Origin of the sequence: Enterococcus sp. AZ171 (genome assembly GCF_051714005.1) — a bacterium.
Taxonomy (GTDB): domain Bacteria; phylum Bacillota; class Bacilli; order Lactobacillales; family Enterococcaceae; genus Enterococcus_B; species Enterococcus_B pernyi.
The window spans coordinates 787672-844835 of sequence record NZ_JBIORA010000001.1; the positions used below are offsets into that span (position 1 = coordinate 787672).

60 protein-coding genes, 1 tRNA gene, 1 pseudogene and 1 other annotated feature (1 of these 63 running past the window's edge) are annotated in these 57164 nt (G+C 38.4%); of the genes and pseudogenes, 54 read left to right on the top strand and 8 right to left on the bottom strand.

The window, feature by feature from the left end; all coding sequences use genetic code 11:
- Positions 1–205 precede the first annotated feature (205 nt).
- Positions 206–2395, bottom strand: a complete 2190-nt coding sequence (gene nrdD, locus IGJ49_RS03710) for an anaerobic ribonucleoside-triphosphate reductase (protein ID WP_019723769.1) — start codon at positions 2393–2395, stop codon at positions 206–208.
- Between the two features lie 323 nt (positions 2396–2718).
- Here nrdD and IGJ49_RS03715 point away from each other — a divergent pair, with 323 nt between their 5' ends.
- The 11 genes from IGJ49_RS03715 to IGJ49_RS03765 all read left to right on the top strand — a co-directional run bounded on the left by IGJ49_RS03715 (position 2719) and on the right by IGJ49_RS03765 (position 14070).
- Positions 2719–3486, top strand: a complete 768-nt coding sequence (locus IGJ49_RS03715) for an ABC transporter ATP-binding protein (protein WP_019723768.1) — start codon at positions 2719–2721, stop codon at positions 3484–3486.
- Positions 3476–5536, top strand: a complete 2061-nt coding sequence (locus tag IGJ49_RS03720) for an ABC transporter permease (protein ID WP_224434584.1) — start codon at positions 3476–3478, stop codon at positions 5534–5536. Before IGJ49_RS03715 ends, IGJ49_RS03720 begins: the two co-directional genes overlap by 11 nt.
- A gap of 210 nt (positions 5537–5746) precedes the next feature.
- Complete coding sequence (locus IGJ49_RS03725) at positions 5747–5896, top strand: teichoic acid D-Ala incorporation-associated protein DltX (RefSeq protein WP_010736035.1); 150 nt, start codon at positions 5747–5749, stop codon at positions 5894–5896.
- Positions 5897–5906: 10 nt separating this feature from the next.
- Positions 5907–7406: a D-alanine--poly(phosphoribitol) ligase subunit DltA gene (gene dltA / locus IGJ49_RS03730; protein ID WP_194179771.1), complete on the top strand. Its 1500-nt coding sequence runs from the start codon at positions 5907–5909 to the stop codon at positions 7404–7406.
- Entirely contained in the window at positions 7406–8623 is a 1218-nt protein-coding gene (gene dltB, locus IGJ49_RS03735; RefSeq protein ID WP_438722446.1) for a D-alanyl-lipoteichoic acid biosynthesis protein DltB, read from the top strand. The genes dltA and dltB overlap by 1 nt, the downstream gene beginning before the upstream one ends.
- Before the next feature lie 27 nt (positions 8624–8650).
- A complete protein-coding gene (dltC, locus tag IGJ49_RS03740; protein ID WP_010736032.1) occupies positions 8651–8884 on the top strand; it encodes a D-alanine--poly(phosphoribitol) ligase subunit DltC in 234 nt (77 codons plus the stop codon).
- Positions 8885–8886: 2 nt separating this feature from the next.
- A complete protein-coding gene (gene dltD / locus IGJ49_RS03745) occupies positions 8887–10152 on the top strand; it encodes a D-alanyl-lipoteichoic acid biosynthesis protein DltD (protein ID WP_023519278.1) in 1266 nt (421 codons plus the stop codon).
- A 221-nt stretch (positions 10153–10373) separates the two neighbouring features.
- Complete coding sequence (locus IGJ49_RS03750; RefSeq protein WP_010736030.1) at positions 10374–11456, top strand: M42 family metallopeptidase; 1083 nt, start codon at positions 10374–10376, stop codon at positions 11454–11456.
- Positions 11456–12250: a DUF975 family protein gene (locus IGJ49_RS03755; protein ID WP_010736029.1), complete on the top strand. Its 795-nt coding sequence runs from the start codon at positions 11456–11458 to the stop codon at positions 12248–12250. Before IGJ49_RS03750 ends, IGJ49_RS03755 begins: the two co-directional genes overlap by 1 nt.
- Positions 12251–12311: 61 nt before the next feature.
- Positions 12312–13052: an MBL fold metallo-hydrolase gene (locus tag IGJ49_RS03760; RefSeq protein ID WP_224434585.1), complete on the top strand. Its 741-nt coding sequence runs from the start codon at positions 12312–12314 to the stop codon at positions 13050–13052.
- 13 nt (positions 13053–13065) lie between these two features.
- On the top strand, positions 13066–14070 hold the full coding sequence (locus IGJ49_RS03765) for a lipoate--protein ligase (protein WP_438722449.1): 1005 nt from the start codon (positions 13066–13068) through the stop codon (positions 14068–14070).
- Between the two features lie 230 nt (positions 14071–14300).
- Here IGJ49_RS03765 and IGJ49_RS03770 read toward each other — a convergent pair.
- Positions 14301–16132: pseudogene (locus IGJ49_RS03770) on the bottom strand (hypothetical protein).
- Positions 16133–16332: 200 nt separating this feature from the next.
- On the opposite strand from IGJ49_RS03770, the gene IGJ49_RS03775 reads away from it, so the two are divergent.
- The 3 genes from IGJ49_RS03775 (at position 16333) to IGJ49_RS03785 (ending at position 18038) form a co-directional block, all read left to right on the top strand.
- Positions 16333–16860: a signal peptidase I gene (locus tag IGJ49_RS03775; protein WP_023519280.1), complete on the top strand. Its 528-nt coding sequence runs from the start codon at positions 16333–16335 to the stop codon at positions 16858–16860.
- An 82-nt stretch (positions 16861–16942) separates the two neighbouring features.
- Complete coding sequence (locus tag IGJ49_RS03780; protein WP_010736023.1) at positions 16943–17626, top strand: O-methyltransferase; 684 nt, start codon at positions 16943–16945, stop codon at positions 17624–17626.
- 338 nt (positions 17627–17964) lie between these two features.
- Positions 17965–18038, top strand: a tRNA-Arg gene (locus IGJ49_RS03785).
- Positions 18039–18154: 116 nt separating this feature from the next.
- Here the strand turns inward: IGJ49_RS03785 and IGJ49_RS03790 are convergent.
- Both IGJ49_RS03790 and IGJ49_RS03795 read right to left on the bottom strand, forming a co-directional pair.
- Complete coding sequence (locus IGJ49_RS03790) at positions 18155–18487, bottom strand: CPBP family glutamic-type intramembrane protease (RefSeq protein WP_438723963.1); 333 nt, start codon at positions 18485–18487, stop codon at positions 18155–18157.
- A 24-nt stretch (positions 18488–18511) separates the two neighbouring features.
- Positions 18512–18844, bottom strand: coding sequence for a hypothetical protein (locus tag IGJ49_RS03795; protein ID WP_010736021.1), 333 nt, complete (start codon positions 18842–18844; stop codon positions 18512–18514).
- A gap of 374 nt (positions 18845–19218) precedes the next feature.
- On the opposite strand from IGJ49_RS03795, the gene IGJ49_RS03800 reads away from it, so the two are divergent.
- Entirely contained in the window at positions 19219–19569 is a 351-nt protein-coding gene (locus IGJ49_RS03800) for a hypothetical protein (RefSeq protein WP_010736020.1), read from the top strand.
- An 85-nt stretch (positions 19570–19654) separates the two neighbouring features.
- Here the strand turns inward: IGJ49_RS03800 and IGJ49_RS03805 are convergent, their stop codons facing one another.
- Positions 19655–20191, bottom strand: coding sequence for a TetR/AcrR family transcriptional regulator (locus tag IGJ49_RS03805; protein WP_062805521.1), 537 nt, complete (start codon positions 20189–20191; stop codon positions 19655–19657).
- 146 nt (positions 20192–20337) lie between these two features.
- On the opposite strand from IGJ49_RS03805, the gene IGJ49_RS03810 reads away from it, so the two are divergent.
- From IGJ49_RS03810 to IGJ49_RS03825, 4 genes are all read left to right on the top strand, one after another.
- Positions 20338–20943: a GNAT family N-acetyltransferase gene (locus tag IGJ49_RS03810; protein WP_224434589.1), complete on the top strand. Its 606-nt coding sequence runs from the start codon at positions 20338–20340 to the stop codon at positions 20941–20943.
- A 283-nt stretch (positions 20944–21226) separates the two neighbouring features.
- The gene (locus IGJ49_RS03815; protein WP_010736017.1) at positions 21227–21586 is read left to right on the top strand and encodes a DUF1304 domain-containing protein; all 360 of its coding nucleotides are present in this window, start codon (positions 21227–21229) and stop codon (positions 21584–21586) included.
- A gap of 124 nt (positions 21587–21710) precedes the next feature.
- Entirely contained in the window at positions 21711–23345 is a 1635-nt protein-coding gene (locus tag IGJ49_RS03820) for a SulP family inorganic anion transporter (protein ID WP_224434590.1), read from the top strand.
- 82 nt (positions 23346–23427) lie between these two features.
- On the top strand, positions 23428–23802 hold the full coding sequence (locus tag IGJ49_RS03825; RefSeq protein WP_010736015.1) for a MerR family transcriptional regulator: 375 nt from the start codon (positions 23428–23430) through the stop codon (positions 23800–23802).
- A gap of 70 nt (positions 23803–23872) precedes the next feature.
- Here the strand turns inward: IGJ49_RS03825 and IGJ49_RS03830 are convergent, their stop codons facing one another.
- Positions 23873–24517: a uracil-DNA glycosylase gene (locus tag IGJ49_RS03830; RefSeq protein WP_010736014.1), complete on the bottom strand. Its 645-nt coding sequence runs from the start codon at positions 24515–24517 to the stop codon at positions 23873–23875.
- Positions 24518–24644: 127 nt separating this feature from the next.
- Positions 24645–24724 (top strand) — a sequence feature (ribosomal protein L21 leader region).
- A gap of 20 nt (positions 24725–24744) precedes the next feature.
- On the opposite strand from IGJ49_RS03830, the gene rplU reads away from it, so the two are divergent.
- From rplU to IGJ49_RS03960, 26 genes are all read left to right on the top strand, one after another.
- Complete coding sequence (gene rplU, locus IGJ49_RS03835; RefSeq protein WP_019723824.1) at positions 24745–25053, top strand: 50S ribosomal protein L21; 309 nt, start codon at positions 24745–24747, stop codon at positions 25051–25053.
- Between the two features lie 28 nt (positions 25054–25081).
- Positions 25082–25426, top strand: a complete 345-nt coding sequence (locus IGJ49_RS03840) for a ribosomal-processing cysteine protease Prp (RefSeq protein WP_010736012.1) — start codon at positions 25082–25084, stop codon at positions 25424–25426.
- A gap of 12 nt (positions 25427–25438) precedes the next feature.
- Positions 25439–25732 carry a 50S ribosomal protein L27 gene (rpmA, locus tag IGJ49_RS03845; protein ID WP_010736011.1) on the top strand — a complete coding sequence of 98 codons (294 nt, stop codon included), beginning with the start codon at positions 25439–25441 and terminating at the stop codon, positions 25730–25732.
- Between the two features lie 380 nt (positions 25733–26112).
- Positions 26113–28968 carry a sigma 54-interacting transcriptional regulator gene (locus tag IGJ49_RS03850; RefSeq protein WP_438722457.1) on the top strand — a complete coding sequence of 952 codons (2856 nt, stop codon included), beginning with the start codon at positions 26113–26115 and terminating at the stop codon, positions 28966–28968.
- Between the two features lie 163 nt (positions 28969–29131).
- Positions 29132–29623 carry a mannose/fructose/sorbose PTS transporter subunit IIB gene (locus IGJ49_RS03855; protein WP_010736009.1) on the top strand — a complete coding sequence of 164 codons (492 nt, stop codon included), beginning with the start codon at positions 29132–29134 and terminating at the stop codon, positions 29621–29623.
- A gap of 100 nt (positions 29624–29723) precedes the next feature.
- Positions 29724–30695 carry a mannose/fructose/sorbose PTS transporter subunit IIA gene (locus IGJ49_RS03860; protein ID WP_010736008.1) on the top strand — a complete coding sequence of 324 codons (972 nt, stop codon included), beginning with the start codon at positions 29724–29726 and terminating at the stop codon, positions 30693–30695.
- Between the two features lie 32 nt (positions 30696–30727).
- Entirely contained in the window at positions 30728–31534 is an 807-nt protein-coding gene (locus IGJ49_RS03865; protein WP_010736007.1) for a PTS mannose/fructose/sorbose transporter subunit IIC, read from the top strand.
- A 16-nt stretch (positions 31535–31550) separates the two neighbouring features.
- The gene (locus IGJ49_RS03870; RefSeq protein ID WP_019724014.1) at positions 31551–32465 is read left to right on the top strand and encodes a PTS system mannose/fructose/sorbose family transporter subunit IID; all 915 of its coding nucleotides are present in this window, start codon (positions 31551–31553) and stop codon (positions 32463–32465) included.
- A gap of 315 nt (positions 32466–32780) precedes the next feature.
- Entirely contained in the window at positions 32781–33155 is a 375-nt protein-coding gene (locus IGJ49_RS03875; protein WP_010736005.1) for a DUF956 family protein, read from the top strand.
- A gap of 77 nt (positions 33156–33232) precedes the next feature.
- Positions 33233–33478, top strand: coding sequence for a GlsB/YeaQ/YmgE family stress response membrane protein (locus IGJ49_RS03880; protein ID WP_010736004.1), 246 nt, complete (start codon positions 33233–33235; stop codon positions 33476–33478).
- A gap of 152 nt (positions 33479–33630) precedes the next feature.
- Positions 33631–34695 (top strand): M24 family metallopeptidase, encoded by a 1065-nt coding sequence (locus IGJ49_RS03885; RefSeq protein WP_010736003.1) that lies wholly within the window; start codon positions 33631–33633, stop codon positions 34693–34695.
- A 213-nt stretch (positions 34696–34908) separates the two neighbouring features.
- Positions 34909–35334: an Asp23/Gls24 family envelope stress response protein gene (locus IGJ49_RS03890; RefSeq protein ID WP_010736002.1), complete on the top strand. Its 426-nt coding sequence runs from the start codon at positions 34909–34911 to the stop codon at positions 35332–35334.
- Positions 35327–35776 (top strand): transcription antitermination factor NusB, encoded by a 450-nt coding sequence (gene nusB, locus IGJ49_RS03895; protein WP_438722462.1) that lies wholly within the window; start codon positions 35327–35329, stop codon positions 35774–35776. The genes IGJ49_RS03890 and nusB overlap by 8 nt, the downstream gene beginning before the upstream one ends.
- 94 nt (positions 35777–35870) lie before the next feature.
- Positions 35871–36725, top strand: a complete 855-nt coding sequence (locus IGJ49_RS03900; RefSeq protein ID WP_010736000.1) for a bifunctional methylenetetrahydrofolate dehydrogenase/methenyltetrahydrofolate cyclohydrolase — start codon at positions 35871–35873, stop codon at positions 36723–36725.
- Positions 36722–38062 (top strand): exodeoxyribonuclease VII large subunit, encoded by a 1341-nt coding sequence (xseA, locus tag IGJ49_RS03905; RefSeq protein WP_438722464.1) that lies wholly within the window; start codon positions 36722–36724, stop codon positions 38060–38062. Before IGJ49_RS03900 ends, xseA begins: the two co-directional genes overlap by 4 nt.
- 1 nt (position 38063) lies before the next feature.
- The gene (locus IGJ49_RS03910) at positions 38064–38291 is read left to right on the top strand and encodes an exodeoxyribonuclease VII small subunit (protein WP_194179766.1); all 228 of its coding nucleotides are present in this window, start codon (positions 38064–38066) and stop codon (positions 38289–38291) included.
- Positions 38288–39175 (top strand): polyprenyl synthetase family protein, encoded by an 888-nt coding sequence (locus tag IGJ49_RS03915; RefSeq protein WP_062805515.1) that lies wholly within the window; start codon positions 38288–38290, stop codon positions 39173–39175. Before IGJ49_RS03910 ends, IGJ49_RS03915 begins: the two co-directional genes overlap by 4 nt.
- 8 nt (positions 39176–39183) lie before the next feature.
- Positions 39184–40005: a TlyA family RNA methyltransferase gene (locus tag IGJ49_RS03920; RefSeq protein ID WP_010735996.1), complete on the top strand. Its 822-nt coding sequence runs from the start codon at positions 39184–39186 to the stop codon at positions 40003–40005.
- A gap of 99 nt (positions 40006–40104) precedes the next feature.
- On the top strand, positions 40105–40554 hold the full coding sequence (locus tag IGJ49_RS03925; RefSeq protein ID WP_010735995.1) for an arginine repressor: 450 nt from the start codon (positions 40105–40107) through the stop codon (positions 40552–40554).
- 17 nt (positions 40555–40571) lie between these two features.
- Positions 40572–42251 (top strand): DNA repair protein RecN, encoded by a 1680-nt coding sequence (gene recN, locus IGJ49_RS03930; protein ID WP_224434594.1) that lies wholly within the window; start codon positions 40572–40574, stop codon positions 42249–42251.
- 853 nt (positions 42252–43104) lie between these two features.
- Complete coding sequence (locus tag IGJ49_RS03935; RefSeq protein ID WP_438722469.1) at positions 43105–43791, top strand: hypothetical protein; 687 nt, start codon at positions 43105–43107, stop codon at positions 43789–43791.
- 72 nt (positions 43792–43863) lie between these two features.
- Positions 43864–44640, top strand: coding sequence for a hypothetical protein (locus IGJ49_RS03940; RefSeq protein WP_438722471.1), 777 nt, complete (start codon positions 43864–43866; stop codon positions 44638–44640).
- Between the two features lie 54 nt (positions 44641–44694).
- Positions 44695–45309, top strand: coding sequence for a hypothetical protein (locus IGJ49_RS03945; protein ID WP_438722473.1), 615 nt, complete (start codon positions 44695–44697; stop codon positions 45307–45309).
- A gap of 187 nt (positions 45310–45496) precedes the next feature.
- Positions 45497–46204, top strand: a complete 708-nt coding sequence (locus IGJ49_RS03950; protein WP_438722475.1) for a hypothetical protein — start codon at positions 45497–45499, stop codon at positions 46202–46204.
- A complete protein-coding gene (locus tag IGJ49_RS03955) occupies positions 46161–46700 on the top strand; it encodes a hypothetical protein (RefSeq protein WP_438722477.1) in 540 nt (179 codons plus the stop codon). Before IGJ49_RS03950 ends, IGJ49_RS03955 begins: the two co-directional genes overlap by 44 nt.
- Before the next feature lie 123 nt (positions 46701–46823).
- Positions 46824–47285 (top strand): hypothetical protein, encoded by a 462-nt coding sequence (locus IGJ49_RS03960; protein ID WP_438722479.1) that lies wholly within the window; start codon positions 46824–46826, stop codon positions 47283–47285.
- Positions 47286–47416: 131 nt separating this feature from the next.
- Here the strand turns inward: IGJ49_RS03960 and IGJ49_RS03965 are convergent, their stop codons facing one another.
- Positions 47417–47533 (bottom strand): DUF4044 domain-containing protein, encoded by a 117-nt coding sequence (locus tag IGJ49_RS03965; RefSeq protein WP_010735989.1) that lies wholly within the window; start codon positions 47531–47533, stop codon positions 47417–47419.
- Positions 47534–47604: 71 nt separating this feature from the next.
- Positions 47605–48561 carry a magnesium transporter CorA family protein gene (locus IGJ49_RS03970; RefSeq protein WP_010735988.1) on the bottom strand — a complete coding sequence of 319 codons (957 nt, stop codon included), beginning with the start codon at positions 48559–48561 and terminating at the stop codon, positions 47605–47607.
- A 209-nt stretch (positions 48562–48770) separates the two neighbouring features.
- On the opposite strand from IGJ49_RS03970, the gene IGJ49_RS03975 reads away from it, so the two are divergent.
- From IGJ49_RS03975 to IGJ49_RS04015, 9 genes are all read left to right on the top strand, one after another.
- Entirely contained in the window at positions 48771–49139 is a 369-nt protein-coding gene (locus tag IGJ49_RS03975; RefSeq protein ID WP_010735987.1) for a DUF3397 domain-containing protein, read from the top strand.
- 170 nt (positions 49140–49309) lie between these two features.
- The gene (mraZ, locus tag IGJ49_RS03980) at positions 49310–49741 is read left to right on the top strand and encodes a division/cell wall cluster transcriptional repressor MraZ (RefSeq protein ID WP_034691698.1); all 432 of its coding nucleotides are present in this window, start codon (positions 49310–49312) and stop codon (positions 49739–49741) included.
- Between the two features lie 21 nt (positions 49742–49762).
- Positions 49763–50722: a 16S rRNA (cytosine(1402)-N(4))-methyltransferase RsmH gene (rsmH, locus tag IGJ49_RS03985; RefSeq protein ID WP_010735985.1), complete on the top strand. Its 960-nt coding sequence runs from the start codon at positions 49763–49765 to the stop codon at positions 50720–50722.
- A gap of 4 nt (positions 50723–50726) precedes the next feature.
- On the top strand, positions 50727–51125 hold the full coding sequence (gene ftsL, locus IGJ49_RS03990; RefSeq protein ID WP_010735984.1) for a cell division protein FtsL: 399 nt from the start codon (positions 50727–50729) through the stop codon (positions 51123–51125).
- A complete protein-coding gene (locus tag IGJ49_RS03995; RefSeq protein ID WP_062805506.1) occupies positions 51126–53318 on the top strand; it encodes a penicillin-binding transpeptidase domain-containing protein in 2193 nt (730 codons plus the stop codon).
- 16 nt (positions 53319–53334) lie between these two features.
- Entirely contained in the window at positions 53335–54297 is a 963-nt protein-coding gene (gene mraY / locus IGJ49_RS04000) for a phospho-N-acetylmuramoyl-pentapeptide-transferase (protein ID WP_010735982.1), read from the top strand.
- 12 nt (positions 54298–54309) lie between these two features.
- A complete protein-coding gene (gene murD / locus IGJ49_RS04005; protein WP_023519352.1) occupies positions 54310–55680 on the top strand; it encodes a UDP-N-acetylmuramoyl-L-alanine--D-glutamate ligase in 1371 nt (456 codons plus the stop codon).
- Between the two features lie 18 nt (positions 55681–55698).
- The gene (murG, locus tag IGJ49_RS04010) at positions 55699–56787 is read left to right on the top strand and encodes an undecaprenyldiphospho-muramoylpentapeptide beta-N-acetylglucosaminyltransferase (RefSeq protein WP_438722484.1); all 1089 of its coding nucleotides are present in this window, start codon (positions 55699–55701) and stop codon (positions 56785–56787) included.
- A 14-nt stretch (positions 56788–56801) separates the two neighbouring features.
- A protein-coding gene (locus IGJ49_RS04015; protein ID WP_169058283.1) for a cell division protein FtsQ/DivIB crosses the window boundary here: on the top strand, positions 56802–57164 show its 5' portion. 813 nt of this gene lie beyond the right edge of the window; 363 of the gene's 1176 nt are visible here — the first part of the coding sequence; it begins with the start codon at positions 56802–56804; its stop codon lies beyond the right edge, outside the window.

Below are 57164 nucleotides of genomic sequence, written 5' to 3' on the forward strand. Positions count from 1 at the left end.
AACACTAAGCTGAAAAATCAAAAAATATGAGAAGCTATTTTCTGATTTCCCATCTTACTGCTCAGGTCAGGACGCTTTTCTCACAACCTTATCTACGGTGTTCAAGAAGCAACACTTCGGTAATAAGTCAAAAAAATCTAAAATGAAAGAACCATTTTTGATTTTTCTGTCTTATTACTCAGTGCTAAACGCTTCTTTCACAACCTTACTTCATATGTTTCACGCGTGATGAGATTTCTTTGTGTCTGCCGTGGACCATTGGGCGGGCTTGTGGGTTTCCTAGATAGCCGCATGTTCGTTTGACTACGTCACATGATTTTGGATCGTGATTGCCGCATTCTGGGCATTCAAAGCCACGTTCAGTTGGTTGGAAATCTCCTTCAAAACCACATTGGTAGCAATGATCGATCGGTGTATTGGTTCCTAAATAGCCTACTTTGTCATAGGCAAAGTCCCAAACAGCTTCTAATGCTTTAGGGTTTTGTTGCAACACTGGGTATTCACAGTAATGGATAAAGCCACCAGAACAGTATTTTGGATAGTCTTTTTCAAATTCAAGCTTTTCAAATGGCGTTGGATTTTTACGCACATCATAGTGGAAACTGTTAGTGTAATATTCCTTATCTGTGATATTTTCAACGATACCGAATTTCTCTGTATCTAAACGGCAAAAACGATCCGTCAAGCTTTCACTTGGTGTGGAATATACGCTGAAGTGATAGCCATATTCATTTCCCCAAGCGTCTGCATTGGCTTTTAGTTTTTTCACGATATCTAGAGTGAAGTCTTTGGCTTCAGCATTATTTTCCCATTCACCGCCAAAGAAAGAAGCAGCGACTTCATAAAGTCCGATGTAGCCTAATGAAACAGTTGCTCGACGATTTTTAAATAATTCATCTACGGCATCTGTACGAGATAGTCGTTTACCGAATGCACCATACATGTAAAGGATCGGTGCATTTGCTGGAATCGCTTCTTTACAACGTTCGACACGATAAACTAAGGCATCTTTCATGATCGACAAGCGATCTGAAAGTAATTGCCAGAATTTTTCTTGGTCACCGTCTGCTTCTAAGGCGATCCGCGGCAAGTTCAACGTAACCACACCTAGATTCATTCTTCCGACATTCACTTCTTCACCGTTCTCGTCTTTCCAACCTTGTAAGAAGGAGCGACAGCCCATTGGTACTTTGAAGCTTCCTGTCAATTCAACGATCTTGTCATAATTTAGAATATCTGGGTACATTCTTTTTGTGGCACATTCTAAGGCTAATTGTTTGATGTCATAGTTTGGATCAGTTGGTTTAAGATTGATTCCGTCTTTTAGTGTAAATATCAATTTTGGGAAGATCGCTGTCCGTTTCTCACTGCCTAATCCATTGATTCGGATTTGTAAAATCGCTTTTTGGATTTCTCGTTCAAACCAATTTTTACCTAGACCGAAGCCGAGTGAAGTAAAAGGCGTTTGTCCGTTGGAAGTGAAAAGTGTATTGATCTCATATTCCAAACTTTGCATGGCATCAAAAATATCTTTTTTGGTTTTTGCTTTTGCATAGGCTTCTTGCCGTTCGGGTGTGTCGATCCATTCTTTGGCATCAATTAAATGTTTTTTGTAATTTAATTGTGCAAAAGGAGCAAGCAATTCATCTGTGCGATCGGCAGAACATCCGCCATATTGGCTAGATGCAACATTGGCAATGATCTGTGAAATCTGTGCCGTTGCTGTTTGGATCGATTTTGGTGATTCGACTTCTGCATTTCCAATTTTAAACCCGTTGTTCAACATACCTTTGAAGTCGATCAAACAGCAATTTGTCATTGGTGTATACGGATGGTAATCGAGATCATGATAATGGATATCGCCTTTTTGATGGGCGTTGGCAATATGCGGTGGAAGTAATTTCAATCCGATCGATTTCCCAACGATGCCAGCAGTCAAGTCACGCTGCGTATTGAATACATTACTATCTTTGTTCGCATTTTCATTGACAACACTTTGGTCTTTATTGATCAGTTTCTCGATCGAAAAGTTGATGTCAGTTGCTTTACTACGAGCAAAATCACGTTTTGTTCGATAATGGATATATTCTTCTGCTAAGGCATATTCGTTTTTTTCTAACAAGATATGTTCAACGATGTTTTGGATCTCATAGATTTTTACGTTATTTGCGAAGCGATCTTTGATTTCTTTGATCACAAGTTCTGCGATTGATTGGATCTTTTCGTACGTAATAGGAGATAATGAACCGTGAATTTTCTTTTCTGCTTTGATCAGTGCGGCATTTATTTTCTGTTCATCAAATGGTACCTCGCGTCCATCGCGTTTGATGACAGTCATTTTTTTGGTTTCAGGCTGTTTTTCTAGCACAGCCATTTCTTGATCTGTTCGTTTCATTTTCTTCAGCTCCTACAAAAAATAGTTCTTGTCTATCATAAAACAAATTGAAGAAAGGAGCAACTAATTATCTGCTACATATAGTGTTTTATCGCTGTATAATTGAATGAGTATACTATATATGGTGTATATTATCTTGTGAAAAAAAGTGAAAACGTGCAGTATCAGCTTTTGAAAAATACGAATTATTTTTTTTTGAATAAAAAAATTGAATAAAAAAATTTCCAGGATAATTTTCGTGAGTGATCAGGTGACAAAATCAAAAGGGAAAAAAAGGAAAGGATGTGCTACTATTCAATTAAGGATAAAGGTGGAGGACTAGCATGAGTAAAATAATCGAAGTAAAACATTTAAGTAAAAGTTATGGAAGTAGTAAATCACCGGTCAAAGTATTAGACAATGTTTCTTTTTCAGTTGAAGAAGGAGAGTTTATTGGGATCATGGGGCCGAGTGGAGCGGGAAAGACTACTCTGATGAATATCTTATCAACGATCAATCTACCGACGATGGGTAGTGTGATGATCCAAGGAAATGAAATCACAAAAATGAAAAAACATGAATTGAGTGATTTCAGACGAAAAAAAATTGGCTTTATCTTTCAAACGTTCAATCTTATTGATACATTGAATGGTAAAGATAATATTTTACTTCCTTTGGCTGTTGAAAATATGGCGAAAGATGAAATGGACCGAAGAGTTTTACATGTTGCCCAGCTTTTGGGGATCGAAGAATTACTAAAACGTTATCCTGATGAAATGTCAGTTGGACAAAGACAACGCATTGCGGCAGCTAGAGCTTTAGTAGTAGAACCAGAGGTGATTTTCGCAGACGAACCAACCGGATCATTGGATTCAAAATCAGCAACAGAATTGTTGAATTATTTAAAAACAGTGAACGAAGTTGAAAAATCAACGATCTTATTAGTGACACATGATCCTTATACAGCTAGTTATTGCAACCGTATTTTATTTATCAAAGATGGAGTGATTTTTTCAGAAGTGATCCGCCGTGGGACGAGAAAAGAATTCTTTGAAAAAGTCATCGATATGCAGGCGACGATTGGAGGAGGCGGTAAAATCAATGCTTTATAAATTAGCCGCAAAAAGTTTTTTAAAACAATCAAGGGGCTACCTTGTCTATTTCTTCAGTTTGACCTTATCGACGATGATCTATTACTCATTTAGCGCGATGACCTATGACCAATCACTGATTCGAAGGGCAAGTCAAGATGTTTCGATAGATAATATTTTAAAGCTTGGTAGTTGGATCATTACTGTTGTCTTACTCTTTTTCGTACTCAGTGCTAATCGCTTTTTTCTCAATCGGAGACAAAAAGAGATTGGGATCTATCAATTATTCGGAATCAGCAAATTCCAGATTTCATCAATCTATGTGTTGGAAACGATGACCATTGGTTTTTTTGCTTGTTTGTTAGGGATTTTATTGGGAAGTATTTTCTCAAAATTGTTTCAAATGATTTTAGTACGAATGATGAAGATGGACATTACTAGTCGTTTTTTTATTTCTATCCCGTCCATTTTTGAAACCGTTGTGGTATTTTTTGTTATTCTTTCGGCAGTTTCTCTTTATTCACTATGGAAGATTTGGAGTTATCCCATGAATCGTAGTTTTGGGGAAAGAGAACAAGTGGAAAGTTCAATGTTGCGTATTCGCACAAGGCATCGTTTATTGGGCGTGATCGGAGTATTGATGATTTCTAGCAGCTATTTCGCTGCATTGAACTTCAGAGAAACAATTAGCCAGCTATTTGAAAAAAAAGTCAATCTAGGATTGATGATTGCTTTTCCCTTTTCAATATTGTTTGTCTGCATATTAGGGACCTACCTGTTCTTTCGTTATTCTTTTCGATTACTGCTCCATTTGTTGAGTGAATCGAGATTTAAGTACCGGGGAACCAATTTTTTGTTGATTGGGAATACACAAATCCATCTGTTAAAAGGCTGGCGAATGAATTCGTTGATCACATTAGTTATTGGCCTATCTTTGGCAATGATCGGCGGAATGATTGGAATCTCGACGCTCATTGCTCATCGTGAGGAAATTGATGCGCCTGTTTCTTATCAATTAGATACTCAAACGGCAGATAAACTGCGACCGATCTTAACAGAAGAGAATCAGAAAATCAGCGACGAATTAGTCTTTCATTACAAAGTAGTAGGGAGCTATTATAACCTGAGTATCGGTTCGGTATCTGGTGGCAATGAAATCAAGCCAGTCAATTTGATTTCAGAAAAAGAATACCGCGCCTTTCGCAAAATCAAACCTAGTCTGCCAAACATCAAACTTACAGAGAAAGACCATGCAATTATGTTAGATTCAGTAGAAACGATGTTTCGTAATTTTTCCAGTTATGGGAAAAAGATCTATCTGCCGGATAAACAAGAACTTTTGATCCAACAGGTTCTTCCTGGATTTTTAGGAGATGAGGGCATGACCTATTATGGACCGACATTGGTCGTTGCTCAAGAAGTCTTTGACCGTGTCACTGGATTAGAATATCAGATCATCAATTGGAATGTGACTGGCGGTAATCAAGAAAAAATGACCGAACGATTAAATAAAGAAGTAGCTACTAATTGGACACACACGATTTATTATAGTTATGAGATTACTGACCAAGGAATAGTTGGGACGATCCATACAGATGCTTCTAAAGAAGAGGAAAACGAATATTCAGAAAATAAATTGACAGGACAAACATCACGTTTGAATTATAATGCGCGCTATCCTAGGTTGCGTGCCATCGACCGCCAAATTGGGATCAATATCTTTGTTGCCCTTTTTGTTGGAATGATCGTGATCATCGCAACCGGTAGTATCTTGATGGTGCGACAATTATCCGAAGCTGAAATTGAACGAACCAATTATCAATTGCTAACAAAATTAGGGATTGCTCAACGCAAAACAAATCGGATGATCTATAAACAAAATGCGTTGATGTTTTTTCCACCAATGATTTTGGGCATCACTCATGCAGTATTTGCCATCAATGTGTTTTCTCAATATGTAGAAGGGGCAGACTATTGGTTGGCATACTTTGTCTGTGGCTTATTGATCGTCATTTACCTACTCTTTTACTTTATGACTAGTCGTTTATATTGTCGGATCATTGAGGAATAAGAAAAATAGAGCAAAAAGGGGATCTTATTCTAGCTGAACGAAGGACAGAATCGAGTTGTACGAATTTATTTTCGTACGGCTCTTTTTTTGTTCTCTTTAGTTAGTGACAAAACTGTTAGCTGTAAAGCGCATTCTGTTAGTAAAACAAATGTTTTTTTGTGGATAGAATGAGTAGAATTTGACTAAGGATCTAAATAGGAGGAAAAAGAGATGAAACAATGGTGGCAGCAACCACAGGTTCGATATTGGCGAACTTTTATGCTTCGAACCCTTGTTTATTCGACGATACTATTATTACTCATTTATTTGTATCATTACAAAAATATTCAAGGTGGAACATTTATATATAACGAATTCTAGGAGGGAAACGATGAAGAAAAAAGGAATCGTGGCTGCGATCGATTTTTGGGGAATAGCAAACCCAGATAGAATCGCATATCAGACAGCAGAGGAGCAACACACATATCAAGAACTGAAGCACTCCTCAGATGCATTAGGCTATTACTTAGAGAAGCGTTTGACTACGAAGGGGCCAATCGTCGTGTTCGGCAATCTAGAGTTTGAGATGGTGGTATCATTCTTGGGCGCAGTGAAAGCAGGACATGCGTATCTACCGATTGATGCCCAAACACCGAAGGAGCGGATCGAAGCGATTTTACGTGTCGCACAACCTAGTATGATCATTAGTTTAAGTGACTGGGAGATTGGGACAGATATACCAATCATCCAAAAAGATTGTTTACGCTCGATCATCGCCTCGATAGTTGGTTATCCATTTGAGCATGTAGTGAAAGGTGATGAAAATTTTTATCTTATTTTTACTTCGGGCACCACAGGAGAACCCAAAGGCGTGCAAATCAGTCATGATAACTTGGTGAGCTTTGTCGATTGGGTCTTGCGCGACTTTCCAATCAAAGAGGGACAAGCTTTTTTAGCACAAGCACCTTTTTCTTTTGATTTATCTGTGTTTACTTTGTATCCAGCATTAGTTTCTGGTGGGATCATCAAGCCTTTATTCAAGGAAAACGTCCAAGATTTTCAAAAATTATTTGCTATTTTACCACAATTAAAACTGGACATCTGGGTATCGACTCCTTCGTTTGTCGATATTTGCTTGATGGACGCATCTTTTGACGAGGGGCATTTACCAGAGCTGGCTACGTTCATTTTCTGTGGCGAGGAATTGACGAAGAAAACGGCGCAAGCGTTACTCGAACGGTTTCCTTCAGCCAAAATTTTCAACACGTATGGGCCGACAGAAGCGACAGTAGCCATCTCTAGTATATTGATCACAAGAGAAGTATTAGCTACGTATGAACGATTACCAATTGGCTATGTCAAGTCCGATACGACCGTATCTATTTTGAAAAATGGCGCAAGTGATCGTGGCGAGATTTTGATTACTGGTCCTAGCGTGTCAAAAGGCTATTTGAACAATCCTGAAAAAACGAAGGAAGTGTTCTTTCAAGTAACTGGGCATCAAAACTATCGAACAGGAGATGCAGGATATTTAGCAGAGGACGGATTGCTTTTTATTGAGGGAAGAATCGATCAACAGGTGAAATTACATGGCTACCGCATTGAATTAGGTGATATTGAACATGCGTTGCTTAAAGATGAACGAATCAATCAAGCAATCGTTGTTCCCAAATATCAAGGGTCGAAAGTCCAACAATTAGTGGCGTTTGTTGTACTGAACCAAGCGATTCCGGATACTAATTATCAGTTGATACGTTCGATCAAACAAAGGTTGACCGATTTTCTAATGGACTATATGATCCCACAAAAAGTGGCGTTTATTGACCAATTGCCACAAACGAACAATGGGAAAATTGATCGAAAAGCATTGACAGCTGAGGTGAATAGGTGATGAGTCTCCCACATATGATTCCTTATGCGGAGCCGTATTATTTTCTATTACTGAGTTTTGCGTTAGCGCCAATCATTTTTTCTCTACTATTTTTCCAGAAACGTTTAGGAACTTATCAAGTTCTTGTAACTTTCTTTTTCTTGTTCATCAGCTTTGGAGGAACGTATTGGCAACAAGGACTTGCTTTGATTGGCTATGTGGTCTGGCAAAGTATACTTGTTTGGTGTTATTTCACTTATCGAAAAAAAAGAAATCAGAGTGTATGGTTTTATCTAGCGGTAGTTCTAGCAATTTTACCTTTAGCAATTACGAAAGTCACACCATTTCTAACATCTGGTAAGGGATCACTGCTTAGTTTTCTGGGTATTTCCTATTTAACATTCAAATCGGTACAAATGATCATGGAAATGAGAGACGGTATGATCAAAACCTATCATCCTTACCGTTATATTCAGTTCTTGTTGTTTTTTCCAACCATTTCTTCAGGACCAATCGATCGTTATCGAAGATTTGAAAAAGATCAGCTCCAACCACCAACAAAGGAACAATATCTGGAAATGTTGGAAAAAGGGGTCCATCATTTGTTTATGGGTTTTTTATACAAATTCATCATCGGTCATTATCTCGGACAGGTACTGTTACCCATCGTATCAAAAGGTGCCTTGGCTCATGGCGGAATCTCATGGTGGCTATTGGGTTACATGTATGTCTATAGTTTGTATCTCTTTTTCGATTTTGCTGGCTATAGTTTGTTTGCAGTTGGTACGAGTTATTTGATGGGCTATGATACCCCGATCAATTTCAACAAACCATTTTTAGCTTGGAACATCAAAGAGTTCTGGAATCGTTGGCATATGTCTTTGTCCTTCTGGTTCAGAGATTACGTGTATATGCGGTTGATGTTCTTCTTGATGAAGAAAAAATGGTTCAAGAGTAAGATCGTGACTTCAAATATCGGATACTTTGCATTGTTTCTATTGATGGGTGTCTGGCACGGTTTGACATGGTACTACATTTTGTATGGTATCTATCATGCAACGCTGATTTGTGTGACAGATTCATGGATTCGCTATAAGAAAAAACGGAAGAAAAAACGGAAGAAAAAACTTCCTTCCAATCGCTTGACCCACGCATTTTCTGTTTTCATGACGTTTCAAGCAGTATGTGCTAGCTTATTGATTTTTTCAGGATTTTTAGATCAACTATTTTTTAAATAAATGACGAGTTTAAAGGAGAGAATAGATATGGAAGAACAAGTTTTAACGATTTTAGCAGAGATTACAGGTACAGATGAAGTGAAAGAAAATAAAGAAATCGATTTGTTTGGTGAAGGTTTATTGGATTCACTAGGATCTGTTCAATTATTAGTTGAGCTGGATGGACAGCTTGATGTACAAGTTCCTGTATCAGAATTTGATCGGGAAGAATGGGCAACACCAAACAAAATCATTGATCAAGTCAACGAATTGAAGGGATAATGATGAAGAAAAAGCTGTTTGCGATTTTTGGTCCAGTGATACTTGCGTTTATACTGATTGCGATTTTTTTCACTTCATCCTATCGCGTGAATGTAGCTGACCCAGAAATCATTCATAGAGCAGCCAGTTCGATGTCAGACAACGTCTTACGAGGGGATGTAATCAAAAATACAGCTTTTGCTGAAAAAAAGTATGTGCCTTTTCTTGGTTCGAGTGAATTGAGTAGGATCAGTCCCTTTCATCCTTCTGTTTTAGCCCAGAAATATCAACGGAGCTACGAACCATTTTTATTAGGTGCCCCTGGGACTCAATCGCTGAGCCAGTTCATGATGATGCGCTCAGCTAGTAAGGATCTCAGAAATAAAAAAGTAGTGGTCATCGTGTCTCCTCAGTGGTTCGTAAAAGACGGGGTGAAGGAAGACTATTTCAGTACCCACTATTCAGAGTTACAGACATTGGATTGGCTGTTTTCAATAAAAAAAGTGACTGCTTCAGATCGCTATTTCGCGCGACGTTTATTAAGTTTTTCAATCGTTTCGAAAGATGAAGACATCACGCGGATTTTAAGTACAGTACAAAAAGGAATCAAACCCAATGATAAAGAATTAGCAGGCTTGGAAGATAAATGGAACATCTTGAAGCGTGAGGATGAATTATTTAGTGGGATTGGTTTGACGGATAAACAAAAACAGATCGATCAAGCGACTAAACCATTACCGACTAGCTATGAAAAAGAACAACTAAATAAGCTCGCTACGCAGATTGGTGCTAGTAAAACTAAGAATAATCCTTTTGCTCTAAAAGATGATTTCTACAATACCCGAATCAAACACCATTTAGCTGAGTTGAAAGACTCACAGAAAGACTGGGATTATCGTTTTTCAAAGGAATATTCTGATTTTCAATTATTATTGCAGCAACTAGCAAATGAACATACTGAAGCATTATTCATTCTTCCGCCAGTGAATGAAAAGTGGAGTGATTATACCGGTTTGTCTCAAGAAATGTTGCAAGGATTTGCTAAAAAAATCAGGTATCAATTAAAGAAACAAGGATTTCAACACATCGCAGATTTAACCAAAATGGCTAATGTTCCCTACTTTATGGAAGATACGATCCATCTTGGGTGGCAAGGCTGGTTGACTGCAGATCAGTATATCCAACCTTTCCTAGAAGAGAAGCAACCGATGTCTCATTATCAAATGGATGATGCTTTCTATAGTAAAGATTGGCAATTACAAACCCCAGATACACTACCAGAAAAATAAACGATACATTGGAACCAAAATAAAAGACGAATGAAGAAATTCGAGGAATGACTTGTAACGTCCCAATAGAGGGGATGTTATGGGTTGTTTTTTAGATGTTAGCAGATTCAAAAGAAGACTGGTGTTATAATATGACTGCATAAATCAAACAAATATGCTGCCCAAAAATCAGTGAACAATGATATAATTCTACTATTAAGTATGGAAAAGAGGGAAAGCGTTTGAATAAAAATGAAGAACAATTATTGATTGATTTAACAACTGCGCGTGGCGTACCAGGAAATGAAGAAGAGGTACGAAAAGTCTATAAAAAATATGCAGAGCAGTTCACAGATGATATTTTTTACGATGGTCTAGGTAGTATCATCGCAAAACATGATTCTGGCAAGGGCCCTAAAGTATTTATCTCCGGACATATGGATGAAGTTGGTTTTATGGTTACAAAGATCACAGATAAAGGATTTATTGAATTTCAAACACTTGGTGGTTGGTGGGGCCAAGTCATGTTGGCACAACAAGTAGAAATCAAGACCCAAGAGGGAAAAATCATCCATGGCGTGATTGGTTCAAAACCACCACATGTCTTGACTGCTGAAGTTCGTAACAAACCTTATGATATCAAAGATATGTTTATTGACATCGGGGCGACAAGCAAAGAAGAAGCGACGGAATGGGGCATTCGTCCTGGTGATATGGTCACTCCTTATATTGAATATCGTCGAATGAATGATGGAAAATTCTTGTTAGCAAAAGCATGGGACAATCGTATTGGGACAGCTGTTTCTTTACGTGTACTTGAAAATCTAGCAAAAGAAGGACATCCGAATGTCTTATTTGCTGGAAGTGATGTACAAGAAGAAGTTGGTTTAAGAGGTGCGCGCACAAGTACTCATTTGGTCGACCCTGACATTGCGATTGCTTTAGATACAGGTACTGCTGGAGATACACCAGGGATGACACCGAAAGAGGCAGATTCAGTTTTAGGTAAAGGACCACAAATCTTGATTTTCGATGCTTCGATGATCCCACATAAAAAATTATTGAATTTTGTGATCCAAGTGGCAGAAGAAATGGCTATTCCATTCCAATATACTGTCATCACCGGTGGGGGAACAGATGCGGGCCAAATGCATGTGTCACGTAATGGTGTGCCATCTATTGCAATCACGGTACCCGTTCGTTATCTGCATTCACATACATCGATCATCCATGAAGAAGATTACTTCAATACAGTGAAGTTAGTTACTGAAGTAGTCAAACGTTTGGATAGTGAAAAAGTAGCAGAAATCAGGAGTTATGAGTAATGAAGAATGTTTCTGAATATCGAAAAAAAGCCCGAGCATCTTTAGAAGGACAGTGGGGGATCAATGCTTGGATCATTTTCCTTTCAGTCTTTATTGGGTTGATCATCCAGCAGCTTTTTGTAGGTATCTTCCCAACAGATAGCACACAGGCAAACATACTCAATTTTTTGCTCCAACACGTATTGATTTTTGCGTTTACTTATGGGGTCTATTATATCTCATTAGTTGTGGTCAGAGGTGGGCGAGCAAAATCCAATCTGTTATTTGCTGTTTTTCAAAAAGAATATTTTGTACCGATTCTGCTTATCAATCTTTTAAATACCGTATTTAATTGGTTAATCAACGGGATTATACTTTTGCCTAGTTTTTTGATTGGCGGATTCAATACGTATATCAATCTACTTTTTAATGGAAATGCATCACCGCAAGGGATGATAAATGATTTTACGATTGATCTGAGTTTTGCAGTCTTTACAACTTTACTATTCTTCGTGTCGCTATTTGTGATGACGATCGTTGCAGGATTATTCCAATTTGCTGCTTGGACAAAGTTTGACTATCCGAAACTGACAGTTATCCAAAGTTTGAAATATGCCTGGTTTTTATTGAAAGATCGTATTGGGACCTATCTTCTTCTACAACTTTCATTTATTGGTTGGTATATTCTCGGATTTATTGCGCTGTTCTTTGGTTTACTTTGGGTAATTGCTTATGTCAATGTGTCGATTGCACAATTTTACGAACAAGCTCGTATTGAAAAAGGCAGCCCAATGGAATACTTTCACTTCGAATAAGCAGTTTTTCTTATGAAAATAAGAAATTGTGGTAGCATAAGTTTTTGAGGGGGAATCAGTCATGAAATTAACCGTTTTAGGTTGCTTAGGTGCATATCCTTATAAAAAACAAGGAACGACGAGTTATCTGTTGCAAGCTGATCAATTTAATTTGTTGATTGATGCAGGGAGCGCAACGCTTGTGAAATTGGAAGACCATCTTGATCCGCTTGCTTTAGATGCTGTGATCATCAGCCATTATCATCATGACCATATCGCAGATCTAGGTGTTTTGCAATATGAATGGCAATTGCATCCAAACAGAGATCAGGAAAAGCTATTACCAATCTATGGACATACGAAAGATGCCAGTCATTTTGAACAATTGACGATGCCAGGAGTGTCCCAAGGAGTGTCATATGATCCAACCCAAGAACTTGAAGTCGGACCATTTTCGATCACGTTCTTGGAAACGATTCATCCAGTGGTTTGTTATGCCATGCGTATTGTCGAAAGAGCCACCGGAAAAGTACTTGTTTTTACAGGAGATTCTGGCTATTTAGAGAGTTTTATTCCCTTCGCTAAAGAGGCGGATCTCTTTTTGTCAGACACGTATCTTTTTGCAGGAAATGAGCGACACAAAGCGCATTTCACTTCAAAAGAATCCGGAGAGATCGCAAAAGCGGCAAAAGTCAAAAAACTGGTTTTGACACACTTGCCACAATTCGGTGACCTAACACAATTAGAGAATGAAGCAAAAGAAGCGGCTGGAGAAGAAATCGAAGTTGCTTTAGCTGAAGTCGATAAAGTGTTTGATATATAGGAGGACGAGCAGAATGATTTTTGTACCAAATGAAAACCATGATCCAAGAGTAAATTTAGCAATCGAGACCTTTTTACTGCAAGAGATGCCATTAGAAGAACCAATCTTGCTTTTTTACATCAATGAACCGTCAATCATTATTGGTCGAAATCAAAACACGATCGAAGAAATCAATCGTGAATATGTTGAAGAACATGGCATCCATGTGGTACGTCGTTTAAGCGGTGGTGGAGCAGTATATCATGATTTTGGTAACTTGAATTTCAGTTTCATCATGCCAGATGATGGGGATTCGTTCCGTGACTTTGCGAAGGTGACTAAACCAATCATCCAAGCGTTACACGAATTAGGTATTTCAGGTGCCGAATTAAAAGGACGTAATGACCTGGTAATCGATGGCTTGAAGTTTTCAGGGAATGCTATGTATGCTACAAATGGTCGAATGTTTGCACATGGAACGATCATGTTCGATTCAGACATTGATGAGGTAATCAATGCGCTGAAAGTGAAAAAAGAAAAAATCGAATCCAAAGGAATCAAATCGATTCGTTCACGAGTTACAAATATCAAACCATTCTTACCTGAGGAAAAACAAGGGATGACAACCGTAGAATTTCGTGAAGACATTCTTTTGAAAATTTTCGGCGTATCTTCAGTAGAAGACGTAAAGACCTATGAATTGACAGAAAAAGATTGGGAAAAAATCAATCAAATTTCTGAGCAGTATTATCGAAATTGGGATTGGAATTATGGAAAATCACCAGATTTCAACTTTTCACGCCAAAAACGCTTTTCGATTGGGTCGATCGAGGTACATCTGAATGTCTCAGAAGGGATAATCGAGGATGTAAAAATCTTCGGCGATTTCTTTGGTCTAGGAGATATCAAAGATGTTGAACAAGTGTTGACAGGTATAAAGTATGACAAAGCTACTTTACAAGAAGCAGTGGAAACGATCGATATCAAGAAGTATTTTGGTGCAATCGAAGTACAAGATTTATTGGAGTTATTGTACTAAATAAGGTTGTGACAGAAGCGTCTTGACCTAGGAAGTAAGATAGAAAATTGAAAAATAGTTTTTCGTATTTTACAATTTTTTAGTTTAATGTTGAATGTCCGCTTCTGGAACATCATTTATTCGGTTGTAGGGTGATAAGCTGACGAATAGCCAATATCCCAGACCCGACAATCTGAAATAGATTATAAGACCTTCAAAAACAGCCTGTTGACTGCTTTTGAAGGTCTTTTTTAATTAGAGGGTATATTGATTTTTAGGCGATCGACCCACTTATCTTTTTCTTGGACCAAGGTGCTGCTGTATTTGTCGAGCGTGGTCTGAATCATCATCAAGTCATACTGTTCTTGTCGTATCAATTCTTCTGTCACATGTTTGGAAAAAATATTTTTCTCATAGTGTGTACTGTGCTCACAGTGGATCTGGATGTGAGAATTGATTTCTTGGATCGATAAATAGATTTCTCGATGCAAAGGATTTTCAATGGCTTGTGTTTCGCGAAACGAATGCTCTAAAATATGGATGAGTAATTGTGTGAAATCTTCATCATGGATCGGTAAAGAAGCTGGGATGTGGGTGTGAAAATCAACCTTGATATTCTTTTTAGCAGCGACTTCTTGATATCTAGCCAAAATCAAATTTGTTAGTTGGTGACCTGTCGGAAAAAGAGACAAATCCAATCGTCTTGTTTCGTCTACGATCCGTTTTAAGTAAGTTTTCACTTCGGCTTGTTCATTTGTATCAATCAATTGACTCAATTCTTCCATTTGTACAACAAAGTCATTTTTTGCTTGATTGATTTGTTGGATCTGTGCTTGGATTTTTGCATAATGTGTTTCGATCAGATCTGTTTTAGTTTGTAAGAAAAGACGTTCTTTATGGTAACTATCGATTTTCATGATATTCTCCATGATATTGTATCCGACAATAACAATCAGGAGAATCGCAAATAAGAGCGTGGACCAGTTGATGATCGAATGCCCAATCCCTAAGGCAGTTTGAATATAAAACATACAATGAAAGATAGCGATCAAAACGATCCAAGGACTACATACAGTGAAAAAACGATTTTGTTTATATGCTTCACCGATACTTGCTATAGAAGTAACTAGAGTGCTTACAACACTAACAACACTAGCGAAGGGCATCAATTCAGGTAATTCAAAATCTGAAAATAATGCATAAAGCAAGATGTTGGCAAAAACAAATGTTTGGAAATAGCAGAAATAACCATACCATTTCTGATAGTTTGTCATTTTGGACTGATAGTAAAAAATAATCAGTATAGAAGTCAAGATTGCAAATAAGTGTGAAAAAATCGAATGTACGATTGGTTCAAAAAGAACACCACTCAAGATATCTTCCGAAATCGATTCAAATCCAAGCACGAAAGAAAATAGGCTCAAAATCAATAATGAACGATCTAATTTATTATGCCTGTAGAGAATATAGCTAGTCCAGATCAACAATCCGATGGCGATAACGAAAGCCAAGATCATCGCGATGACTTGTGGGATCGATTGTGAAAAAATGAAGCTGATCATTGGACTGGTGGTCCCCAAATAAACTTTGGGTGTTAGACCAGCATAATTTTGATAAGGCGAGGAAACAACGATTTTCAACGTCTTGCCTACATAGGGTTCTGGTAGATCGATGATCGATAAAGACAATCCAGGATTGTTTCGTGCGCTTTCTTTGGAGCGACTGTAGAGTAGCGCGTCATCTAATGAGACACTTAACCATTGATGATTGCCTTTGATCAAGAGATTGGCATCCGCCAATTCTTTATGTAGAGTAGTTTCCATTATAAATGGTTCATTCTTGTCGATGGACGGCATGTAGTCGATATGGTTACTGTCGAACTGAAAATAAGGATCGTGCTCGGAATAATAGACCCATGAATCATCAATCTGAGACATTTGTTTATTGTCGATTGGCGTGAAGAGGTAATGAAAAAATAAGCGATACTTATTATAAATAACGATGCAAATATAATAAGTACGCTCCATTTGATTTTCATAGAGAATGGTATAATTTTATTACGTCCGTTATTAAAAATAACCATAGACAAATCTTCTTTAATAAATTATCTAATTCCAGAGTAAACTTTTTTCATTTAACAGTCAATTTTTAGCTATTTTTATCGTTTTTTTTTGTTTGCTTATTTATTTTTTTATAGAGAATCTTCAAACTGAGTATTAATATTGTCAAAAAATTTCGTTATTATATTATAGATTTAATAAAATTTTCTTAAGGAGGTTCAATGTGCCTATCTATAAAAAAATAACTTTTTTCAGTTCGATTTCGTTAGTGGTTCTTCTAGCGATCATTTTGTGTGTCGTGCTGCTCCCTCGAGTATTTGGGCTGACACCGCATATCATTGATGACCAAGCGATGGCATCGTCTTATGCAGAAGGAAGTCTGATCTATGTACAGAAAAGAAAGACAGATACGATTTTAGTTGGAGATGTGATCACCTACTATGAAAATTCAGGTAAACATATCGTGACAAGAAGGGTCGTTGCTATTGAAGATCAACACCAGTATTTTTATACGAAAGCTGATGGAAAAACGCAAATCGAAGTTGAAGCAGTACGAGATCGTAATATTATTGGCACGCCTATATTCAAGATCCCGTACATAGGGTTATTGTTCTCACGGCATGCGTTCAATTGGATGAAATGGGTATTCCTAGGAATCGCTGTGTGCTTGTCCTCCATTACAGCTTGGCATACCTACCTTGAACTGAAACAACGTCGAGAGAAAGAAACTGATTTTTTTTCTGACATGTAATAATCATATTTTTATTTACCAGCTTCTCCCTCTTGTCGAAAGATAGGTTTCTTCGTATAATGTTTGGAAGAGGAGGGGAAGTATGCGTAATGAAATGATGCATCGTCCCGTTGTAAAAGAAGAGTTATTGGATTTTATGCGGACAAAACAAAAACAGTTAACTGGAGAATTGGGGAAAGTTGAAGAGGAAGCACATGCGGCGGAAGTGCCGATCATTCCTCATGAGACGGTCGTCTTTTTGCAGTTTTTATTAGGACAGATCAAACCAAAAGAAGTACTTGAAATTGGAGCTGCGATTGGTTTTTCCTCTAGTCTGATGGCACAAGTCATTGGAAAAGAAGGTCATGTGACGACGATCGATCGCTTTGACGTGATGATCAGAAAAGCGAAAGCAACGTATGAGCGTTTAGAGATGACGGATCGAGTGACATTATTAGAAGGCCAAGCGGCTGATATTTTGCCAACATTGACAGGTCCGTATGACTTTATATTTATGGATAGTGCAAAATCAAAATATATCGAATTCTTGCCTGAATGCCTTCGTGTATTGAAAAAAGGCGGCGTCTTGATGGTTGATGATATTTTTCAAGGAGGGACGATTCTTCTGTCAGATGAAGAGATCCCAAGAGGAAAACGAGCGATCCATCGTAAATTGAATGAATTTCTACGCGTGGTTATGGAACATCCGGATTTGACCTCTACGTTGTTACCTTTGGGTGATGGTGTGATTTTGATCACGAAAGAGGCAGAAACAATCGACTTATAATTGCCAGATTTTTTAGTAAAGATTCAAAAGAATGCTAGCTAAGCTAAGCTAAGCGAGTAGCTAAGTCAATTTCATTGATAGCAAGGCAGAAGTTGAAAGTAGGGAATCTATCCAATCAAGTTCTGCCTTACTATGTTGGACGAAACAGACTTTCATGTTCCATGATAAAATGACAAGTCGATCGTAGCAAAAAATTATAATATGAAAATCGTGGCTGTATTTTTACAGTAAAAACTGTAAGAAAAAAGTACGATAAAAATTTTTGTTTCATAAAATAACTATTTTGTATTGACATAAGCTTTCAATTTATCTATAATTATTTTTGTTCCGCTAAAGCTGTCATAGTAGCTCAGCTGGATAGAGCATCCGCCTTCTAAGCGGACGGTCGGGGGTTCGAATCCCTCCTGTGACGTAAAAAACCGTTAGAAACTTTTGTTTCTAGCGGTTTTTTTGTCTCTTGTGCTAAATAAGATTGATTCATCGCTGAACGTTGAAGGTGCTAGCTTGATCGGATAAAAAATCGATGGTTCAAATTCCAAAAAGTAAAATGATAAAAAGTAAAATCAAATCATATAAGATATGTGCAAGCATAGGGATCAATAAGTTTTGTGTTTTTAACCAGGCATAGAGAGAAGGGGCATGAGCCAAACCAATAACAAAAATACATTGATAGAGATTCCCATCGTATACGGCATAATGGCTGAGACCAAAAAACAATAGAGAAATCGTACTAGCGCCCCAAATAGAAAATTTAGTACGCATAAATGTAGAAAGTAAAAGAAAGATCAAAACAAAAATCGCAGCAATATAAAGTTCTTCTCCAATCAGGCTCACGCTAAGCTGTGATAAATATAGGATTATTTCACCAACGTTTAACCCTTCGTACTAATTATCTCCACCAGCATTTGCGGCCATGGTTTGATTCAGCAGCTTTCCAGTCAAGATAAAAATATCTGAAAGTAGTGAACCAAGAATAAGGATAAAAGCAATCCAACGCCAATCTTTCTTATTGATTTTTTTGAATAAAGTGTTTGTGTTGTTCCAACCAATCAGTATGATTAAAGCAAGCGCTCCCCCTATAGGTAAAAAGGTCCAATCTAACCTACCTGAGAAGATCGGATAAGATGTCATCATTCCCCAATCAGCAAAAATTAAAATAATGAGTGCTAAGAGTGACCGCCACAGATTGAGTTTGACAGTTTTAAACATTGCGAACATTAAATAACTCCTCCTATAAATAAAATCAACAAAGGGCGATTGTAACATTGAGATGGAATATCGAGAAATAATTTGCTGTCATTTTTAGCGTTTGATTAGAGACATCAATAAGTAGATAAAAATAGAATGAATACGAGTACTCAGTAAATTAGCCTTTTTTGACAATAGAATAATTTGCTTATCAAAAGGAAAAAAAGGATCTTTTTAATCATTACCTATTTTTTTGAAGTTTTTTCATTTGGATCAATATAGGGAAAGTAGATATCTATGATAAAATAAAGTAACAACATCAACTGGACGATTAATAAGGACCGATGTTCCTTAGATCGAAAATCGAATGGGTTTATTTCAAGAGAGGATAAAGGGAAGCGCTTATGTTAATCACCAAAAAATGGATGGATCGTTTAACAGGTCCGTATCGATCATCAGGAATGTTTCGCTGTTTAGCGGAATCTCAGAGTTTGGACAGTATCAGTAGTAAAGTGATTTTATTGATCGATGAGACCAAAGTGACGATTTTATTTTTGAATTTTTTTAAAACGAAGGTTATTGATCATCTCACGTATGAGCGAACAGTGATCGAAGAGGAACAAGTAGCATTAGGTGGCGGATTATCCGTGGTCTGGCGTTTTTCCGCTGGCAGAAAGCACTGGCGGTTTCGTATTATGAAAAAAATCATCCCTTTAGGTGATGAACAAAGAGAATTTTTGATGCAACTTGAGTAATGATATCACTTACGAAAAAAAAGAAGAACAAAAAAGAAGAACACTAGCAACGATATTGTCGTTGCATAGTCGTTCTTCTTTTTTATTAAAACCGTGTGATGATGTCATCTAAAATAGCAATCAATTCTTCTTTCTCCACGTTTAGATTTCCATTGATCCACTCAGTCAGGACACTAGTAGTGCCGGAAATAGAAAAAAGAATCTCTACTTTATTTTTGACATCTTTCATATCTAATTGTTCTTCGTCCATGACTCTTTTTATCAGGATCTGTGTAAGTTGGACAGAGAGTTCATCATCCATGAAATCATTAAAGAAAAAGTGAAAAACAGCTTTGTTCTCATCTACATGATTGACTAAAGTATGGACGAATCGGCGAAAGTCATATTGCTCTTTGTTGGGGTAAGTTTGATCGAAGATATCTGTCAGTGTACAAATCGATTCTTCAATGATTTTTGAACGCAAATCATAGATATCCTCATAGTGAGTATAAAACGTCCCTCTCCCGATATCTGCTTGTTGTGAAAGCTCCGCAATCGTGATTTTATTGATGGTTTTTTCTTTCGTTAAATCTAAAAAGGCTTGTTTGATTGCGTGCTTCGTTCTTTTGCTTCGACGATCCATTTGTATCTCCTTTTTTAGACAGTATCTTTCTAAGTGTTCATTATTGGACAGATGTTGAATCATTGCCTATAGGAAGTCACTTTTTAAGTAATTATAATAAAGTTACGTAAAGAAAGAAAGTTTTGTTTCAAAAGGAGTAGATGGATATGGAAAAATTAACGATTCGTTCAATTGATAGAAAAGACTTAAACAAAGCAAGTGAATTTGCAGCACAAGGGATGAATTTTTCGAGCTATACAGAAAATCCTATTGCACTTTATCTCTATAGTCAGTATGCACTTACAGGCGCATTGATGAAATCAACCGTCACATTAGGTGCGTATCTAGACGGTCAATTTGTCGGCTTTCTTTTTGCTCGCTTCGATGGGGAAACAAAAGTGCCTGTTGGATGGGGGAGACGCTTGTTTGTCAACGTAGCAGAAAAATTGATGGGATTGACCGGATATCGAGAGGCGATAGGAACTTATGACCAAGCCAATCAAACAATGTATCATGAATTTGCATCCACTCATCCAGAAGGCGAAGTCACTTATTTTGCTGTTGATCCCACATTGAAGGGTAAGCGGATTGGTTCACGCTTGTTAGAAGAAATAGAGAGACGTTATAAAAATAAGCGAATATTTCTCTATACAGACTCTAATTGCAACTACCAATTTTACTTAAAAAAAGGATTTACCATTTTTGGCCGCCAACCAGTCGATCTAGGTGGAGGAGAATCAATAACCTGTTACTTATTAAGCACGACCTTATGACTAAATAAAGACTACTGCTAGAGGTCGGGACAGAAATGTTTAGCCTTATTTCCGAAGAGGTTACTTCTGTTCCCGCCGTTTATTCAGTTTTATAATATGCAAAAGGAGTAATGTCCCCGTCACTTGTTTGTATTGTTACACTCTTGATTTTTGAGAGTAAGTTGCAGAAAAAAAACAGCAGTTCCTTTATAATCAAGGAGAGATCGTTTTCGGTTGGTACTCATAGCAATGATCCAGCTAAAAAAAGACGGTCGATCGCCGATTTTAGAAAGGAAGAAAACAGATGACATTATTATCTCAAATTTTAGTTACACTTGTTGCCTTGGAATTTCTTTATATCATGTATATTGAAACTTTTGCGACGGAATCTGCAACAACTAGTCGAGTCTTCAACATGCCAAAGGAAGAATTAGGACGTCAGTCCGTACAGACTTTATTTAAGAATCAGGGGATCTATAATGGGTTACTTGGTGTGGCATTGGTGTACGGCGCTTATTTTTCAAATGCACCAAAAGAAATCACGGGGCTATTATTGATCTATATTTTGCTGGTGGCGGCTTATGGTAGCTTTACTAGTGATCGCTTGATCATCGTCAAACAAGGTGGGTTAGCAGCGATCGCACTCATTACGTTATTCTTTTAGGATATAAAAGAATAACTGCTGAAAAAAATTATGAAAGTTTGTGAAAAAACTTACTTTAATCAACAAAATATGCTATCCTGTAACGTGCATTTTATCAATTTTTTATGAAAATGGGGTAGTAGTGTTGTTAAAGAATTATATTGGTTTATTGAAAAAAGAATTTTCTGGTTATAATCTTTCAGTATTTCAAAAAGATTTATTGGCAGGTATTACAGTCGCGGCGGTTGCTTTGCCACTCGCTTTAGCTTTCGGTGTTTCAAGTGGAGCAGACGCAGCTGCTGGTCTGATCACTGCTGTAATTGCTGGTCTAGTCATTGGTGGTTTATCTGGTGGGTTCTATCAGATTTCTGGTCCTACTGGCGCGATGGCAGCAATCTTGATGTCGATTGCCGCAAAACAAGGAATGCAAGGCGTCTTACTGGCTACTTTTTTGGCTGGAGTTCTTTTACTCGCTGCGGGTGTCTTACGATTAGGAACGCTGACTTCATTTATCCCTGCACCTGTCATCACAGGGTTTACCTCTGGTATTGCAATCATTATTGCTTTAGGTCAGATCGATAATTTATTCGGTGTTCATTCAGAAGGGGCCAATGTGATGGAAAAATTGGCTAGTTATCAAAACTTAGGCTTTGAAATTTCCTTGCCAACGATTTTAATGGGAAGTTTGGTCATTATTGGGATGTTGGTCTATCCTAAAAAATGGGGGCAAAAGATCCCAAGCTCATTGTTGGCAATCATCCTCACAACTGCGTTGATGATGATCGTTGATTGGCCAATTGCGACCGTAGGGGAAATTCCCCAAACGTTGATCAGTAGTAACCGTTTGGTACTTGGTGATTTTAGTTTGTCAGCGATCCAAACAGTGATTGTACCAGCAATCAGCATTGCACTGTTAGGTATGATCGAAAGTTTGTTGTGTGGTGCTTCGGCAGGCCGAATGGCGAATCGTCAGTTAGATAGTAATCAGGAGTTGGTCGCACAAGGAATTGGTAATCTACTGTTACCATTTTTTGGTGGGATTCCAGCTACAGCAGCCATTGCTCGAACGAGTGTCGCAATTAAATCCGGTGCTCAAACAAGAGTAGCTGGAATGATCCATGCAATCGTATTGTTTCTATCCATGCTTATTTTTGCACCAATCATGTCGAACATTCCGATGCCAGCATTAGCAGGTGTATTGATCGTCACAGCTTGGCATATGAATGAATGGGAAACGATCACAGAACTATTCGCTAAAAGATACTGGTCAGCGCTTCTTCTATTTTTCTTGACGATGGGGTGTACAGTGATTTTTGATCTAAGTATTGCAATCGTTATAGGAATTATTAGTGGGTGTGTATTTTTTATTGTTAAGAGTGCAGCCATCACGATCTCAGTGGAGGAAATCGACTGGCAGCGAATGAGCTTACCGGAAACGAAAAAGTTGGATAATTGGGCAGTTGTTTATATCAGTGGTCCTTTATTCTTCATGTCCGCCGAACGATTGAAAGCGACGTTAACAGAATTAGCAGATAAAGAAGGAATCATTTTTTCAATGCGCGGGGTGCCAAGTATTGATTTGACGGCGCAAAGTTTATTTGAAGAATTTCAAGAAAAAGCTGCTATGAAAGAACAAACGATTATTTACACCTCGTTACAACCAGAAGTGGAAAAGCAATTGCAACATCTTTGGGAAAAACAAAAGACAGAACAACATCTTACGGTGGCTCATGCGCTGACCTCTTTACACAAACAATATATGTTAGACAGTGAAATATAGTCAGTGGATTCGCTAAAAAAATTGTGGCTGCCGCCTGTTCTAAGGTAAAATAAGTTTATAGACGTTCGGGAGGTAGGAATGGATGAATATCAAACAAGTGAGTGAAGAAAAAGGAATCTCTGCGGATACGTTACGCTACTATGAACGAATCGGTTTGATCCCACCGGTGAACCGAACAAACGGAGGTATCCGAGATTATACGGAAGAAGATTTACGTTGGGTCGATTTCACCTTATGTATGCGTAGTGCAGGTTTATCGATTGAATCTTTGACTGAATATATTCGTTTATATAGCGCGGGTGATGAAACAATTCTTGCTCGTAGGGATCTTCTTATGGAAGAAAGTGAACAATTGGCAAAAAAAATTGCAGAGATGCAAGCTTGTCAGGAACGTCTCCAAAAGAAAATCGCGCGTTATAACCAAGATTTGGTCAAAGGAGATCCAATCTTAGCTTGATTTAGTCGCTAAAACCAAGAACCAACCAATCGATCATGATTTGAGAGACTGGTTGGTTCTTTTGTAGCCTTTACTTTTTTTCAACAAGTATTTTTCCAAGTTCTTGCCAATCTTCTAAAATCGTTTCTGTCAGTGTTCGATTATAAAAAATGGCCGCCGGGTGGAAGAGGGGAAGAACACGATACTGTTTAGTGGAAAATTGATAAGCATCATGCTGTGGATTCAACTCTAAGACTGGTCCGGTATACAGTTTCCCATGATTTTTTGAAATCGTATAGCCGTTACCTAATAAACGTTGTAGCCCAATATTGCCTAGCGTGGCAATCAAAGAGGGCTGTATATGTTGCAGTTCGTAATCTAAGATTGGTGCATGAGCAAAAACTTCCGTTTTACTGGGCGTTCGATTCGGATAAACGATCTCTGATTTTTTTGTCCGTCCATTAATGCGTTGGACGATTCGATAAGGACGGCTTCTGACAGCGCTAGTAATATACACTTCATCTCGAGATAAACCGACTGATTTTAGTGCGTTCATCAACTCTTTGCCAGCTTGGCCGCTAAATGGAATGTGATTTTCAATTTCTGTTTTACCAGGGGCTTCGCCAACTAACATCAATTTGGGTCGGATAGGACCTTGCCCAGCGACAAATCCTTCCACACGGTGTCCTTGAATACGCCGAGTTGCTTCGTCAATCAAATGTTTTGGGTAATCCATAGTATCAACTCCTATTCTTGTCCATTATAGAAAGAAATCGTTCAATTGACGAATGATTGGCAAAATAAAAAAGTTGTTGACTATTATAGTAGGATTTGTTATTCTAGTAATGTTGTAATTGTGGTCTCCACAGCTACAACCGCACAGAATGAGTTTGATTAAGTACAGGACACCCTGTCACTCTGGATGGCGAGTCTAAGTATGAAAATAAGGAGGTGCTTTAAAGCATGTACGCAATTATTAAAACAGGTGGTAAACAAGTAAAAGTTGAAGTTGGACAAACAATCTACATCGAAAAACTTGACGTTGAAGCAGGCGAAAAGGTTGTATTTGACGAAGTTATTCTAGTAGGTGGCGAAACTACGAAAGTAGGCGCTCCAACCGTTTCTGGTGCAACAGTTGAAGGTACAGTTGAAAAACACGGCAAACAAAAGAAAGTCGTTACTTTCAAATACAAACCTAAAAAACACTCACACCGTAAACAAGGTCACCGTCAACCATACACAAAAGTGGTTATCGACGCGATCAACGCTTAATCTGCGTTTGAGAAAGAAGGCCTAAACAATGATCAAAGGGACTTTTAAACGAAATGACGCTGGTCAAATCGTTTCATTTACTTTGACTGGGCACGCTGATGCCGGTCCTTACGGAAGTGATATCGTTTGTGCAGGTGTTTCTGCTTTAGCGATCAGCACTGTCAATGGGATTTCATCATTAGCTGGTTTTGAACCGATTGTTGACATGAATGAAGAAGAAGGCGGCTATTTGTACGTCGAAGTAATTTCACGATTGACACAAGAGCAAAACAATATTGCGGAAATCTTATTGGAGAATCTCCTATTAGGTTTACAATCGATCGAAGCTGAAAACCCAGAATATATCCAAACAAAAACAATTAATGATAAATAGGAGGTGCAGACCATGTTGTTAACAATGAATCTACAATTATTCGCCCACAAAAAAGGTGGCGGTTCTACATCTAACGGCCGTGACTCAGAATCAAAACGTCTAGGTGCAAAACGTGCTGACGGACAAACAGTTACAGGTGGATCAATTCTTTACCGCCAACGCGGAACAAAAATTTATCCAGGTGTGAACGTAGGTATTGGTGGAGATGACACTTTATTTGCTAAAGTTGACGGTGTTGTTCGTTTTGAACGTAAAGGCCGCGACAAAAAACAAGTGTCTGTTTATCCAGTAGCTCAAGAAGCTTAATGAACAGTTGGCTCTATTCCTTGCCTAGCGAGGGATAGAGTTTTTTCATTTTTTCTGAATCAATAATGATTTCCGGCTCAAACAGAGTCAGGCTTTTTTTGCGTTAGGAGAATGATTGGCTGTAAAAATAGTTGGTTTACTATTTTCGCTAGTTCTAACTGGAAAAAGATATCGCGCAAAGTAAAAAAGAGATAATCGTTATCTGTTATCTGAAAAAATAGTACACGTTTAGACTTGTCTAAATTGCTTAATAAATAAACAACGAATGTTCTTTTTTATTTTAAGCGTGTCTTGTTTTCTTTTTTGATATAAATAGTTGACGAATAGTGATTAAATCAATAGTATTAGGTTTTAAGGACAAGAGAAGAGGGGCGAAAATATTGGCAAAACGAATTGACCGAATTTATACGTATGTCAAAGAAAAGACCGCTCATTTATCTATAGATGAAAACGATCAAGGTGTAACGACCCAAGAGATCGCGGAAGTTTTAGGTATTCAACGTACCAATAGTAGTAAAGATCTCAACAAATTAGTACGTGAAGGAAAACTAAAGAAAATGGATGGTCGTCCAGTTCGGTATGTCTATCAAGAAAGACCGACCATTGAGAAACCATTATCCAAATATGTACCTAGTTATAAAGAAGAATTGACTCACGTGAAAAAAACGAGTCTTCAAGTAGATACGAAAGATATTTTTGCCAAAATCATTGGCGCCAATGGTAGTATGAAAAATTCAGTGGAACAAGCAAAAGCTGCCATTTTGTATCCTCCCAGAGGGTTGAACTGTTTGATCACTGGTCCGACTGGTTCTGGAAAGACTTATTTTGCTCATGCGATGTTTCATTTTGCTAAAACCAACCATGTGGTGGAAGAAAACACAGAGTTGATCGTCTTTAACTGTGCGGACTATGCTAACAACCCTGAATTACTGATGAGTCATCTTTTCGGGTATGTCAAAGGTGCGTTTACAGGTGCGGAAGAAGAAAAAATGGGAATCATAGATCAAGCGGATGGCGGGATGCTTTTTTTGGATGAAATTCATCGACTCCCACCCGAAGGACAAGAAATGATTTTTTACTTTATGGACCATGGTACCTATAGTCGATTGGGCGAAACAACGAAATCTCATGAAGCGAATGTTCGAATCGTCGGTGCAACGACTGAAGATCCAGGTTCGGCATTACTTGAGACATTTGTACGCCGTATCCCGATCAATATCAAGTTGCCTGCTTTTGACCGACGTCCAGCGAATGAAAAAATCGATTTAGTCAAAATCATGATCGCTCACGAAGCGAATCGTACGCAAAGAAAAATTTCTTTAACAGAAGATGTTGTGAAAGCGCTAATAGGCAGTGTTACTTATGGAAACATTGGACAGTTGAAGTCGAATATCCAATTGGTATGTGCGCGAGGATTTCTAAACCACATGAACAAACCTGAAATATCGATCACGATCGATGATTTAACTGAAGGGATTCGAAGTGGTTTGATCCAACTAGCAAGTAATCGAAAAGAAATGGCAGAGTTATCCAAGATACTTGATCCTAAAATCACCGTTTTTCCAAACGATGATGTGATGCAGTTACAGGCAGACTCCTATGAGTTGCCTTATAATCTTTATGACATTATTGGTGATAAAGCTGCTTTGCTCAAGTCAGATGGCTTGGACCAAGAAGCAATCAATCACTTTATCTCAACAGATATCAATATCCATTTAAAGTCATTCTATAAAGATCACGGTTTTTCATTTAATGCAGATAATAAGTTGGCGGAATTTGTTGACCCTAAAATTATTGAAGTAACGAATCAGATTTATCTCATGGTGAAGCAATCTTTACCATATGAGTTTCAACAAAATTTTATTTATGCGATGAGTCTGCATATCAGCTCTTTTCTAAAACGAATCCATTTAGGAGAAGAGCGGCATACAAATGATAATATCCGAGAAATGGCCATTGATTTTCCTGAGGAATACGCACTGGCGAAAGAAGTACGGAAACATATCGAAATGTATTTCCAAGTGGAGATCCCAGAAAGTGAAGATTACTATTTGACTGTATTACTTGTTTCATTACGAGCCAATCAAGCAAGTGGTCGGATCGGGGTCGTTGTGGCTGCACATGGCAATAGTACCGCAAGCAGTATGGTGCAAGTGGTTCAACAGTTGCTAGATGCGGATAACGTCCGGGCAGTGGATATGCCACTAGACATGGACCCTAAAACTGCTTTAAGTCGGATTGAGCGTAGTGTGCAAGAAGTAGATGAGGGGAGTGGAACGATTCTTCTGGTGGACATGGGTTCGCTTGCGTCCTTCAATGCTCAGATACAGCAAGATACGGGTATCCCTGTCCGAACAGTCGATATGGTCACGACTTCTTTAGTTTTAGAAACAGTACGTAAAGTGTCGGTGCTGGGAACAGATCTTGACTTGCTTTATGAATCCTTGAAGAATTTCCGAGGGTATGCTGAAGTCTCAAGTGGAAATGTTGCAGAAGCGGACGACAAACAACGAAAGGCGGTAGTGGCGATCTGTGCCTCAGGAGAGGGAACAGCACAACGAATCAAATCATTGATCGAGCGTGCAGTCAGTAAAAGACAAGAAGCTCAATTGGAAGTAATTGCTTTGTCCATCGTTGATTTGAAAACTAAGCTACCAAAGATCCAAAAAAATTATCAAATCATTGCGACGACTGGGATTACGGACCCACATATCGATGCACCATTCATTCCTTTGGAAAGATTTATTGATCAAAACATTGAGGTGATTTTAGATCAATTACTGTTAGAGTCAGAGTTAGATGAAACCGAAGATGTTTTATTAAATGAAGAAACAGCCAAAAGTACATGTGTGTCATTTATCGCAGATAATTTTACATTTATCAATGGAGAAAAGTTAATCGATCCTCTCTGGAAATTTGCAGATGGGTTAATGGATTCAGCAAGCATTGATGTAAAAGAATACGGATTTATGATCAACCTTGTTCTACATGCGGCGGGAATGATTGAGCGTGTCATCTTAAATGAACCGCTCTCTTTAGAAAATCAAGATAATCGTTCGATTAAAAACGATCCGCTCTATGTTAAAATTGTTGAGCCACTAAATGATTTAGAAGAAAAGATCAAAGTGAAGTTTCCGTTAGAAGAAGTGTATTATCTATTGAAAATGATCACTAACCATTTGGAGAAAAAAGAATACACTAATGAAGATATACACAAAAAAGATACACTAAAATAGTGTATCTTTTTTGTGTATTGTATAAGAAACCATTAAATAAAGTAGTGTATCTTTAAAAAGTTGGCACGGTTCTTGCTTTTAATAAAGTGTGCTTAACGGAAATGCTTCCGACAGAAGTGGGAAGATGTTTTGAGTAGTGATTTAATAAAAAGGAGATTTACGAATGGATATTCGATTAGCACGTATAGATGATCGTTTGATCCATGGGCAAGTTGCAACTGTCTGGTCTAAATTGACTGGCGTTGAACGTATCATCGTCATAAGTGACGTAGTAGCGAAAGACAAGTTAAGAAAGTTTCTTTTAAAAGAAGCTGCTCCACCAGGGATCATGGCAAATGTCATCACTGTTGAAAAGATGATCCAGATCTTTGAGAGTGGACTCTTAGCGCGAACGAAAGTGATGCTTTTATTTACTAATCCTAAAGACGTTGAGAAAATTGTCCGAAGTGGTATCCGAATTGATTCTCTAAATATCGGGGGAATGAGTTTTTCTGAAGGGAAGACCATGATCACAAATTTTGTGTCCGTCGATCAACGAGATATCGAAGCCTTTCATTTTTTGGATGGTCAAGGTGTGGAGTTGGAGATTCGGAAGGTACCCGCTGATCGGAAAATCTTTTTAATGGAATTGCTGGCCAAAGCCAAGAAAGCATAAAATTGTTGTTGCGTAACGGTCAAATGTATCTGTTGTAAAAGGCAAGCACTTATTTTTATTTTTGATTTTGTTACAACAAAAAGAAGTAGGAGGTATAAATATGGTAGGGATTATCCTAGCAAGTCATGGGCAATTTGCTGAAGGAATCTTACAGTCGGGTTCAATGATCTTTGGCGAACAAGAAAATGTCAAAGCTGTTGTTTTACAACCGAGTGAAGGTCCAGATGACTTGAGAGCCAAATTAGAAGAAGCAGTCGCTTCCTTCGATAACCAAGACGAAGTCTTATTCTTAGTTGATTTATGGGGCGGAACACCGTTCAATCAATCAAACACATTATTTGAAGAACACAAAGATAAGTGGGCAATCGTAAGTGGTTTGAACTTGCCTATGCTGATCGAAGCATATGCTTCACGTTTTTCAATGGAATCAGCACATGAAATTGCTGCTCATATCATTGAAACAGCAAAAGAAGGCGTGAAAGTCAAACCGGAAGAATTAGAACCAGTAGTAGAAACGAAAGCTGCGGCACAAGAAGCTGCACCTTCAGGAACACCTGGTAAGTTCACTTATGTTTTAGCACGTATTGATTCACGTTTGTTGCATGGACAAGTAGCAACTGCTTGGACAAAAACAACAAATCCAACACGGATCATCGTTGTATCTGATGCTGTAGCAAAAGATGAGTTACGTAAAAAATTGATCCAACAAGCTGCACCTCCTGGTGTAAAAGCACACGTTGTACCAGTTGAACAAATGATCAAACTTGCAAAAGATGATCAACACTTTGGCGGACAACGCGCATTGCTATTGTTTGAAAATCCTCAAGATGTCGTGCGTGCAGTTGAAGGTGGCGTACCATTAGAAACAGTGAACGTCGGATCAATGGCACATTCTCCAGGTAAAGTACAACCGAACAAAGTACTTGCTTTCAGTCAAGACGATATTGATTCATTCAATAAATTGAAAGAATCTGGCGTGAAATTCGATGTACGTAAAGTACCGAATGACTCTAAAGGAAACATGGATGAAATTTTGAAAAAAGCGCAAGAAGAACTAAAAAATCGTGCTTAATTAATTATCAGAAAAAATGGAGGATTACTATCATGGATTTAAATATTATTCAAGTGATCTTAGTCATCATCGTTGCATTTTTAGCTGGTATGGAAGGAATTCTTGATGAATTTCAATTCCATCAACCAGTTGTTGCATGTACGTTGATCGGCTTAGTAACTGGAAATCTAGTTCCTTGTCTTATCTTAGGTGGTACATTACAAATGATCGCTTTAGGTTGGGCAAATATCGGTGCCGCTGTCGCTCCCGATGCTGCATTAGCATCTGTTGCATCTGCAATTATTTTAGTTTTAGGTGGTCAAGGTTCAGCCGGCGTTTCTTCAGCAATCGCGATTGCTGTGCCACTTGCTGTTGCTGGTTTATTATTAACAATCATTTGTCGTACGATTGCGACAGCGTTTGTTCATTTGATGGATGCTGCTGCAAAAGATGGTAACTTTAGAAAAGTTGAATTATGGCATATTGTTGCAATTTGTATGCAAGGTGTTCGTATTGCGATCCCTGCTGGTTTGATCTTAGCTATTGGTGAAGGTCCAGTAAGAAGCTTGCTTGAATCTATGCCTGTTTGGTTGACAGACGGTTTAGCTATCGGTGGTGGAATGGTCGTTGCCGTAGGTTACGCAATGGTTATCAACATGATGGCTACAAAAGAAGTATGGCCATTCTTTGCAATCGGTTTTGTATTGGCAACTGTATCAGAAATCACTCTTATCGGTCTAGGCGCAATCGGTGTTGCTTTAGCTCTTATTTACTTGGCACTTTCTAAACAAGGTGGTTCAGGTAACGGCGGAAGCTCAAACACTGGTGACCCACTAGGCGATATCATCGATAACTATTAAAGGAGGCGTTCACGAAATGGCAGAAGAAAGAATTCAATTATCTAAAAAAGATCGTATTTCTGTTTGGTTGCGTTCGACTTTCCTTCAAGGATCATGGAACTACGAACGTATGCAAAATGGTGGTTGGGCATTCTCAATGATCCCAGCGATCAAAAAATTATATAAAACAAAAGAAGACCGTGCGGCTGCGTTGACTCGTCATTTAGAGTTCTTCAACACTCACCCATATGTTGCTTCACCAATTCTAGGGGTGACTCTTGCACTGGAAGAAGAACGTGCAAATGGCGCACCTGTTGATGATGTTGCGATTCAAGGGGTTAAGGTTGGTATGATGGGACCTTTAGCTGGTATCGGTGATCCAGTCTTCTGGTTTACAGTAAGACCAATCCTTGGAGCTCTAGCTGCTTCTCTAGCGATGGCTGGAAATATCTTAGGCCCAATCATTTATTTCGTAGCTTGGAATATCATCCGTATGGCATTTATGTGGTATACACAAGAATTCGGCTATAAAGCGGGTTCTAAAATCACAGAAGATTTATCTGGTGGTTTGTTGCAAGACATCACTAAAGGTGCTTCGATCTTAGGTATGTTCATCTTAGGTTCATTAGTTAACCGTTGGGTATCAATCGGCTTTGCGCCAGTAGTATCAAGCGTTAAACTTGACGAAGGTGCTTACATTGATTGGAGTAGTTTACCTGCAGGTGCAGAAGGTATCAAGAGTGCGTTGGAACAACAAGCAGCTGGACTTTCTCTATCTGACTACAAAGTAACAACATTACAAGACAACTTAGACAGCTTGATCCCTGGATTAGCTGCGTTGTTACTAACATTGTTCTGTATGTGGTTATTGAAGAAAAAAGTTTCACCAATCGTTATCATTCTTGGATTATTCGTAGTGGGTATTGTTTTCCACTTGATCGGATTAATGTAATCTAAGGCAATAAAAGACTAAATAAGCTGTGACAGAAATCAATCATTGATTTTTGTTGCAGCTTTTTTCATAGAATGCGACGAGACTTTACTTCAGCTTTCTTCTGATCGAATGGTGGACGATTGTGGAGAACCGTTTATTGGAGACAGTATCTATGCTCGAAAAGGTATACTATTTATGATAAGATGTCTTTGATATAGAAGTAAAAAACGTGAAATTAAAAGGATGGCTAAGCTGAACGAATAGCCAAATCATTGAAACGGTACGACTTCTAAGTACTGTAACTTTAGATTGATTAGAAATGGAGTGCTTGAAATGGTACAATCCCTGAATACAAAAGTTGACTTAACGATGAATGCGACATCTTATCTAGGTGTGGCAGAATATGGGAAGATCATGATTGGTGATAAAGGTTTTGAATTTTACAATGATCGTGATGCGCGGAAATTCGTCCAGATCCCATGGGAAGAGGTAGATGTCGTGATTGCCTCTGTGATGTTCAAAGGAAAATGGATTCCACGTTTTGCGATTCGCACAAAGAAAAACGGAACTTATTCATTTTCTGCAAAGCATCCCAAGGAAGTTTTGCGAGCAGTCCGTAAGTATGTTGATCCAAGTCACATGGTTCGCTCTTTAAGTTTGATCGACGTAGTCAAGCGAGGCATGATCGGTATTTTCAAGCGTAAATGATTTGTAGTTAGCCCTCATCGTTTGCCTGCTATTTATTTCTTATGATAAAATTAAAGAGTAAAGAGGGAGGTTATACGATGAGTTGGTTATGGACATTGATTGTTGGTGCAATCATTGGAGCGATTGCTGGAGCAATCACAAGTAAAGGAAATTCAATGGGATGCATCACAAATATTATTGCTGGTTTGATTGGTTCAACGATCGGTCAAGCGATTTTTGGCAACTGGGGACCAAGCGCTGCTGGTATGGCACTTATTCCATCTATTTTAGGGGCAGTGATCTTAGTTGCAGTTGTCTCATTTTTCTTTGGTAAAAGATCTTAGAAATGAAAGTCTAAAGCGTTTTGACTTGAGGGAAAAGCTCAAGCCAAAACGCTTTGTTCGTTTCTATTGAAGGAATTTATCTTTCCTATGCCTTTAAAAAAGAAAGTTTGCTATAATGATAAAAAGAGTGCAAAGAAAGAAGGAATTTACACATGATGTTACGAGTAGAAAAGTTACGCAAAAAAATGCGAGAAGCGAATCTAGATTCATTTTTAGTGACAAGTCCTTACAATCTCCGCTATTTGACTAATTTTACAGGAACGACTGGGTTAGCGGTCATCACATTAGAGAAAGCCTTCTTTATTACGGACTTCCGTTATACAGAACAAGCAGCTGCGCAAGCGCAAGGTTTTGAGATCATCAAAAATGTCGCGCCGATTTTTGAGGAAGTCGCTGATTTGACTCGAAAAGAAGGATTGAAGAATCTAGCATTTGAAGAACGTACAGTTTCATTTTTAGAGTATTCAGTATTGGAAGAATTACTGGATGCAGAGTTGATCCCAGTTTCTGACATGATCGAAGAATTACGGGAAGTAAAAGATGAAGATGAATTAGTGATCATTGAAAAAGCTTGTAGCATCGCTGATATGGCTTATGATCATATCCTTAAAATGATCCAACCAGGGATGACAGAGATCGAGGTCGCGAATCAATTAGATTTCTATATGCGTTCACTAGGTGCATCAGGTGTGTCTTTTGAAACCATCGTGGCAAGTGGTGTTCGTTCAGCAATGCCACACGGAGTGGCTAGCCAAAAGATCATTGAACAAGGTGATATGATCACGATCGATTTTGGTTGCTATTATGAAGGATACGTTTCTGACATGACACGTACGTTTGCAGTCGGCGATCCTGGAGAACAATTGAAAGAAATCTATCAAATCGTTTTAGATGCCCAATTGGCAGTTCTAGAAGCAGCGAAACCTGGAGTGACAGGTATCCAACTGGATGCAGTAGCAAGAGACTACATCAGCAAATACGGCTATGGAGAAGCATTTGGCCACTCCACTGGACATGGTATCGGCTTAGAGATCCATGAAGGTCCTAATGTATCTGCGCGAGCAGAGAAACCATTTGTTGTGGGCAATGTCATTACGGATGAACCAGGAATCTACTTACCAGGAATCGGTGGCGTCCGGATCGAAGATGACTTATTGATCACTGCTGAAGGAAACCGGGTATTGACTCACTCACCAAAAGAATTGATCATTTTGTGATAATCAGCGTTTTTCAATAAATGTAAATGTCAAAACTCAGACTTTGTTATAGAAAATGGGCTCATTTAATGATACACTATAAGAGAAATCAAGCGATTGTAAACGGCGCGTTTTTTCACGCATGACTGATTTACAGGCGACAGTTTTCCTAGGTACATGACTTCGCTTTTTGAAGTGAAAGATGTATGTAGGCAAAAGGAGGAATAAATAAAAATGGCAGACGAAAAAAACTTAGTCTTACATGCTAATCAAGATTTAGGAGAAATCGTGATTGCACCAGAAGTGATCGAAGTCATTATCGGTATTGCAGCTTCTAAAGTCGAAGGGGTCTACGGAATGCGTGGGACTTTTGCTAGCAATGTCACAGAATTGCTAGGTCGCGCAGCGCATGGTAAAGGTGTATATTTAGTCAATGACGAAGAAGGTTTGAAAGTTGACTTATATTGTTATTTAGAATATGGCGTATCAGTACCAAAAGTAGCGATGGAAATGCAGGATCGTGTTCACCAAGAAGTACTTTTCATGACCGACATTGCATTAGCTGAAGTCAATATCCATGTCGTAGCAGTTGTACCAGAAAAATTGGAACAACCAGCAATCGATGAACTTTTTGAGGACGAAGAGGAAGAAAATGAATAAAGAGTTATCAAGACACGATATCCGCGAGATGGCATTACAGGCATTGTTCCCATTAGATTTTAACACTGATCTGACAAAAGAAGATGCAATTTTCAATGCGATCGAGTTGGACCATCAAGAGATGATCAATGAAGAGCAATCAGAATTTGTTCCAGTATATCTAGACACACTAGTTGGTGGCGTCTGTGCAAAAAAAGCATCGTTAGACACGATCATCGAAAAGCATTTAAAAAATAATTGGCGGATCAACCGCATTTCCAAAATGGATCTGATTATTTTAAGAATCGCGATTTTCGAAATGATGTACGTGGATGACGTGCCTGCAACTGTTGCATTGAATGAAGCAATCGAGTTAGCTAAAACATTCAGTGACGACCGTTCACGTAAGTTTGTAAATGGTATGTTATCGAATGTGTTAAAAGAATTAGAAGCTGGGGCGTAAGTCCTAGCTTTTTTCTATGATAGTTAGTAAATCTGGTTATGTTACAAGTGGTTTATATGGTAGAATGAAAGCAAAAATATCTGGGAGTGATCGTATGTCAGAATTGATGAATGGAAAAGAATTAGCAGAAAAAATGCAAGCAGAACTTGCGTTAAAAGTAAAAGAGCTTAACGAACGACAGATCAATCCCGGATTAGTTGTTTTATTAGTTGGAGAAAATCCAGCAAGTCAAGTCTATGTTCGTAACAAAGAACGAGTTGCGAATCAATTAGGTATTTATTCAAAAGTAGAGCGTTATAGTCAAAAAATCTCCGAAGATGAGCTTCTAAATGAAATTGAAAAATATAACAATGATCCACGCTTCCATGGGATCCTTGTGCAGTTGCCTTTACCAAAACATATTGATGAAGAGAAAGTGTTATTAGCAATCGATCCTAAAAAAGATGTTGATGGTTTCCATCCATTTAATCTAGGACGTCTATTTGCAGGGAATCCTGATAAGATTCCTTGTACGCCTTATGGGATCATGAAGATGTTTGAAGCATATGATATTGATTTGACTGGCAAGCGTGCAGTAGTGATCGGTCGCAGTAATATTGTCGGTAAACCCATGGCGCAACTTTTGTTGATGGCTGATGCGACAGTCACCATTGCTCATTCAAAAACGAAAGACCTTCCAGCGTTAACTCGTGAAGCAGATATACTCGTAGTAGCGATCGGGCGTGGCCATTTTGTAACAAAAGACTTCGTCAAACCAGGTGCGGTAGTTGTCGATGTGGGGATGAATCGGGATGAGGATGGAAAACTGATCGGTGATGTCAAATTCGATGAAGTCGCTCCTCTTGCAAGCTATATCACGCCTGTCCCTAAGGGAGTAGGTCCAATGACGATCACGATGTTGATGGCACAAACGGTCCAATCAGCTGAAGCAGAGCGAGGAGAGTTATGACGCAAGAATATTTAACAGTTACCACCTTAACCAAATATTTGAAACGAAAATTTGAAGCAGATCCATATCTGGAAAGAGTTTATCTAACTGGCGAAATCTCGAATTTCCGTATGCGAGCGAATGCGCATCAATATTTCAGTTTAAAAGATGATCATGCAAAAATCTCTGCGATCATGTTCAAAGGTGCTTTCCAAAAGTTACGTTTTCAACCAAAAGAGGGCATGAAAGTGTTGGTGATCGGTCGGATCTCCCTTTACGAGGCCAGCGGTTCTTATCAAATTTACGTGGAACATATGGAACCTGATGGCGTCGGTGCGTTATATCAAGAGCTAGAAGAACGAAAAGAGAAATTGATGAAAGAAGGTCTATTTGCTGGACCTAAAAAGGCATTGCCGAGATTTCCAAAACGCATCGCCGTTTTAACAAGTCCTAGTGGTGCGGTCATTCGTGATATTATCACGACGGTCAAACGCCGTTACCCAATCGCGCAACTTGTTTTGTTCCCAACTGTTGTGCAAGGAAACCAAGCAGCAGATGATGTCGTCCGCAATATCCAACGCGTTGAAGCGTTAGGAAATTTCGATACAATGATCATCGGACGTGGTGGTGGGTCGATCGAGGATCTTTGGCCTTTCAATGAAGAACGGATGGCTCGTGCGATTTATCAAGCAAAAACACCGAGCATCTCTTCTGTCGGTCATGAGACAGATACGACGATTGCTGACTTAGTGGCTGATGTTCGAGCAGCGACACCGACGGCAGCAGCTGAGCTGGCTGTTCCAGTATTATCGGAAGAGTTGATGCGGATCAAGGAAAGACAAGCCCGCTTAGAGCAAGGGTTTTTACGCCAAATCCAACGAAAACAAGAGCGGTTTGCCCGCTCAAGACAATCCTATGTCTTTCGCCAACCTGAACGACTTTATGAGGGACAAACGATCAAGCTAGATCAATTGCGGCAACGCTTGTATCAAGCAACGCAACAAATTTACCATGCGAAAGAAAAACAAACCATGACCTTAAGTCATCAGTTGCAACAAGTTGCACCAATTTATCGAGTGAAATCAGCCAAGCAAGAAACAAGCTACTTAGAAAAACGACTAGAAGAAAAAATGTACCAATATATGCAACAACAGCAACAAAAGTTTCAACAGACGGTTCAATCACTTGATTTACTTAGTCCTTTAAAAATCATGGGTAGAGGGTATAGCTACACCACGTTGCATGATCAGGTGGCAAAAAGTGTCGATGAGATCCAAGTCGGTGATGAGTTAGTCATTCATTATGCAGATGGACAGGTCAAAGGCAAAGTGGAACAGATCAAAAAGGAGACAGAATAAGATGGCAAATCCAACATTTGAAGAATCATTGCAAGAATTAGAAAAAATCGTCATGCAATTAGAGCAAGGAGACGTTCCATTAGAATCAGCGTTAGATGCGTTCAAAAGAGGAATGGAATTAAGTAAGCAATGTCAAGATACTCTTTCTAAAGCAGAAGAAACCCTTACAAAAATTATGACTGAGACGAATGAAGAGATCACTTTTGACGAGAAAGAGGGGACACAATGAAACTAACCGATTTTTCTGCGACTCACCTTCCTTTGGTAGAAGAAGAAATGGTTTCTTTCATTACGGAATATACTTCGGATGTACGCTTGAAAGAAAGTATGATCTATTCGATCCATGCAGGAGGAAAAAGAATCCGCCCACTTGCTTTATTAGCAACCGTGGCTTCTTTTGATGCCAAGATCGATGCTTCAGCTTATCAAGTAGCAGCAGCATTAGAGATGATCCATACGTATTCATTGATCCATGATGATCTTCCAGCAATGGATAACGATGACTTGCGTCGAGGAAAACCAACCAACCATAAAGTCTATGGGGAGGCAATCGCAATTTTAGCAGGGGATGGATTATTGACGGGTGCCTTCCAGTTGATCAGCATGACCCACTTAGCGAACTCACCAAAATTGTTATTATTGCAACAATTGGCTGTTAGTGCTGGGACACAAGGCATGGTTGCAGGCCAAGCGGCAGATATCCAAGGGGAAACGAAAGATTTGGCGCTAGAAGAACTAGCATTGATCCATGAACGAAAGACTGGACGTTTGATACGTTATGCTTTGCTAGCAGGTGGGATTTTAGCAGAACAACCAGAAGAAGTTTTGGTACAATTACAACAAATTGCCGCTCATCTTGGGTTAGCTTTTCAGATCCGTGATGATTTATTGGATGTGACTAGTACGACAGAAGCATTAGGGAAAACAGCTGGCAAGGATGAACGAGCGGATAAAAATACGTATCCACGCTTATTAGGGATCGAGCAGACAAGAGCTGCGTTGCAACGAGAAATCCATTCCGCCAATAGGATCATTGCCGAGTTAGAACAAGAAGTTTGTTCATTTGATGGAGAGATTCTTCGTCAGTTGGTCAAACGATTTGATGAGAAGTGAGGAAGAGGATGGAAAAAGAACGAGTAGATGTATTAGCCGTCAAACAAGGGCTATTTGAAACAAGGGAACAAGCAAAACGTTCCGTGATGGCAGGGTTGATCTATAATGAAAAAAATGAACGTTTTGATAAACCAGGAGAAAAAATCCCCGTTAGTAGTGAATTAAAAGTCAAAGGGAAAAAATTGCCGTATGTTTCTCGTGGTGGGTTGAAACTAGAAAAAGCATTAAAACAATTTGATCTAACAGTCAAAGATAAAGTATTGCTTGATATTGGGGCATCCACGGGAGGGTTTACCGATGCTGCCTTACAAAATGGAGCAAAAATGAGCTATGCCTTAGATGTAGGCTACAATCAGTTAGCATGGAAAATCAGACAAGATCCAAAAGTGGTCGTGATGGAACGTGTTAACTTTCGTTATGCAAAACCTGAAGACTTTGATCAAGGTGTACCAGAAGTCGCTGTCATTGATGTATCATTCATCTCTTTGAAGCTGATGCTACCGCCATTACATGCAATTTTGAAGCCAGAGGGTGAAGTAATTGCATTGATCAAACCACAATTTGAAGCAGGTAGAGAAGCGGTCGGTAAAAATGGCATTGTTCGAGAAGCAACAACCCATCAACAAGTCATCGAACAAATTTTGACGTTTGCCACAGAGCAAGGGTTTGATGTATTAGATCTAAGTTACTCTCCTATTACAGGTGGAGAAGGAAATATTGAATTTTTAGCGCACTTAAAAAAAGTATCAGATAAAGGAACAATCTATGCGAACGTTGATCCAGCTCACATCGTTGAAATGGCTCATGAACAATTCACGCATAAGCGGTAGTCTGGGAATTGACAAAAAAGACTATGAGTTCTTCTTTATTAAGCGCTTAAAATAAGCTATCATTGAAAGAAGAAGGATTGGTGAAGGAGCGGATTGAGCATGAGAAAAAAAGATCGACATCGTTTGATTACTCGATTACTAAATGAACAAGATATACGTAAACAAGAAGAATTTGTTGAAATATTAAAAAATAAAGGGATTTCTGTTACACAAGCAACGATCTCAAGAGATATCAAAGAGCTTAAATTGATCAAAGTTCCCGCAGTTGATGGTGGCTATCGCTATAGTCTGCCTGCTGAAACAAGTGAAGATGTGAGCACAAAGCTAGAAAAACTATTGAAGGACGCATTTGTAGCAGTTGACCAGATGGAAAAATTTGTTATTTTAAAGACTTTGCCGGGCAATGCTTCTGCAGCTGCAAATTTAATCGATAAACGTTACAAAAAAGAATTATTCTCGATTATCAACGATGATGACAATGTGTTGATGATCACACGATTGGAAGAAGATGCTGTTCAATTAAAGAAAGATTTTCTGCATTACCTTTAATCTAAGGAGTGATTGCAATGCTACAAGAAATCAGTATCACCAATTTTGCGATTATTCCTGAATTGCGTTTGTCGTTTCATGAAGGAATGACAGCATTAACAGGAGAAACCGGAGCCGGTAAGTCAATTATTATTGATGCTTTGGGCTTATTAGCAGGTGGTCGCGGATCAAGTGATTATATTCGTCAAGGTGCCGATAAATGTATTCTGGAAGGGTTGTTTGAATGGCCTAAACAAGAAGGTTTTGAAGCTTTGATGGAAGAGTTAGGGATTGAGTCCGATGGTTCAAATCTGATCGTCCGTCGAGATATGTCTTTAGCAGGTAAGAATGTTTGTCGAGTGAATGGACATATCGTGACATTAGCGAATTTGCGACGCGTAGGTAGTTATTTAGTGGATATCCAAGGTCAAAATGAACATCAGGAACTATTACAACCTGAATCACATCTTGTGTTACTTGATCGTTTTGGAGACTCGACATTCCAACAGAAAAAAAGAGCGTACCAAGAAGCCTATCAAGCGTATCGTGAACTTGAAAGAAAAGTACGTAAGATCCAACAAAACGAAAAAAACTATGTCCAACGTATCGATATGTTGAATTTCCAACAAGAAGAAATCGCAGCCGCCCAATTAGAAGTTGGTGAAGAAGAAAAACTTCGAGAAGAGCGCGATAAATTAAGTAATTATCAAAAAATCGTCGATGGTTTAGCTACTGCTTATGGGGCGCTCAGTGAAGGTGAACAAAGTAGTCTTGATGGGGTGGGAAGGGCTGTTTCCGAGATCCAAAGTATTGCCCACCTTGATTCAGAGTATGAAGCAATTTTTGATAATATCCAGAGTGCCTATTATTTATTGCAAGATGCAGTAGGGGACATGAGCAGGCAAATCGATCTGCTTGAACTAGATGAGAATCGTTTGGAAGAAGTGACGCAACGCATGGAAACGATTCGCCAATTGAAGCGTAAATATGGCGATTCAGTTGAAGCTATCTTAGCCTACTATGAAGAAATCACAGAAGAATTGGATTCATCTGATTTTACAGAAGGTCAACTTGATAAAATGAAGAATGAACTGACTCAAAAAGAAGAGTGGGCGTTTCAATGTGCAGAAGAACTCCATCAAGCAAGAAAAGCGATCGCCAGTGACTTAGAACAGTCGATTCTGCGTGAATTAAAGAGTCTTTATATGGAAAACACCGAATTTGAAGTTCGTTTTTCAACGCAAGCAAATGGACGCTTAGATGAGCAAGGTTTTGATATTGTCGAATTTTATATCACGACAAATCCTGGAGAACCATTGAAGCCACTAGTCAAAGTAGCATCAGGTGGGGAATTGTCACGAGTATTACTTGCTCTGAAAACCATTTTTTCTTCGGAACAAGGTGTGACTAGTATCATTTTTGACGAAGTTGATACTGGTGTTAGTGGCAGAGTGGCACAAGCCATTGCGGATAAAATATTGAAAATATCCAAATATTCCCAAGTACTTTGTATCACGCATCTTCCTCAAGTGGCGGCGGTAGCGGATTATCAATATTACATTGTAAAAGAAGTCGTCGGCGGAAGAACACAAACATCCGTCGCCGAATTAGCTGCAGCTGAAAGAGAAAATGAAATCGCACGAATGTTAGCGGGAAGTGAAATCACGCCTTTAACGATCGAACACGCCAAAGAGTTGTTACGTTTGGCGAAAAAATAAATAAAAAATAAAAATCACCCTTTGCCTACATTGGCTAGGGTGATTTTATTTTGCTTTTTAGGGAATAGAGGTAAAAAAACAGTTGAAATCTTTCCCGACAGAAAAAGTAATTAGTTATTTTTATATTGTATTTTATTATATTTTTTTTTGATTTTGAGAATGAAATTTGTAAATCCAAAAGCTGTCGATAGTCAATCAATAGTTAATTCGCTTACAAAGTCCTATCATTTTTTAATCATAAAAATTTTTTTTAATGACAAAAAGATAAAGTCAGTAGTAATGTTTTCCCAGATTTTGATTATGTTTGAAAAAAAGCACTACACATAAATTAGTTTAAACGTATGATTATTGAAAATAATTCTTTTTTGAACGCTAAGAACAGATACTTGAGGTTAGTAGGAAAAGGATGTCATAAATAGTCTAAAGTATTTCTGTAAATAAACAAGAAATATTATCTCTGTAACTACTACGGATAAAAGATAGGTTTGTAAGAATGTAATAGATTAGTAAATGAATAACACGAATATTCTTAGATCAATAAAAGCTATCATTGATTCGCTTAAAGTATTGTATTAAAAGTATCGTCATATCGTCTATGTAAATGATTCGTTTCCGCTGGTGATTTATTTGTTATAGAAATAGTAAACTCAATGATTATTGTTCGTTGTTTTTGTCCAAATGGTGGTTACGTCGTATTTTTACTCATAGAGAATACCTACAAGAAAGGGAGGAAGGGAAAATTCATCTAAAATTTTTTTGTAAATGGGTGATTTAGGAACATCCACTTTTAGAAGTTTCCTAAGAAAAAGGATTGGAACAAAACAAATACATAAAAACGCGAGGAGTGTAAGATATGCCAATAATTGATTTCAGAGAAACAGGTGGAAAGTTCATTAATCGAATGCATGACGCTAATAAGACAAATACTCAAGAAGATTTGAGTAAATTAGCTGTTCGGACAGGAAATGAATCCCTAAATGTGAGAGCAAACCCAATTATTTCTTATCTTTATTATTCGACAGGTATTCTTCAAAATATAACACTACAGCCGATAAATCAAAGGAATGATCGAATTGTAGGAAATGCAAGCACCTCATTTGGAGAAAGAAATCAAGAAAATCCTTCGTTTGATTTAAATACTAGAGCAAATGCAACTCAAAGCTATCGTAATGTATTACAGATCATTCCCCAAGTCAGTATAGATCAAAGAGTTACAGCGCCAAATGAGCTAGCTAATATGACAGGTACGCTTCCTAAACAATTTAATAGTGAGTATGTTTCTAAAAAGAAATTGAAATTTAAACGTAAAGAATCTAGTGAACATAAGGGCAATACATCTCGCAATACAAGTGATGTAATGCAACAATCCCTAAATGAAAGTAGACAGATCAATCCAAGACATCACCGAGCGCTCTCCAAAAAATCCTCCTATTTAATTAAGAAAGTCACAAGTGAGTTACATGATCAGAGAGTAAAAATTCTGAATAGTATTCAAAAAGATGAAATGTTTAAGTCTAAAGTAAGATCATCCAACCAATAGCAAACCTCCCAAACAAAAGACAATGAGCTAACGAATAATGGGAATACTTCCTGGCAAGAAGAAAAGTTTCACTTGTCACAGGAAGGTGTAGATTCAATTAAGAAAGATACAAGTGAACTACATGATCAGGAAGTAAAAAGTCCGAATACTATTCAAAAAGATGAGACTTCTTTTGTTTATAAAATCCCTAAGTTTGAAGCAAGAACATCCAAGCGAAATCAGGAAACAGACTCTCGTAATCGAACAACCAATATGGAAAATCAGGGAATGACAAAGAAATTTGTACAAGGTTCTCAGCAAGCCTCTTCATCCCAAACAAAAGATAGTCCAAATTCAGATTTTAGATTGCGAGAAGAAAATGAGTCGACAAGCACTGGAATAGCGTCATGGCAAAAAGGAAAGTATCACTTGTCACAGGAAGGTGTAGATACAACTCAGAAATCGACGATTGAACTACAGGATAAGGTAATACAAAGTTTGAAGAGTATTCAAAATGATGACATATCTAAGTTTGAAGCAAGACCATCCAAGCGAAATCAGGGAACAGACTCACGTAATCGGACAATCTATATGGAAAAACAGAGAATGACAAAGGAATTTGTAGAAGGTTTACAGCAAGCCACTTCATCCCAAACAAAAGATAATCCGAATTCAGAGGTCAGTTTTACAACGCATGGAGAAAAAGAAATTGACACAGTTAAACTGCGCAATCTCAATGATAATCCTGTATTTGAAGCAAGAAATGTAAGAGGTGAAAACGAAGAAAGCTTAACACACGGTATAGGAGAAAGTCTAATCAAGTTCGGAGAGCAAGCATATCCTTATCGTTCTAAGGCTGAAATATATTAACAGGCGATTCCTACGCAACTGTCTCAAAATAAATCACAGGATCTGTATAACAGCTTGGCGAATCAAAAAACTATTGATTTAAAAGATACACGGACAGGTGAATATATTTTAAAAATGATAGAATCATCGGATGGACAGAATTTCCCCGCAGAATTGAAGGATTTTTTGAAAGATTTACAGCAAGCTCCTTCATCCCAGACAAAAGACATTCCAATTCCAGAGTTTAGATTGAGAGAAGAACATCATATAGCAAGCAATGGGATCGATTCCTGGCAAAAAGAAAAGTCTCATTTGTCACAGGAAAGTTTAGAACCAAATAAGAAAGAGTCAAGGGAACTATATGATCAGTTGGTACACGGCACGAGCAGCATAAAAAAAGATGAGACTTCTTTTGTTTATGGAATGCCTAAATTTGAAGCCAGATCATCCAAGGGGGATCAGAGAGCAGAATCACTCGATCGGCTAACGAATATAGAGAATCTAGGAATCTTTAAGAAGTTTTCAGATGGGCTAAGCATCGATAAATTTTCGTCAGCCAAAGCAAAAAACGACATTGATAAAAACCTACAAACGTTTATTGATAAACAAAACGGAAATAAGCCAAGGTTATCTGTGCTTGTAGGGAATGCTAAAGTAAAAAGTCAAAATATAATTAATCAAGAAAAATAGCGTCCAAGAGCAAATCGAAAAGAACCAAGTTTGAGCATATAGTTAATTGAAGACAATAAAAAGATGACTAAAAAATTAGGATAGTAGTACTTTTCTACCACAAACGTTATCAAGGCTAATGGGAAAACAGAATGTTGACTACGGTAAATAATGAATGCCAATTAAATAAATAGAAGGAGTGAAAGGAATGCCAGGAGAAAATCATAACGAGAGAATAGGACGATTCAACAACAGTGTTATAGACAAGCAAGATCCGCATGGGTTAGAGCGTGAGTTAAGGGCTCTGAGTAATCAAAGAAGATTTCATCTGAATAGAGGGAAATTTTCTGCTTTCACGGGAGCGGTATACGCAACCAGTGTGTTAAATATGTTAACACCAGTGGTTGCGCATGGCCCTAATCGATTGAATGTACCAAAAGAAAAAAACAACGAAATGAAAAGAACTTCCGAACAATCAATGGATTATCTACGTACCTCCAACATCACAGCTAGTCATACACAGAGCAATAACGTTTCCCCTCACAACATGACAATTGATTTAAAAAATACACTTAATCACTGGGACGTTGAACTTAACAATTTAATGGTTTCAAATAAAAAGGATATTAATAAAAATGTTCATCAGAGACCACGAAGAACACTAAATCAGCGAAGCCAATTTAGAAATCTTACAGCAGAAAATGTTGCAGAACAAATTAAAAATACTTTGAAAGGTTTTGTTGAGGAAATTCAGAAGCCCCCGACGTCGGTTGGAGCAGCAAACCTACCTTTAGAGGAAATCCAGAAGCCCCCGACAGCGGTTGGACAAGTAAATCTACCATTTGGGGAAGCCCAGAAGCCTCAAACAGCGATTGAACCAGTTAAAAAAACGTTTGAGGAAATGTTACACGCCTAGCACAGCACTTGAACGATTGGATCACCCTCCCAAGATAAACGAGGCATTTTGGGATAAAGTAACTAAAGTCTTTACTGATTTTTTCAGGCAATATGAAATACCTACTGATAGAGGTGGTGGGCAAGGAGCAAAGGATCAATCCATGTTGTCCTATGTTTCAAATTTGATGTCTTTTGCATTACCTGATCTCCAATTATTTACTATTAACCTAGGGAAAGCAAATAAAGACAATATATCACCCCAATCGTTTGATCAACCTACTTCCTCTGACCATAGTTTGGGACAAGAAAATTTTGCAACTCAAATTTTGGATGCAACAAAAACACTAATCAATGTGTTTACGAATCATGATTTATCCAAAAGCTTATCGAAGGATATAGCAAGTTACAAAAACCTCAGGGATGAGCAAAATTCAGGGCTTACGCAAGAAGCGAAGATTTCAAGCCAATCCAATCAACGCCAATTTGATTTCTCAGCCTGGAATGAGCAATTTTAAAAATACTGAGGTAATTCTTCATCCTCAGGCTACTGATACCCCGGTTCCAAGTAAGAAAGAATTGGAACAGGAGTACTTAAAAGAAGAAGACGGATAATAAAGGAATGGGATGAGCCAGATAGAGTGAAGAATCAAAGAGAAATGTCCGCAGATCGCGAAAATTCACATCTGGCAAACAGTGTGGAAAGAATGACGACTAATAAAGAAGTGGGGATCGATCCGAATAATTTCGATCCGAGATTAGAAAAAAACTTTAATAAATTTAAAGAAGCTATGAAAGGAACACAGAAAAATTCTCGGCAGAATTTGGCTTTAAATAATCGACATTCGAATCCATTGCCCAATACTTTGATGAACCAACAATCTACTCAAACAGCAACAGGTAAAAAAGTGTCAACCTTAGAGAATAGTGGGGCTCAATATCAGAAAAAGCAAAAAGAAGGAAGTAATCAAGTAAGATTCGAACAAGTGGGTCATTCAACACGGTCGGGGGCTGGAGTTCGAATTGAAAACAAGAAAAGTTTTTCGATGCTAACAAGTGATGCGAGAGTAAAAGCCAACATAAAAATATATCGAATCAAGTAAGACAGCAACCAAGAACAAACAAAAAAGAGGTTAGTTTAAGTATGTAGTAACCAATGTGACAGGCTCTTGATGATAATAATTAATAACAGGAAATGGAGGTTACGCCAAATTTGGCGCAACCTCCATTATTTTTACATGACACTGATTACAGCAGTTAGAACGACTGAACCGATTGTCAAAATCAACATTGTCCAAATCACTAATTTTGTGACTTTCGCAAAAGTGCTTGTTTGTTTTTTTTCTCGCATCGTGATTACCTCGATTTATTATTGTTAAGTTGATTTTACATGCTTTTCATTGATTCTACAAGAGGGCATCTCTATAAAAACTTACCTTTTTTCAAATAATAAGTGGTCAGAAGTGAAATGATCACGGTCAATAGTATCAACCAAAGAAAAGCATCATCCCTTTCGGCAATTGGTAGTTTAATATTCATACCGTAAATACTTCCAATGATTGTTGGAATCGTTAAGATAATCGTTAAAGAAGTTAAAATTTTCATAATATTATTTAAGTTGTTTGAAATGATGGCAGAGAATGTTTGGTTCATCTGTTCGACAAGCTTTAAGCGGATACGAGCGGTGGTCTTTGCTTGTTCTGTTTCGATAATCACGTCTCTGAGGTGATTCATCATCGCGTGATTATTTTTTACCGATTGGTTCTCGGCTAGTTGTTGTAACGCTTCAAGATTCGAGGCAGTCGCTTCTTTGAAATAAACCAAGCTTTTTTGGATATCCATGATTTGATACAATTGCTTATTTTCAGTTGAGACTTTTAGTTGTGTCTCCAACAGATCACATTGGGCAAGTAAGGTAGAAAGATAAGTGTTATAGGACTGAGTGATCTGCCAAAGTAACTGCATAAAAATATTTAGAGTGGTCGAAAGATCGTTTCTTTGAAACGTTTGATGAAAGACTTTTTTCAAAAAAAGTGGTTCGTGATTCGTAATTGTGATAAGCTTCTTTTTGGGCGTGAGAATAATCGAAAACGGATAAGTATCTACTTGGAAATATCCGCTAGGACTTGTTTTTGGAAAAGGGTATTGTAATAATACCAATGCTGGTTTTGTCAGCTTTTCTTGATTAAATTCTTCTACCCTGGAGTTTTCTGCATCGTCTAAGACAGACGTGAGGTAATCTTTAGGTATTTGGAACTGTTTGATCAATTGATTGATTTCTTCTTCTGTGGGTCGCTCGACACAATACCAAATGGTTTCAGCCGTTTCTTCCATTGAATCAACCAATTTCTGGTCTTCAAGTGTAAAATACTTTATCATTGGGAACCTCCTCAATACTTCTTTCTTCTATTATAACCAATTCTTGAAAAGAACACATTGAAAGAGACTACCCACTGATCATCAATCTTGATTTGTCAAACAACGGCTGCAACAACATAATAAAACAGTATAAATTTAAACTAAATGAAATCGTTGTGTAAACTAAATTACGTATACTGAACGCAACGATAAAAAAGGAGATTTGTCGAATGGGTAGTTTTTCACCACTTGTATTGTTTTGGTACATCTTTCCGGCAATCGTGATTTTTGGTTGTCAATTTCTAGTAAAAATATTTGCATTGACTCGGCGTTTCAAAGTCAAAGCACCTGATTTAGCCGTTCCTTTTTTGTGGGGAGGCATCCATGCATTGTCTCGTAATACCGATACGTCTTCATTTTTGCCCTTTTTATTGATCACTATCCTTTTAATGGCAATCTGTATCGCGTTATTCCAAGCTTATTATTATGACGAACTTGTGTATTCACGTTATTTCAAAATGACTTGGCGTCTTACTTTTTTGGTAACCTTAGTCATGTATATCGTTTTGATCGTCCTAAACATTCTTTCGTTTCTCTAGTATGGCGCAATCAGGCTGTTAAAAGACTTTAAAAAATCTTTTATCAGCTTGATTGTTAAAATTTTTTTTACTAATCAAAAAGTTATTCTCAGATTTCCCATAAAAGGTGGTAGAAAGTGGGGGATTGTGGTAGACTGATTTTAGTTAGTGGAGGATTGGGGGTAGTTTCGATGTTAATGGGCGAATTTCGGCATAATATTGATGCAAAAGGTCGCTTGATCGTGCCTTCAAAACTGCGTGAAGAATTAGGCGAACAATTCGTGTTGACTCGTGGATTAGATGGTTGTCTTTTTGGCTATCCGATGAGCGAATGGAACGAATTAGAGTCGAAACTCAATGATATGCCTCTAGCAAAGAAAGACGCTAGAACCTTTGTCCGTTTTTTCTACTCAGCAGCTACAGAATGTGAGTTGGACAAGCAAGGACGTATCAATATCCCTAATACATTAAGAAACTACGCAACTATAACGAAAGAGTGTGTCATTGTTGGAGTGTCAAACCGGATCGAAATTTGGGATGAAGCCAAATGGCAAGAATTTTCAGAAGCTGCGGAAGAAAACTTTAATGAAATCGCTGAAAATATGATTGATTTCGGATTATAAGAAATAGGAAGAGGCTGACCAATGACTGAAACATTTCAACACTATACAGTCATGTTAAAAGAAACGGTAGATGGACTTGCAATCAAACCGAACGGAATTTATGTGGACTGTACACTCGGCGGGGCCGGACATAGCGAATACTTATTAAGCCAATTGAATACAGAGGGTCATCTTTATGCATTTGATCAAGATCAGATCGCAATCGATCACGCAAAAATCCGTTTGGCTGAGTATGTCGAAAAAGGTATGGTCACTTTTATCAAAGCAAATTTCCGTGAGCTTGAAGAGCGCTTGACTGAATACGTACCTAAGGTCGATGGGATACTTTACGACTTAGGCGTATCTTCGCCACAGTTAGACGAAGCAGAACGTGGATTCAGTTATCATCAAGATGCGCCTTTGGATATGCGAATGGATCAATCGGCACCTTTGTCAGCATATCATGTGATCAACGAATATCCTTATAACGAATTAGTAAAGATCTTCTTTCGTTATGGAGAAGAAAAATTTTCAAAACAAATTGCCAGAGAAATTGAACGGGTGAGAAAAGATCATCCGATTGAAACAACCGGGGAATTAGTAGAAATCATCAAACAGGTGATTCCTGCCCCAGCAAGACGAAAAGGCGGTCATCCTGCAAAACGCATTTTTCAAGCTGTGCGAATTGCAGTCAATGATGAGCTAGGTGCGGAGCAAGCCTCCTTAGAGCAAGCAATCCGCTTATTGAAGGTCGGTGGCCGGCTCAGTGTGATCACTTTCCACTCATTAGAAGATCGGATCGTCAAAAACATGTTCAAAGAATATAGTACGATCAAAGATTTACCACCAGGGTTGCCGGTCGTACCTGATGAGTTCCAACCTGAATTAAAAGTGATAACGAGAAAACCGATGTTACCATCTGAAGAAGAAGTGGCAGAAAACAATCGTTCTCGTAGTGCAAAATTGCGTATCGCTGAAAAAATACGAGAGAAAGAGGAGTAGAAGAATGGCAGAACTAAAGAAAGTCCAACAATATCCATATGATTTACAAGAAATTGAACTACCAGAGCAACCTCTGCCAGATTCACCCTCAGAGAAAGAAATCGTTCTTCCTCAATCTCCAGCAAAACGTTTGAAGCAAATCTCTATTTTCGAAAAGCTTGCCGTAGTGTGTATTGCTTTTTCTGTCATCGCACTTTGCGTATTAACAGTGATGTTACGAACTAATATTAGTGGTATGGAAAAGCAAATCGGGGCGCTACAGGTTGAATATAATGAAAAAAATCAAGAAAAAATCAGTTTGGAGCAAGAGAAAAGTGAACTTTCTCGTACCGAGCGTGTTAAAAAAATCGCAGAAGAAAAAGGGTTGTCAATCAATGACGACAATTTAAGGAAAGTGAAGTAAATGAGTCTTAAAAATAAATTCCGGCGGTTTATGGAAAAGAAAAATCTAAATCCGATGAACAATCGCAAAAAAGTAGGTATCATTTTATTTGCTACGAGTATTGGATTGTTCTTTTTATTTGCCGTTCGTTTTGCATACATCGTGATCGGTGGACATGTGGCTGGTACATCATTAGAAGAAAAAACGAACCAGCTTTATCAAGGTAGTGAAGAGGTCAAGGCAAAACGAGGCACGATCTTTGACCGTAATGGGGTGGCACTAGCAGAAGATGCCACGTCTTACTCGATCAAAGCAATTCTTTCCGAAACATACACGACTGGAAACAAAAAATTATATGCACAAGAAAAAGATTTCGATACACTTGCGGATATTATCAGCAAAAACCTTTCAATGGAAAAAAGTAAAGCCTTGAAGGTGCTACGCGATGGAGCCGAGCAAAATCTCTACCAAGTAGAATTTGGGAATTATGGACGTAATATCACCCAAGAGACGAAACAAAACATCGAAGCAGAGATGAAAGCGGCTGATGTTAATGGGCTTTATTTCGATAATCATCCTGCACGTATGTATCCTAGTGGGATATTTTCTTCCCATTTTATTGGCTATGCGGTACCGGATGAAGAAGAAAATGGTCTGGTTGGCCGACTTGGGATCGAATCTGCTTATAATGATATTTTGAGTGGACAAAACGGAAAGATCTATTATCAAAAAGATAATTTCCAAAATCCATTACCAGGTACTGTAGCAGAAGAAGAAAAGGCAACAGACGGTAAAGATGTGTATACGACTCTTGATAGTCGTCTGCAGAGTTACTTAGAAACATTGATGGATCAAGTCAATGAAGAATATCAACCTGAAGAATTGACTGCGATATTGATGGAAGCTAAAACTGGCGAGATCACTGCGATGAGCCAACGCCCGACGTTCAATCCTGAGACGATGGAAGGGTTGACTGGTGAAGATGCTGTGTGGCGTAACATCCTTGTACAAGATTCTTATGAACCAGGTTCAACAATGAAAATCTTCACGACAGCAGCAGCAATCGAAGAAGGTAAATTCGATGAAAATGAGTCTTTCCTATCTGGACAGATCAAAGTAGCTGATGCCACGATCAATGACCATGACTTTGGTAAAAAAGGAATGCTGACCATGCGTCAAGCTCTTTCATGGTCTAGTAACGTGGGTATGGTAATGCTGGAACAGCGTTTAGGTGGCAAGTGGTTTAACTATTTGCAAAAACTAGGATTTGGGCAAAGTACTCACTCTGGTTTAGATGATGAAGTTGCGGGTGCTTTACCAACTGCTAATATCGTTGACCAAGCGATGAGTGCGTATGGTCAAGCGATTGGTGTCACGAATTTCCAAATGATGAAAGCTTTCAGTGCGATCGCCAACAACGGCACTATGATCCAACCACGTTACATTAGTAAGATCGTTGATCCAAATACTGGAGAAGAAGTCTCTACTGAAACGGAAGTGTTAGGACAGCCATTTTCGAAAGAAACGACAGAAAAAGTTCGTGAGTATATGCGAGATGTCATAGAAGATGAAAATTACGGTAGTGCTTACGGAGTATATAATGTTCCGGGATACAATATTGCAGCTAAAACAGGAACAGCCCAGATTGCTTCTGATACAGGAGGATATCTAACAGGTGATACCGCGTATCTGTATTCGATCGTCGAAATGGTACCAGCTGAGGATCCCGAATATGTCCTTTATCTGACAATGAAACATCCTAAGACATATGACCGCACGGCTTTAGCAAAAATTGCGAACCCCTTACTGAAACGAGCAATGGATTTCAAAGAAGCTGAAACAGCTACGCCAGAAGAGAAAAAGACGGAAAATATCACTGTTTCTGACTATCGTAATTTAAATCCTGATATTGCCGCTGCTGATGCACAAAAGAGCGGTTTGCAACCAGTAGTCATTGGCGATGGAAATAAGGTAGAAGCGCAATCCACAGCAAATGGGGATGAGCTGATATCGGGAGAAAAATTGATTCTATATAGTGGTGGTACTGCATTGATGCCTGATGTGACAGGTTGGTCAAAGGCGGATATCATGAAATTAGGAAAAATACTTGGTGTCGAAGTGACATTCCACGGTGATGGTTACTGTACAGAACAAAGCCTCGCACCTTATGAAAAAATATCTGACGAAACATTAAGTTTCCATCTAAAAGAATAATAGGAGAGAAGAGAGCATGGATTTGACACAAACATTAATTCCCATTGCGAGTAGTTGTGCAATGACGATTGCAACAATGCCGTTATTTATTGGTTATTTTCAAATGAAAAAGCAAGGCCAAGCCATTCGTGAGGAAGGACCTAAATGGCATAATGTAAAAGCCGGAACTCCAACGATGGGGGGATTGGTGTTTTTAGTCAGTGCGCTCTTGACTGGTATCTGGGTAGGCGCTTGGCAACAACAGTTAACGCCTACTCTTTTCATCCTACTTTTTGTACTTGCCCTATATGGAGCAATTGGTTTTTTGGATGATTTCATCAAAATCTTCAAGAAAAGAAATATGGGATTGAACTCAAAGCAAAAATTGATTGGCCAAATTGTTGGGGGAATCATCTTTTATCTCGTTTATCGTGGTGAAGGATACCCTGGAACACTGAATTTTTTTGGAATTGCTCTTCCATTAAGTTGGTTGTACGGATTATTCGCGATTTTCTGGTTAGTTGGCTTTTCCAATGCTGTTAACTTAACAGATGGTATTGATGGCTTAGTAGCTGGATTAGGAAGTATTTCTTTTCTGACCTACGCAGTTATCGCTTGGCACCAACAGCAGTATGATGTCTTAATTATCTGCTTGAGTGTTTTAGGTGGTTTACTAGGATTTTTCGTCTATAATCGCAAGCCTGCCAAAATATTCATGGGGGATGTCGGTTCCTTAGCATTAGGAGGATTGTTAGCAGCAATCTCGATCATGCTCAATCAGGAATGGACATTACTATTGATCGGTCTGATGTATGTCATCGAAACAGCTAGCGTGATGTTACAAGTATCTTCTTTCAAGTTGACTGGTAAAAGAATCTTTAAAATGTCACCGATCCATCATCATTTCGAGATGAGTGGTTGGTCTGAATGGAAGATAGATACTGTCTTTTGGATAACAAGTGTAATTACTTCATTGATCACATTGTGGATCGTATGGTAGGAGATGACGAGAATGAAAAAAATAACAACTTATGAAAATAAAAAAGTCCTTGTATTAGGATTAGCAAAAAGTGGATTTAGTGCGGCCAAGTTATTACATGAACTGGGCGCACTTGTCACCGTTAATGACGGAAAACCGTTTGATGAAAATCCTGAAGCCCAAGAATTGCTTTCTTTAGGGATCAAAGTAGTGACTGGTAGTCACCCAATTGAATTATTAGATGAAAAATTTTTAATGCTGGTCAAAAATCCAGGTATTCCTTATACACATCCATTAGTTGCAAAAGCTCAAGAAATGGGTATTCCGGTAATTACGGAAGTTGAACTGGCTTACGAAGTAGCGGAATGCCCAATTATCGGCATAACAGGCACCAACGGAAAAACGACGACAACAACAATGACTGGGTTATTGTTGAATGCGGGGAAATCAGCAGGTATCACTCGTTTAGCTGGTAACATTGGCTTTCCTGCAAGTAGTGTGGCACAAGAAGCTAATCCGGAAGACAAGATTGTTATGGAACTTTCAAGTTTTCAATTGATGGGAATTACTGATCTTCGTCCCCATATTGCAGTGATCACGAATATCTATGAAGCACACATCGACTATCATGGCTCTCGTCCAGCCTATGTCAAAGCTAAATGGCATTTGCAAAAAAACATGACGTCAGAGGATTATCTTGTACTGAATTGGAATCAGAAAGAATTACAGGAACTAAGTAAAAAAACAAAAGCGAAAGTGTTACCTTTTGCGACAGATCAAGTCTTAGCGACAGGTGCTTATTCTTTTGAGGGAGTTATTTATTACGACAAAGAAAAAGTCATGGAGATCTCAGAAATAGGTGTTCCAGGGGCGCACAATGTTGAAAATGCGTTAGCAGCTATTACTGTTGCAAAACAATATAATGTCTCAAATGAAGAAATAAAAGAAACATTGAGTCATTTTCATGGCGTACCACATCGTACACAATATGTTGGTGAGGTGCAAGGACGTAAATTTTACAATGATTCGAAAGCCACAAATATCTTAGCAACCAAGATGGCATTAAGCGGATTTCAACCAGAAAAATTGATTTTAATCGCCGGTGGACTTGATCGGGGCAATAGCTTTGATGAACTCATTCCATCACTTGAAGGAGTGAAGGGATTGATCACTTTTGGTGAAACTAAAGAGAAATTGAAGGATGCTGGTGAAAAAGCGGGCATACCAACGGTCTGCACAGCAGAGTCTGTGGAAGCTGCGGTTCCTGTAGCTTTAGAAAATAGCGAACCAGGAGATGTGGTTTTATTATCACCAGCCAATGCAAGTTGGGATCAATATCCTAATTTTGAGATCCGTGGTGATCGCTTTATGGAAGCCGTTAGAAAATTAAAAATAGAAAAGTAGAAACGAGCGATAAAAACTATGAAAATTTTGGTAACAGGTGGAGGAACCGGTGGACATATCTATCCCGCGCTAGCCTTCGTCAATTATGTGAAAACACAAGAGCCGAACGCCGAGTTTATGTATGTAGGTGCAAAACGTGGTTTGGAAAACAAAATCGTTCCAACCACTGGGATTCCTTTTCATACCTTAGAGATCCAAGGATTTCAGCGAAAGTTTTCACTAGCTAATGTCAAAACGATCCAATTATTCTTAAAAAGTATCCATCAAGCGAAAAAAATACTAAAAGAATTTCAACCAGATATCGTGATCGGAACCGGTGGTTATGTTTCTGGGGCAGTTGTGTATGCTTCTGCTAAGTTAGGGATGCCGACAATCATCCATGAACAAAATAGTGTACCGGGGATGACAAATAAATTTTTGAGTCGTTATGTGGATCGAATCGCGCTTTCTTTTAAAGATGCAGCAACCTTTTTCCCAGAGGACAAATCAGTTTTGATCGGTAACCCGCGAGCACAAGAAGTTGCAGATACGATGAAAACAGATATTCTAAAAAAATTTGATCTCGATCCTAAGAAGAAAACAGTCTTGATTTTTGGAGGAAGCCAAGGGGCATTAAAAATCAATCAAGCTGTTACTTCTTATTTGGATACATTTGAAGCGACGGATTATCAGATCCTTTATGCATCAGGAGAACGTTATTATCAAAGTATTAAGGAAAAGTTAGGAGAAACAAAAGCAAATATCAGTATTCAACCTTACATCAATGAAATGGCAGCGGTGATGGCGGCAAGTGATCTATTGGTCGGACGAGCAGGGGCGACCTCCATTGCTGAGTTGACCGCACTTGGGTTACCTGCGATCCTTATCCCAAGTCCTTATGTGACAAACGATCATCAGACAAAAAACGCGATGAGTCTCGTTCGAGTTGGGGCGGCTAAGATGATTGCGGATGGAGAGTTGGATGGTGATTCCTTGGGTGCCACGATAAATGAGATCATGACAGATGAAACACTACAACAAAATATGTCAACTGCCTCTAAAACATTAGGTATCCCGGATGCGTCTGAGCGTTTGTATCAACTAGCAAAATCGTTAATCATAGAATAAGGTGGTGGTCATAGATGAGTAAGAAAAAAGAAACAAAAAAAACGCCTGAGAAGTCAAACGATGAAAACTCGCTGACGCCTTGGCAAATGGCCAACCGAAAATACTTAGAAGAACATAAAGAACACACAGATCATCAGACAGGAACAAGTGAAAAAAGCGAGCATAAAGAAGAACAAAAAGAACCTACACCTCCCAAAAAAGAAGAACTACTTGTTGAAGAAGATGATTTATTAGACTATGAAGAAATCGAACATAAGAAAGACGGGGGACCGTATAATGGTTCGTTTATTGATCGCTTGCCTAATTTAAAAAATTATCGAAACAAAGTTTTATACAAAAGGCTGAGTTTAATCATTTCCATTCTTTTGATTCCTTTG

What these genes read in the sequence shown, in the direction of transcription:
- nrdD (WP_019723769.1), bottom strand. Translation starts at nt 2,395, where the DNA reads ATGAAACGAACAGATCAAGAAATGGCTGTGCTAGAAAAACAGCCTGAA.
- IGJ49_RS03715 (WP_019723768.1), top strand. Translation starts at nt 2,719, where the DNA reads ATGAGTAAAATAATCGAAGTAAAACATTTAAGTAAAAGTTATGGAAGT.
- IGJ49_RS03720 (WP_224434584.1), top strand. Translation starts at nt 3,476, where the DNA reads ATGCTTTATAAATTAGCCGCAAAAAGTTTTTTAAAACAATCAAGGGGC.
- IGJ49_RS03725 (WP_010736035.1), top strand. Translation starts at nt 5,747, where the DNA reads ATGAAACAATGGTGGCAGCAACCACAGGTTCGATATTGGCGAACTTTT.
- dltA (WP_194179771.1), top strand. Translation starts at nt 5,907, where the DNA reads ATGAAGAAAAAAGGAATCGTGGCTGCGATCGATTTTTGGGGAATAGCA.
- dltB (WP_438722446.1), top strand. Translation starts at nt 7,406, where the DNA reads ATGAGTCTCCCACATATGATTCCTTATGCGGAGCCGTATTATTTTCTA.
- dltC (WP_010736032.1), top strand. Translation starts at nt 8,651, where the DNA reads ATGGAAGAACAAGTTTTAACGATTTTAGCAGAGATTACAGGTACAGAT.
- dltD (WP_023519278.1), top strand. Translation starts at nt 8,887, where the DNA reads ATGAAGAAAAAGCTGTTTGCGATTTTTGGTCCAGTGATACTTGCGTTT.
- IGJ49_RS03755 (WP_010736029.1), top strand. Translation starts at nt 11,456, where the DNA reads ATGAAGAATGTTTCTGAATATCGAAAAAAAGCCCGAGCATCTTTAGAA.
- IGJ49_RS03760 (WP_224434585.1), top strand. Translation starts at nt 12,312, where the DNA reads ATGAAATTAACCGTTTTAGGTTGCTTAGGTGCATATCCTTATAAAAAA.
- IGJ49_RS03765 (WP_438722449.1), top strand. Translation starts at nt 13,066, where the DNA reads ATGATTTTTGTACCAAATGAAAACCATGATCCAAGAGTAAATTTAGCA.
- IGJ49_RS03780 (WP_010736023.1), top strand. Translation starts at nt 16,943, where the DNA reads ATGCGTAATGAAATGATGCATCGTCCCGTTGTAAAAGAAGAGTTATTG.
- IGJ49_RS03795 (WP_010736021.1), bottom strand. Translation starts at nt 18,844, where the DNA reads ATGTTCGCAATGTTTAAAACTGTCAAACTCAATCTGTGGCGGTCACTC.
- IGJ49_RS03800 (WP_010736020.1), top strand. Translation starts at nt 19,219, where the DNA reads ATGTTAATCACCAAAAAATGGATGGATCGTTTAACAGGTCCGTATCGA.
- IGJ49_RS03805 (WP_062805521.1), bottom strand. Translation starts at nt 20,191, where the DNA reads ATGGATCGTCGAAGCAAAAGAACGAAGCACGCAATCAAACAAGCCTTT.
- IGJ49_RS03810 (WP_224434589.1), top strand. Translation starts at nt 20,338, where the DNA reads ATGGAAAAATTAACGATTCGTTCAATTGATAGAAAAGACTTAAACAAA.
- IGJ49_RS03815 (WP_010736017.1), top strand. Translation starts at nt 21,227, where the DNA reads ATGACATTATTATCTCAAATTTTAGTTACACTTGTTGCCTTGGAATTT.
- IGJ49_RS03825 (WP_010736015.1), top strand. Translation starts at nt 23,428, where the DNA reads ATGAATATCAAACAAGTGAGTGAAGAAAAAGGAATCTCTGCGGATACG.
- IGJ49_RS03830 (WP_010736014.1), bottom strand. Translation starts at nt 24,517, where the DNA reads ATGGATTACCCAAAACATTTGATTGACGAAGCAACTCGGCGTATTCAA.
- rplU (WP_019723824.1), top strand. Translation starts at nt 24,745, where the DNA reads ATGTACGCAATTATTAAAACAGGTGGTAAACAAGTAAAAGTTGAAGTT.
- IGJ49_RS03840 (WP_010736012.1), top strand. Translation starts at nt 25,082, where the DNA reads ATGATCAAAGGGACTTTTAAACGAAATGACGCTGGTCAAATCGTTTCA.
- rpmA (WP_010736011.1), top strand. Translation starts at nt 25,439, where the DNA reads ATGTTGTTAACAATGAATCTACAATTATTCGCCCACAAAAAAGGTGGC.
- IGJ49_RS03855 (WP_010736009.1), top strand. Translation starts at nt 29,132, where the DNA reads ATGGATATTCGATTAGCACGTATAGATGATCGTTTGATCCATGGGCAA.
- IGJ49_RS03860 (WP_010736008.1), top strand. Translation starts at nt 29,724, where the DNA reads ATGGTAGGGATTATCCTAGCAAGTCATGGGCAATTTGCTGAAGGAATC.
- IGJ49_RS03865 (WP_010736007.1), top strand. Translation starts at nt 30,728, where the DNA reads ATGGATTTAAATATTATTCAAGTGATCTTAGTCATCATCGTTGCATTT.
- IGJ49_RS03870 (WP_019724014.1), top strand. Translation starts at nt 31,551, where the DNA reads ATGGCAGAAGAAAGAATTCAATTATCTAAAAAAGATCGTATTTCTGTT.
- IGJ49_RS03875 (WP_010736005.1), top strand. Translation starts at nt 32,781, where the DNA reads ATGGTACAATCCCTGAATACAAAAGTTGACTTAACGATGAATGCGACA.
- IGJ49_RS03880 (WP_010736004.1), top strand. Translation starts at nt 33,233, where the DNA reads ATGAGTTGGTTATGGACATTGATTGTTGGTGCAATCATTGGAGCGATT.
- IGJ49_RS03885 (WP_010736003.1), top strand. Translation starts at nt 33,631, where the DNA reads ATGATGTTACGAGTAGAAAAGTTACGCAAAAAAATGCGAGAAGCGAAT.
- IGJ49_RS03890 (WP_010736002.1), top strand. Translation starts at nt 34,909, where the DNA reads ATGGCAGACGAAAAAAACTTAGTCTTACATGCTAATCAAGATTTAGGA.
- nusB (WP_438722462.1), top strand. Translation starts at nt 35,327, where the DNA reads ATGAATAAAGAGTTATCAAGACACGATATCCGCGAGATGGCATTACAG.
- IGJ49_RS03900 (WP_010736000.1), top strand. Translation starts at nt 35,871, where the DNA reads ATGTCAGAATTGATGAATGGAAAAGAATTAGCAGAAAAAATGCAAGCA.
- xseA (WP_438722464.1), top strand. Translation starts at nt 36,722, where the DNA reads ATGACGCAAGAATATTTAACAGTTACCACCTTAACCAAATATTTGAAA.
- IGJ49_RS03910 (WP_194179766.1), top strand. Translation starts at nt 38,064, where the DNA reads ATGGCAAATCCAACATTTGAAGAATCATTGCAAGAATTAGAAAAAATC.
- IGJ49_RS03915 (WP_062805515.1), top strand. Translation starts at nt 38,288, where the DNA reads ATGAAACTAACCGATTTTTCTGCGACTCACCTTCCTTTGGTAGAAGAA.
- IGJ49_RS03920 (WP_010735996.1), top strand. Translation starts at nt 39,184, where the DNA reads ATGGAAAAAGAACGAGTAGATGTATTAGCCGTCAAACAAGGGCTATTT.
- IGJ49_RS03925 (WP_010735995.1), top strand. Translation starts at nt 40,105, where the DNA reads ATGAGAAAAAAAGATCGACATCGTTTGATTACTCGATTACTAAATGAA.
- recN (WP_224434594.1), top strand. Translation starts at nt 40,572, where the DNA reads ATGCTACAAGAAATCAGTATCACCAATTTTGCGATTATTCCTGAATTG.
- IGJ49_RS03935 (WP_438722469.1), top strand. Translation starts at nt 43,105, where the DNA reads ATGCCAATAATTGATTTCAGAGAAACAGGTGGAAAGTTCATTAATCGA.
- IGJ49_RS03950 (WP_438722475.1), top strand. Translation starts at nt 45,497, where the DNA reads ATGCCAGGAGAAAATCATAACGAGAGAATAGGACGATTCAACAACAGT.
- IGJ49_RS03965 (WP_010735989.1), bottom strand. Translation starts at nt 47,533, where the DNA reads ATGCGAGAAAAAAAACAAACAAGCACTTTTGCGAAAGTCACAAAATTA.
- IGJ49_RS03970 (WP_010735988.1), bottom strand. Translation starts at nt 48,561, where the DNA reads ATGATAAAGTATTTTACACTTGAAGACCAGAAATTGGTTGATTCAATG.
- IGJ49_RS03975 (WP_010735987.1), top strand. Translation starts at nt 48,771, where the DNA reads ATGGGTAGTTTTTCACCACTTGTATTGTTTTGGTACATCTTTCCGGCA.
- mraZ (WP_034691698.1), top strand. Translation starts at nt 49,310, where the DNA reads ATGTTAATGGGCGAATTTCGGCATAATATTGATGCAAAAGGTCGCTTG.
- rsmH (WP_010735985.1), top strand. Translation starts at nt 49,763, where the DNA reads ATGACTGAAACATTTCAACACTATACAGTCATGTTAAAAGAAACGGTA.
- ftsL (WP_010735984.1), top strand. Translation starts at nt 50,727, where the DNA reads ATGGCAGAACTAAAGAAAGTCCAACAATATCCATATGATTTACAAGAA.
- IGJ49_RS03995 (WP_062805506.1), top strand. Translation starts at nt 51,126, where the DNA reads ATGAGTCTTAAAAATAAATTCCGGCGGTTTATGGAAAAGAAAAATCTA.
- mraY (WP_010735982.1), top strand. Translation starts at nt 53,335, where the DNA reads ATGGATTTGACACAAACATTAATTCCCATTGCGAGTAGTTGTGCAATG.
- murD (WP_023519352.1), top strand. Translation starts at nt 54,310, where the DNA reads ATGAAAAAAATAACAACTTATGAAAATAAAAAAGTCCTTGTATTAGGA.
- murG (WP_438722484.1), top strand. Translation starts at nt 55,699, where the DNA reads ATGAAAATTTTGGTAACAGGTGGAGGAACCGGTGGACATATCTATCCC.